55 protein-coding genes and 3 tRNA genes (1 of these 58 cut by a window edge) are annotated in these 55405 nt (G+C 66.9%); 38 read left to right on the forward strand and 20 right to left on the reverse strand.

All coding sequences use genetic code 11. From position 1 onward, the window contains the following. A partial coding sequence (locus tag VAE54_RS13350) for a peptide ABC transporter substrate-binding protein (RefSeq protein ID WP_322802471.1) occupies window positions 1-1091 on the reverse strand: 1091 nt, incomplete at its 3' end. Between the two features lie 406 nt (window positions 1092-1497). Here VAE54_RS13350 and VAE54_RS13355 point away from each other — a divergent pair. The 6 genes from VAE54_RS13355 to VAE54_RS13380 all read left to right on the forward strand — a co-directional run bounded on the left by VAE54_RS13355 (window position 1498) and on the right by VAE54_RS13380 (window position 6195). Then, a complete protein-coding gene (locus VAE54_RS13355; protein ID WP_322802472.1) occupies window positions 1498-1857 on the forward strand; it encodes a metal-sensing transcriptional repressor in 360 nt (119 codons plus the stop codon). Between the two features lie 15 nt (window positions 1858-1872). After that, window positions 1873-3429: a presenilin family intramembrane aspartyl protease gene (locus VAE54_RS13360; RefSeq protein WP_322802473.1), complete on the forward strand. Its 1557-nt coding sequence runs from the start codon at window positions 1873-1875 to the stop codon at window positions 3427-3429. Window positions 3430-3642: 213 nt separating this feature from the next. Then, window positions 3643-3957 carry a 30S ribosomal protein S6 gene (gene rpsF / locus VAE54_RS13365; RefSeq protein WP_322802474.1) on the forward strand — a complete coding sequence of 105 codons (315 nt, stop codon included), beginning with the start codon at window positions 3643-3645 and terminating at the stop codon, window positions 3955-3957. A 1-nt stretch (window position 3958) separates the two neighbouring features. Next, a complete protein-coding gene (locus tag VAE54_RS13370; RefSeq protein WP_322802475.1) occupies window positions 3959-4387 on the forward strand; it encodes a single-stranded DNA-binding protein in 429 nt (142 codons plus the stop codon). Between the two features lie 92 nt (window positions 4388-4479). Further along, window positions 4480-4842: a 30S ribosomal protein S18 gene (gene rpsR, locus VAE54_RS13375; protein ID WP_416223814.1), complete on the forward strand. Its 363-nt coding sequence runs from the start codon at window positions 4480-4482 to the stop codon at window positions 4840-4842. A gap of 159 nt (window positions 4843-5001) precedes the next feature. Further along, on the forward strand, window positions 5002-6195 hold the full coding sequence (locus VAE54_RS13380; protein ID WP_322802476.1) for a peptidylprolyl isomerase: 1194 nt from the start codon (window positions 5002-5004) through the stop codon (window positions 6193-6195). Between the two features lie 70 nt (window positions 6196-6265). On the opposite strand, the gene VAE54_RS13385 is transcribed toward VAE54_RS13380, so the two are convergent. From VAE54_RS13385 to VAE54_RS13410, 6 genes are all read right to left on the reverse strand, one after another. Next, window positions 6266-6337: transfer RNA gene (locus VAE54_RS13385), tRNA-Cys, on the reverse strand. A 4-nt stretch (window positions 6338-6341) separates the two neighbouring features. Beyond that, window positions 6342-6414: transfer RNA gene (locus tag VAE54_RS13390), tRNA-Gly, on the reverse strand. Between the two features lie 8 nt (window positions 6415-6422). Further along, window positions 6423-6495: transfer RNA gene (locus tag VAE54_RS13395), tRNA-Phe, on the reverse strand. A 151-nt stretch (window positions 6496-6646) separates the two neighbouring features. Beyond that, window positions 6647-7978 carry an MFS transporter gene (locus VAE54_RS13400; RefSeq protein ID WP_322802477.1) on the reverse strand — a complete coding sequence of 444 codons (1332 nt, stop codon included), beginning with the start codon at window positions 7976-7978 and terminating at the stop codon, window positions 6647-6649. 160 nt (window positions 7979-8138) lie between these two features. Beyond that, complete coding sequence (locus VAE54_RS13405) at window positions 8139-8681, reverse strand: transcription repressor NadR (RefSeq protein ID WP_322802478.1); 543 nt, start codon at window positions 8679-8681, stop codon at window positions 8139-8141. Between the two features lie 10 nt (window positions 8682-8691). Further along, on the reverse strand, window positions 8692-9297 hold the full coding sequence (locus tag VAE54_RS13410) for a cysteine hydrolase family protein (RefSeq protein WP_416223817.1): 606 nt from the start codon (window positions 9295-9297) through the stop codon (window positions 8692-8694). 396 nt (window positions 9298-9693) lie between these two features. Between VAE54_RS13410 and VAE54_RS13415 the strand changes: the two genes are divergently transcribed. The 13 genes from VAE54_RS13415 (at window position 9694) to ptsP (ending at window position 20457) form a co-directional block, all read left to right on the forward strand. Beyond that, entirely contained in the window at window positions 9694-10401 is a 708-nt protein-coding gene (locus VAE54_RS13415) for an MIP/aquaporin family protein (RefSeq protein WP_322802480.1), read from the forward strand. Window positions 10402-10475: 74 nt separating this feature from the next. Then, window positions 10476-11477: a dihydroxyacetone kinase subunit DhaK gene (gene dhaK, locus VAE54_RS13420; protein ID WP_322802481.1), complete on the forward strand. Its 1002-nt coding sequence runs from the start codon at window positions 10476-10478 to the stop codon at window positions 11475-11477. 78 nt (window positions 11478-11555) lie between these two features. Continuing rightward, entirely contained in the window at window positions 11556-12194 is a 639-nt protein-coding gene (gene dhaL, locus VAE54_RS13425; protein ID WP_322802482.1) for a dihydroxyacetone kinase subunit DhaL, read from the forward strand. A 44-nt stretch (window positions 12195-12238) separates the two neighbouring features. After that, entirely contained in the window at window positions 12239-13753 is a 1515-nt protein-coding gene (gene glpK / locus VAE54_RS13430) for a glycerol kinase GlpK (protein ID WP_322802483.1), read from the forward strand. A gap of 104 nt (window positions 13754-13857) precedes the next feature. Then, the gene (locus VAE54_RS13435; protein WP_322802484.1) at window positions 13858-15018 is read left to right on the forward strand and encodes an FAD-dependent oxidoreductase; all 1161 of its coding nucleotides are present in this window, start codon (window positions 13858-13860) and stop codon (window positions 15016-15018) included. A 117-nt stretch (window positions 15019-15135) separates the two neighbouring features. Further along, window positions 15136-15855, forward strand: a complete 720-nt coding sequence (locus VAE54_RS13440; protein WP_322802485.1) for a succinate dehydrogenase/fumarate reductase iron-sulfur subunit — start codon at window positions 15136-15138, stop codon at window positions 15853-15855. Continuing rightward, a complete protein-coding gene (locus tag VAE54_RS13445) occupies window positions 15852-16241 on the forward strand; it encodes a hypothetical protein (protein WP_322802486.1) in 390 nt (129 codons plus the stop codon). Before VAE54_RS13440 ends, VAE54_RS13445 begins: the two co-directional genes overlap by 4 nt. A gap of 164 nt (window positions 16242-16405) precedes the next feature. Further along, the gene (locus VAE54_RS13450; RefSeq protein ID WP_322802487.1) at window positions 16406-16735 is read left to right on the forward strand and encodes a hypothetical protein; all 330 of its coding nucleotides are present in this window, start codon (window positions 16406-16408) and stop codon (window positions 16733-16735) included. Beyond that, complete coding sequence (locus VAE54_RS13455) at window positions 16708-17376, forward strand: hypothetical protein (protein WP_322802488.1); 669 nt, start codon at window positions 16708-16710, stop codon at window positions 17374-17376. The genes VAE54_RS13450 and VAE54_RS13455 overlap by 28 nt, the downstream gene beginning before the upstream one ends. Before the next feature lie 91 nt (window positions 17377-17467). After that, a complete protein-coding gene (locus VAE54_RS13460; protein WP_322802489.1) occupies window positions 17468-18019 on the forward strand; it encodes a type 1 glutamine amidotransferase domain-containing protein in 552 nt (183 codons plus the stop codon). Window positions 18020-18028: 9 nt separating this feature from the next. Further along, on the forward strand, window positions 18029-18433 hold the full coding sequence (gene dhaM / locus VAE54_RS13465) for a dihydroxyacetone kinase phosphoryl donor subunit DhaM (protein ID WP_322802490.1): 405 nt from the start codon (window positions 18029-18031) through the stop codon (window positions 18431-18433). Window positions 18434-18469: 36 nt separating this feature from the next. Continuing rightward, on the forward strand, window positions 18470-18751 hold the full coding sequence (locus VAE54_RS13470; protein ID WP_322802491.1) for an HPr family phosphocarrier protein: 282 nt from the start codon (window positions 18470-18472) through the stop codon (window positions 18749-18751). After that, window positions 18748-20457 (forward strand): phosphoenolpyruvate--protein phosphotransferase, encoded by a 1710-nt coding sequence (gene ptsP / locus VAE54_RS13475; RefSeq protein WP_322802492.1) that lies wholly within the window; start codon window positions 18748-18750, stop codon window positions 20455-20457. The genes VAE54_RS13470 and ptsP overlap by 4 nt, the downstream gene beginning before the upstream one ends. Before the next feature lie 76 nt (window positions 20458-20533). On the opposite strand, the gene VAE54_RS13480 is transcribed toward ptsP, so the two are convergent. The 3 genes from VAE54_RS13480 to VAE54_RS13490 all read right to left on the reverse strand — a co-directional run bounded on the left by VAE54_RS13480 (window position 20534) and on the right by VAE54_RS13490 (window position 25146). Continuing rightward, window positions 20534-21517 carry a serine/threonine-protein kinase gene (locus VAE54_RS13480; RefSeq protein WP_322802493.1) on the reverse strand — a complete coding sequence of 328 codons (984 nt, stop codon included), beginning with the start codon at window positions 21515-21517 and terminating at the stop codon, window positions 20534-20536. Between the two features lie 186 nt (window positions 21518-21703). After that, window positions 21704-22615 (reverse strand): TIGR01777 family oxidoreductase, encoded by a 912-nt coding sequence (locus VAE54_RS13485; RefSeq protein WP_322802494.1) that lies wholly within the window; start codon window positions 22613-22615, stop codon window positions 21704-21706. Between the two features lie 80 nt (window positions 22616-22695). Beyond that, window positions 22696-25146: a penicillin acylase family protein gene (locus VAE54_RS13490; protein WP_322802495.1), complete on the reverse strand. Its 2451-nt coding sequence runs from the start codon at window positions 25144-25146 to the stop codon at window positions 22696-22698. A 401-nt stretch (window positions 25147-25547) separates the two neighbouring features. Here VAE54_RS13490 and lepA point away from each other — a divergent pair, with 401 nt between their 5' ends. From lepA to VAE54_RS13550, 12 genes are all read left to right on the forward strand, one after another. Beyond that, window positions 25548-27353, forward strand: a complete 1806-nt coding sequence (lepA, locus tag VAE54_RS13495; protein WP_322802496.1) for a translation elongation factor 4 — start codon at window positions 25548-25550, stop codon at window positions 27351-27353. A gap of 211 nt (window positions 27354-27564) precedes the next feature. Further along, window positions 27565-29070, forward strand: coding sequence for a hypothetical protein (locus VAE54_RS13500; protein WP_322802497.1), 1506 nt, complete (start codon window positions 27565-27567; stop codon window positions 29068-29070). 51 nt (window positions 29071-29121) lie between these two features. Continuing rightward, window positions 29122-30984 carry a hypothetical protein gene (locus tag VAE54_RS13505; protein ID WP_322802498.1) on the forward strand — a complete coding sequence of 621 codons (1863 nt, stop codon included), beginning with the start codon at window positions 29122-29124 and terminating at the stop codon, window positions 30982-30984. A 178-nt stretch (window positions 30985-31162) separates the two neighbouring features. Beyond that, window positions 31163-32329: a hypothetical protein gene (locus VAE54_RS13510; RefSeq protein ID WP_322802499.1), complete on the forward strand. Its 1167-nt coding sequence runs from the start codon at window positions 31163-31165 to the stop codon at window positions 32327-32329. A gap of 80 nt (window positions 32330-32409) precedes the next feature. Then, window positions 32410-32679: a hypothetical protein gene (locus tag VAE54_RS13515; protein WP_322802500.1), complete on the forward strand. Its 270-nt coding sequence runs from the start codon at window positions 32410-32412 to the stop codon at window positions 32677-32679. A 12-nt stretch (window positions 32680-32691) separates the two neighbouring features. Beyond that, complete coding sequence (locus tag VAE54_RS13520) at window positions 32692-33288, forward strand: zinc ribbon domain-containing protein (RefSeq protein ID WP_322802501.1); 597 nt, start codon at window positions 32692-32694, stop codon at window positions 33286-33288. Between the two features lie 49 nt (window positions 33289-33337). After that, on the forward strand, window positions 33338-33631 hold the full coding sequence (locus VAE54_RS13525; RefSeq protein WP_322802502.1) for a hypothetical protein: 294 nt from the start codon (window positions 33338-33340) through the stop codon (window positions 33629-33631). A 9-nt stretch (window positions 33632-33640) separates the two neighbouring features. Next, on the forward strand, window positions 33641-34126 hold the full coding sequence (locus VAE54_RS13530; RefSeq protein WP_322802503.1) for a double zinc ribbon domain-containing protein: 486 nt from the start codon (window positions 33641-33643) through the stop codon (window positions 34124-34126). A 43-nt stretch (window positions 34127-34169) separates the two neighbouring features. After that, the gene (locus VAE54_RS13535; RefSeq protein WP_322802504.1) at window positions 34170-35225 is read left to right on the forward strand and encodes a hypothetical protein; all 1056 of its coding nucleotides are present in this window, start codon (window positions 34170-34172) and stop codon (window positions 35223-35225) included. A 41-nt stretch (window positions 35226-35266) separates the two neighbouring features. Next, on the forward strand, window positions 35267-36505 hold the full coding sequence (locus VAE54_RS13540) for a hypothetical protein (protein WP_322802505.1): 1239 nt from the start codon (window positions 35267-35269) through the stop codon (window positions 36503-36505). A gap of 9 nt (window positions 36506-36514) precedes the next feature. Continuing rightward, window positions 36515-38392 (forward strand): hypothetical protein, encoded by a 1878-nt coding sequence (locus tag VAE54_RS13545; RefSeq protein WP_322802506.1) that lies wholly within the window; start codon window positions 36515-36517, stop codon window positions 38390-38392. Window positions 38393-38469: 77 nt separating this feature from the next. After that, the gene (locus tag VAE54_RS13550) at window positions 38470-38673 is read left to right on the forward strand and encodes a hypothetical protein (RefSeq protein ID WP_322802507.1); all 204 of its coding nucleotides are present in this window, start codon (window positions 38470-38472) and stop codon (window positions 38671-38673) included. A gap of 73 nt (window positions 38674-38746) precedes the next feature. On the opposite strand, the gene VAE54_RS13555 is transcribed toward VAE54_RS13550, so the two are convergent. The 10 genes from VAE54_RS13555 to rplI all read right to left on the reverse strand — a co-directional run bounded on the left by VAE54_RS13555 (window position 38747) and on the right by rplI (window position 50092). Beyond that, the gene (locus tag VAE54_RS13555; protein WP_322802508.1) at window positions 38747-39778 is read right to left on the reverse strand and encodes a PrsW family intramembrane metalloprotease; all 1032 of its coding nucleotides are present in this window, start codon (window positions 39776-39778) and stop codon (window positions 38747-38749) included. Between the two features lie 41 nt (window positions 39779-39819). Further along, window positions 39820-40794 carry a PrsW family glutamic-type intramembrane protease gene (locus tag VAE54_RS13560; protein WP_322802509.1) on the reverse strand — a complete coding sequence of 325 codons (975 nt, stop codon included), beginning with the start codon at window positions 40792-40794 and terminating at the stop codon, window positions 39820-39822. A gap of 38 nt (window positions 40795-40832) precedes the next feature. Beyond that, entirely contained in the window at window positions 40833-41657 is an 825-nt protein-coding gene (locus VAE54_RS13565; RefSeq protein WP_322802510.1) for a hypothetical protein, read from the reverse strand. Window positions 41658-41751: 94 nt separating this feature from the next. After that, window positions 41752-44892: a BTAD domain-containing putative transcriptional regulator gene (locus VAE54_RS13570; protein WP_322802511.1), complete on the reverse strand. Its 3141-nt coding sequence runs from the start codon at window positions 44890-44892 to the stop codon at window positions 41752-41754. A 393-nt stretch (window positions 44893-45285) separates the two neighbouring features. Further along, window positions 45286-46296, reverse strand: a complete 1011-nt coding sequence (locus VAE54_RS13575; protein WP_322802512.1) for a C45 family peptidase — start codon at window positions 46294-46296, stop codon at window positions 45286-45288. Then, window positions 46293-47051: a CoA-transferase subunit beta gene (locus VAE54_RS13580; RefSeq protein WP_322802513.1), complete on the reverse strand. Its 759-nt coding sequence runs from the start codon at window positions 47049-47051 to the stop codon at window positions 46293-46295. Before VAE54_RS13580 ends, VAE54_RS13575 begins: the two co-directional genes overlap by 4 nt. A 59-nt stretch (window positions 47052-47110) precedes the next feature. Further along, a complete protein-coding gene (locus VAE54_RS13585; RefSeq protein ID WP_322802514.1) occupies window positions 47111-48046 on the reverse strand; it encodes a S1C family serine protease in 936 nt (311 codons plus the stop codon). Between the two features lie 39 nt (window positions 48047-48085). Further along, a complete protein-coding gene (gene lipB, locus VAE54_RS13590; RefSeq protein ID WP_322802515.1) occupies window positions 48086-48856 on the reverse strand; it encodes a lipoyl(octanoyl) transferase LipB in 771 nt (256 codons plus the stop codon). A 70-nt stretch (window positions 48857-48926) separates the two neighbouring features. Then, on the reverse strand, window positions 48927-49640 hold the full coding sequence (locus VAE54_RS13595; RefSeq protein ID WP_322802516.1) for a helix-turn-helix domain-containing protein: 714 nt from the start codon (window positions 49638-49640) through the stop codon (window positions 48927-48929). A 2-nt stretch (window positions 49641-49642) separates the two neighbouring features. Beyond that, the gene (gene rplI / locus VAE54_RS13600; protein WP_322802517.1) at window positions 49643-50092 is read right to left on the reverse strand and encodes a 50S ribosomal protein L9; all 450 of its coding nucleotides are present in this window, start codon (window positions 50090-50092) and stop codon (window positions 49643-49645) included. 697 nt (window positions 50093-50789) lie between these two features. On the opposite strand from rplI, the gene VAE54_RS13605 reads away from it, so the two are divergent. The 7 genes from VAE54_RS13605 to VAE54_RS13635 form a co-directional block, all read left to right on the forward strand. Continuing rightward, window positions 50790-51635, forward strand: coding sequence for a sulfurtransferase (locus VAE54_RS13605; RefSeq protein ID WP_322802518.1), 846 nt, complete (start codon window positions 50790-50792; stop codon window positions 51633-51635). Between the two features lie 60 nt (window positions 51636-51695). Next, window positions 51696-51956 carry a sulfurtransferase TusA family protein gene (locus VAE54_RS13610; RefSeq protein ID WP_322802519.1) on the forward strand — a complete coding sequence of 87 codons (261 nt, stop codon included), beginning with the start codon at window positions 51696-51698 and terminating at the stop codon, window positions 51954-51956. 24 nt (window positions 51957-51980) lie between these two features. Beyond that, window positions 51981-52550, forward strand: a complete 570-nt coding sequence (locus VAE54_RS13615; RefSeq protein WP_322802520.1) for a DUF4242 domain-containing protein — start codon at window positions 51981-51983, stop codon at window positions 52548-52550. Next, on the forward strand, window positions 52547-53320 hold the full coding sequence (locus VAE54_RS13620; protein ID WP_322802521.1) for an ABC transporter ATP-binding protein: 774 nt from the start codon (window positions 52547-52549) through the stop codon (window positions 53318-53320). Before VAE54_RS13615 ends, VAE54_RS13620 begins: the two co-directional genes overlap by 4 nt. Before the next feature lie 66 nt (window positions 53321-53386). Then, window positions 53387-54556 carry an ABC transporter substrate-binding protein gene (locus tag VAE54_RS13625; RefSeq protein WP_416223818.1) on the forward strand — a complete coding sequence of 390 codons (1170 nt, stop codon included), beginning with the start codon at window positions 53387-53389 and terminating at the stop codon, window positions 54554-54556. A 151-nt stretch (window positions 54557-54707) separates the two neighbouring features. Continuing rightward, on the forward strand, window positions 54708-55337 hold the full coding sequence (locus tag VAE54_RS13630; protein WP_322802523.1) for an ABC transporter permease: 630 nt from the start codon (window positions 54708-54710) through the stop codon (window positions 55335-55337). Then, window positions 55334-55405, forward strand: the start of a protein-coding gene (locus VAE54_RS13635; RefSeq protein WP_322802524.1) for an FAD-binding protein. The gene runs 1653 nt beyond the window's last position; 72 of the gene's 1725 nt are visible here — the first part of the coding sequence; its start codon is at window positions 55334-55336; its stop codon lies off the right edge, out of view. The genes VAE54_RS13630 and VAE54_RS13635 overlap by 4 nt, the downstream gene beginning before the upstream one ends.

A 55405-nucleotide genomic window follows, 5' to 3' on the forward strand; every position in this document is an offset into this window, starting at 1 on the left:
TCCACGATGGCCTTGCGGTCCACAGCCAGGGAGAAGGCCAGCCGCATGCGGGCGTCATCGAAGGGCGGCTTGGTGACGTTGAAGCCGTAGTAGTAGGTGCAGAGGACCGGCGCGATGTACAGCTCCTTGGAGAGCTTGGGATCCGCCTTCACCCGATCGATCTCGGAAAGCGGCACACCGGCCACATCCAGGTTCCCCGCTTCATATTCGGCGAAGGCGGGAGACTCATCCAGCATCCGGAAGACGATCTCCTCGATCTTTGGCTTCGGTACGCTGGGGATGTTATCCGGCCAGAAGGGGTTGGCGACCATCACGATGTGGCTGTCGTGGACCCACTCCTTCATCACATAGGGGCCATAGGAATGGTAAGCGCCGGTCTCCGTCCAGCGGTCGCCTTTCTCCTTGATCAGCCACTGGGGCTCCGCCCGCAGCATCCAAAGGCCGGCGATGTTAGCGAAGAAGCCCACCGGCTCCTTCAGCGTGAACTGGATGGTGTAATCATCCAGCACCTTGATGCCGACCTTGGTCGGGTCGGTGATGGTTCCCTCGTTGAACTCTTTCGCGCCCTCGATGAAGAAGGCCGGCACGTAGGCGTATTCGCCGCCGGTCTTGGGATCCAGGGTGCGGATGGCCCCATAGTAGAAGTCGTGGGCGGTCACGTAACGGACGTTGCCCTTTTCATCCTTGACCTGCTCCACCTCCTGGCCATTCCAGCGCACCCACGGGATGCCCTTGCGCAGGTAGAAGGTCCACACCTTGCCATCCGGCGAGACCTCCCAGCGCTCCGCCATCCCGGGCTCGACCGCGGCGGTCTCCTCATTCTGACGGGTCAGGCCAACAAAGGCCAGTTCGATGATCTGGATTGAGGAAGTATCGGTAGCCAGGGAAGGATCTAACGTCGGAACATCGCCAGGGCCCAGATTGAGGCGGAGGACTTTACGGGGCACGGGAGTTGGGGTCACCACTTTCTCCACCACTCGCTCTTTCTCAATCACCTGGGGGGTTGGCGTGGCCGCGGGGGCGCAGGCGGAGAGCACCAGGCCCACCAGAGCGACCAGCGAAAGCCACCACCATGCCTGTGAGCGGTTCATTGCACCTCCTCCTTTTAGCCTGATTCAGGATCGCGCTTCCCTGTGCAGCGGGGCCAGCGCTAAGACCCACGGCGCTGAGAGGCCAAACCCTCCTCGCGCTCTCTTTGCTATATATAGTTATAGCAACCTTCGGGGGTTTTGGCAAGAGGAACTCTGGCTCCGCAGTGTTCCGGTTGCTCAGGTCCGGAAGTTCTTCCCCCTGTTGTTCTTTCAGGAGTCCCCCTGGCCTTCCCCCACCTCCTTGGGTATGCTGGAAGGTGGATGGGAGATTCGAAATGCTTCCTGGCGTGAAGCGTTCGCGAGATGAGGTCGTTTTTCCCCATCCTTATCAAGCCCGGTTATCGCCGCCCAATGGAGGGGTGACCGGGAATTCTGATCCTGATTCGATTTGTCTCAGGGGGGTTCGATGCCGAAGCGGTCTTCTCCTGCAAGCCGGGAATCGGCCCAAGGCGCGCTGCTTCGATCCACTCGCGCACCACAGGTTCAGGTCTATCTGACGCCGGAGCAGGAGCGCGCCCTGGACGCCCGTCTGGCCCGCATCGAGGGGCACCTGGCCGCCGTTCGACGGATGCTGGCAGAGCACCAGGACTGCAACAGCCTGCTGGTGCAGCTGGCGGCGATCAAGGCCGCGCTCAATCAGGCGATCATCACGCTTCTGGAAAGCCATATGGAGGCATGCATCATCGCCTGCGCCATGGATGAGGACAGCCGCGCGGCCCTTGAGGGCCTGAAAGAGGCGATGGCCATCGTCCTGCGGAAGACGTAAGTCGGGGTGGCCGCGATGGATCTCCTACCGCAACTGTGGGCCTGGCTGGCGGATCCCAATGTGGCCTATCTCCTGCTGGTGGGCGGGATCCTGGCTGCCGTCGCCGCCTGGAGCATCCCGGGGACCGGGCTCGCGGAGGGCCTGGCGGTCCTGATGCTGGGCCTGGCGCTGATCGGCCTTCTGCGCCTGCCGATCAGCGCCGCCGGGCTCCTGCTGATCCTGCTGGGCGCCCTCCTGTTCCTTTCGGAGCTCTATTTCCAGAGCGGGGGATACCTCGGCCTGTCCGGGGCCCTGGCGCTGGGGCTGGGCGGCATGCTCCTGCTTCCCCCCGGCACCGGGAAACGGATCGCCCCCTTGATCCTCGTCGGAACCACCCTGATCGCGGCCGTCGCCTCATTCGGTCTGGCTTTCCTGATGCGGCAGCTCGGACGGCGCCCTCCCCTTCAGTCCCCGGAGCGGCTGATCGGGGCGGAGGGCATCGCCCAGACGGATCTGGATCCGGAGGGGACGGTCTGGGTGCGGGGGGAAACGTGGACGGCGCGATCGGCAGAGGGGCGGATCGCCGCGGGCGAGCGGGTTCGGGTGCTGGCCGTTCATGGATTGCGCCTGCAGGTGGCGCGCATGGAACAGCCCTCCAGGCCTTCCTCTGTGTATGCCGAATCCTCGCATCCCCCATCCGGGCCGGCGGCCGTGGGCGGCGGTATGGCCATCCTCCTGGCCGTCCACTGGCTCGGTTTCCTGGAATTCGATCTGTCTTCCGGGCATCTCCCCGTTCCGGCCGATCCCTCGCTGGCCATAGCCCGTCAGCTCTCCGAGCAGCTCGCGGCCCGTCCAGTGGGTGAGCAGGCGATCTCCACCCTCCCGATGGCCCTGGGGTGGATGGCCCTCGGTTTGCTTCTGGCCCTTCTCCTGCTCCGGCTGCGCGGCTCCTCGGGGGTCCTGGGGGACGTCATGCTGGGCGTGCTCATGCTGGCTCTATTTTTCTCTCTCCGCCTTGTGTGGATCTCCCTGCTTGGGCCGCTCCCCCCATGGGGCCTTCCGATCCTGGTAGGGATTGCTTTCGGTCTGATGCTCGGATGGCGCCGTCGGCCAGGATGGGTGGCGTTAAACGGGATGGGGCTGCTGATCTGCAGCGCGGCAGCGGTTTACCTGGGGTATCTGTGGACCCCTGTGGCGACGGCAGCCCTGCTGTTCGTGATGATGCTGTATGATGCGCTGGCGGTTTACATCTTCGGACACATGCAACGGCTCGCGGAGTGGGCGATCCGGGAGCGCGTGCCCCTCATGTTTTTCATCCCCCTGGACTTCCTCTCCTCTCGCCGGAAGAGCCCGGCCCTGATCCTGGGATTCGGGGACGCGGTTCTGCCCGCCGTTTTAACCCTCTCCGCCCTTCGGACCCATCCCACATCGTGGCCCGCTGTGGGGACGCTCCTCGGGATCCTGATCGGCCATGGGATTCTGGTTCGCGGGTTTCTTACGAGGGGAAAGGGCCACGCCGGGCTCCCTTTCCTCGCCGGGGGAGCGCTGCTGGGCTATGGGCTGGGAAGCGTGCTGGAAATGGCCCTTGGATAGCAGGTAGCGCTTTATTCGCTCGGGGAGGAGAGGCCATGCGGCCTTCCGGACAGAAGCCGAACCGCATCCGTCCTGCTCCATTCGTCGAAAAGCCCCGCAAGGAGGCTCCCCCTCATTGCATAATCCATGAATCCGTGGTAGGATACCCCCTGCTTTGCGCCTTTCCGCTCCCGCCTCGAGCGGGGGCAATCCCATGGAAAGGAGGACGTTCTCGTGCTGGTTTCACCGGCGCCTCGCATTCGACCCTATGAGTTAATGGTGGTTCTGGATCCGGAGCTGTCTCCGGAGCAGCAGGAGCAGGTCATCGAACGCCTCAAAAGCCTCATCACCGCAAATGGCGGGCAGATCCAGGAGGTGATCCCCTGGGGCCGCCGCCGTTTCTGTTATCCGATCCGGAAGAGGATGGAAGGCCACTACGTCCTCATGCGGGCCGAGATGCCGGCCCAGGCGACTGCCCCTCTGGAACGCGCCCTGCGCATCACGGAGGAGGTCCTTCGTCACCTCCTGGTTCGCCTGGATGAGGATTAAGATGGGAGGATGGAGCCCGACGATGCGTGGGTTGAATAAGGTGATGATCATCGGTCAGGTCGGACGGGATCCCGAGATGCGTTTCACTCCGAACGGACGCCCGGTGACGACGTTCCCGGTGGCCACCCCGCGGACCTGGATCGCCAGCAATGGGGAGCGGCGGGAGGAGACGGAGTGGTTCAATGTCGTCGCCTGGGGTGGGCTGGCGGAGATCTGCAAGCAGCGTCTGCGGAAGGGGATGTATGTTTATGTGGAGGGCCGGCTGCAGACCCGCGGCTGGGAAGACGCGGAGGGCCGCCGGCATTACCGGACCGAGCTGGTGGCGAATGAGATGATCCTGCTGGGGGAAGGGCGCGCCGCGCTCCCGGGCTTTGGAGAAGAGGAGGAACCCGAACCCGGAGAGGAGGCGGCTGAGGAGTTCCCCTTTTAGCCACCATCGGATCTCCGCAGTGTGTGTCCTGTCGGATTCGAGTTCAACCCCGTGGATTCTGACGAGATCCTTTGTCTGAGAGGAGGTTGGCCTTGGCGGAAGAACGGAATGCGATCGAAAGCCCGGCGTCGGAGGCCGTGGAAGCCGCTGTGGAGGGCGCGGCTCCGGCTGCGGTGTCTCCGGCGGCCCCTGCGAAGGCCGCTCCGGTGCGCCGTTATGTGCAGCCGCCACGCCTGTGTTATTTCTGTGTCGAGCGTGTGACGATCGACTATAAGAACGTCGACCTGCTGCGCCGTTTTGTGAACGAGCGGGCGCGCATCAAGCCCCGCCGCCAGACGGGCACATGCGCCAAACACCAGCGGCGCCTCTCGGTGGCGATCAAGCGGGCGCGCCACCTGGGGCTTCTCCCGTTCACGGCCGAGCATGTCCGCAAATACGGCTGGGGAGGGGTCTGAGTCCGCCCGGCGGCTCCCGGATCGCCGTGGCTTCGCCCGGCTGGGTTCGGGCGGCATCCGACCCCGGGAGGGATTCAGGGAACGGGGCGCGAGGGGCGCGCCCCGTTCCCCTATCTGCGCTCAACCCGGCCTTCAGAAACCGCAGGGGATAAGTCCGGCATGGCTCGAAAACCGACCAGCATCAACCGCAAAGCGCTCTCCCGGGCGGAACGGGAAGCCCGGATCCAGCGCTGGATCCTGCTGGCCACCGCCGGGGTGGTGGCTCTGGCGATCCTGATCCTCGCCGGCGGTTTTTTTTATGAGAAGATGATCTGGCCGGATCAGCCGGTGGCTTCCGTGGATGGCCGGCCGATCCGAACCCGGGAGTTCCAGAAGCGGTTCCGGTTTGTGGAGGATTCACTGCGACGGCAGGCGGCTCTCCTGGAGCGGGAGAGCGCCTCCCTCAACCCGAACGATCCCGCGCAGGCCACCATCGCAGCCCTTTATCGGCAGCAGATCCGGCAAATCAACCTCCAGCTGGAAGATCCTGTCCTCCTGGGCCGGGCCGTCCTCCAGCAGATGATCGACGAGCGGCTGATCCAAGCGGAGGCCGAACGGCGCGGGATCCGGGTTCCCTCAGAGGCGATCGATCGGGAGATCGAGCGCCGCTTCGGCTTCGTTCGGGAGACGCCGACCCCGGCCGGATCCCCCACGCCGACCATCACCCCGGGCCCCGGAACCCCTGGGCCCACCCCTCTTCCCACACCCACCCCGATGTCGGAAGCCAGCTTCCGGGCCCTGTATGCAGCCCAGCTCAAGCGGTGGGAGGGGGAACTCGGGTTCACGGAGGCGGATTACCGGGCTATGATCGAGGCGGAGTTGCTCGAACAGCAGTTGCGGGAGGCGTTCGCCCGGGAGGTGCCCACCCATGAGGAGCAGGTGGATGTCCGTATGATCACCGCGGAGACGCTGGATCTGGCGAACGAGCTGTATCGCCGGGTTCAGGCAGAGGGCTTTGAGAAGGTCTTCGCGGACGTGGAGGCCGGCCGGGTGGTCAGCGCCACCGCCCAGAACATGGGCTGGACGCCGGTGGGCGGGCTGGGGTCGTTATATGGGACGGAGCTGGAGAAGATCGTTTTCGCCACCCCGGTTCTGTCGACGACGTCCGTGATCACCTCGCCGGTGGGTTATCACATCGTCTTCGTGGCCGGCCGGGAGGATCGGGAGCTCGCCCCTTATTATCTGGAGGCGCGTCAGCGACAGGTCTTCGAGGACTGGCTCCAGAAACAGCGCACCGATCCGAATCGGGTGCGCTATTTCGACTGGCAGAACCGGCTTCCGCGCCCGACCATAGCCCGCTCCGCGCCGCGTTAGAGGAACTCAAAAGATCCAGGAACGAAAAACGCCCCGGGATGCCGAGCACCCCGGGGCGTGAAGTGCAAAGAGGCGGCGGTGGGAATCGAACCCACGTCTGGGGTTTTGCAGACCCCCGCCTGGACCACTCGGCTACGCCGCCGCAGAGCGGGCGACGGGACTCGAACCCGCGACCTCCTCCATGGCAAGGAGGCGCTCCACCAGCTGAGCTACGCCCGCATGCTCCATGCCGAGAGGCGGAATCGAACCGCCGACCCCCCGGTTTTCAGCCGGGTGCTCTACCAACTGAGCTATCTCGGCTTTCCCTCACTTAATATCTAACACGGCCAGGGGGGTTTGTCAAGCCCGCTGGCGCCGTCGGAACCTTGGAGCGCTGGGTCTTCTCGTGAAGGCGCTTTCGGGGCTGCTCCGCTTCCTATCGGACCTCCCCTATGTTCGTTTGAAGGAGCCGCTATATCTCCCCCACGACATCGGCCAAAGGCCGGCCTTTGGTTTCGTAAGGCAGCGACAAAGCGGCCACCCCGGAGATCAGATACGCCGCTGCGAAGGCCGTCAGGGCCAGTGGCATAGAGACCCCCAGCAGGTATCCCCCAAGGGTCGGCGCGAGAGCCCCCGCGATCCGGGTCATCCCGCTGGCCGCGCCCATGCCCGTTGTGCGCAGCTGGGTGGGATAGGCCTCGGGGGTGTAGGCATACAGCGCGCCCCATGCCCCCAGCGCGAAGAACGACATCCAGATCGCCGCCCCTACATAGGCCGGCAGGGAGACGGCCGCAGCAAACAGATAGGTGAAGATCCCGCTGGCGATCAGATACAGCCCCAGGGTCTTCCGCCGCCCGATCTGCTCGACCAGATAGGCCGCTGAGAAATAGCCCGGGAGCTGGGCCACGGTCAGGATGAAGATATATTCATAGGAGCGGAGGAAGGTCAAGCCGCGCTGCACGAACAGAGTGGGCAGCCAGGTGAAGACGCCGTAGTAGCCCAGGGAGATCCCGAACCAGATCAGCCACAGCAGCGCCGTGGTCCGCGTGTAGGGCCGACGCCACAGATCCCCTACGGTGACCGGCGGCGCCGGCGGCGCCACCAGCCGGATCCCATCCGGGAGCGGGGCGCCGTTCTCCCGGGCGACCTGGGCCAGAACGGCACGGGCCTCCTCCTCGCGCCCGTGGATCAGCAGGAAGCGTGGGGATTCGGGGACATACCGGCGGATCCAGAAGACGATGAGGCCGGGCAGAGCGGAGATCGCCAGGAGAGGCCGCCATCCCACCCGCGGCACGATCAGCCAGGCCAGCCCCGCGGCGATCAGGGCCCCCAGCGCCCAGAAGGCCTCCAGATAAACCAGGTAACGCCCTCGCTGCTGGCGGGGCAGATACTCCGCGAAGATGGCATAGTCCACCGGCAATGTGCCCCCTACTCCGAATCCGGTGAGCGCGCGCAGGAGGACCAGGGTGGCGAAATTCGGGGAGAGGGCGGAAAGCAAGCCGAATCCGGAGTCGATCAGCACCGTCAGGATGAACCCCAGTTTGCGCCCGATGCGATCGGAGAGCGTCCCCCAGAACCAGGCACCGGCCAGCATCCCTAAGAAGATCGCTGTGCCCAACAGACCCGCCTGGGCCGTTGTCAGCCCCCACTCCTGACGGATGGCCGGCAGTGCGAAGGAGATCAGCAGCACCTCCATGGCGTCCGCGGCCCATCCCGCGCCGCAGATCGCCATGAGCTTGTATTGAAACCGGCCCAGGCCCACCCGATCGATGGCTTCCTCGACGGTCATCGTCAGAGCGGCCATGGAAAGCGCCTCCATTCGTGGTGAGATGGGGATAGGGCTTATGGGGAGGGCGGAAGGGCCCTTCTCCTCCTTCCCAAAGCGGGGGGCGCCGAAAGCGTTCCCGAACCTCCCCCACAAAAGCGCATGCGATGGGGGGTGAGGCGGACGGCCCCCTCTGACTTCACTCCACCAGATACCCTCGTTGCCGCAGCGCCTCCCGCGCCCGTTCCAGGGTCTCCGGATTCCGCGCCTCCAGGGTGTGCAGATGCAGCCCGCCGGTCAGCTCGCTCAACAACCGGGCCCCGGTCCGCCGCAGCGCTTCCATGAACTGACGGACATCCTCGCGGGAAGCGATGTGCAGGCTTCCCCGCAGTTCTCCGTAGATCGCGTGCTCCACGATCACGTCCACCACCTCCACCCCCAGATCCACCAGGAGCGTCAGCTCGTCCTCGGTCTGATCCGGGGTATGGCGGACCGCCACCAGCATCCGATGGGCCGGCCGGGCGCTGGGGAGACAGTATCCCCGGGGCGTGGCCAGGATCTCCACGCCGGCCGCCCGCAATACCGCGATATCCTGCACGATGATCTGCCGGCTGGTCCCCAGGCGCTGGGCCAGCTCCGAACCGGTGAGCGGCCGGCCGGCCGTTCGCAGCAACTCCAGGATCTGCGCCCGACGGGCCTCCGGGCCCGCGAGGCGTTCCGCGGGCTTCCCCTGAACGGCCATTCTCCCCCCTTCAAGCGGTCACTGGGGAGCGCACCCGGAGGGCATCCACCGTGGTCAGCGTGCCCCGGAACAGGAAGGCGGTCTGGCGGTTGGCCGCTTCCATGTCGAAAGGATGGAGAGCGGAGGTCGCATCGACGGGAAGGATCACGTGGAACCAGCGCAGGGCCGCGCTGGCCGCCGTGTAGTGCACGCAGATGCTGGCCACCGTGCCGCAGATCACCAGATCGCGGATCCCCCGAAGCCGGAGCTCGTGCTCCAGGGGCGTGCCGTAGAAAGCGTCATAGCGCCGCTTGGGAAGGATCAGCTCCCCTTCCCGGGGCTTCAGATCGTCCACGATCTCCCAGCCCCATGTGCCCGCCAGACAGTGCTCTCCCCAGATCGGGAACTCCGGATCTCCCGGATAATGGGTGTCCTGGGTGAAGACCACGAACATCCCGCTGGAGCGGGCCAGGTCCAGGAGCTTGCGGATCTTCGGGACTGTGGCCGGGGCATCCGGGACGAAGAGCTTGCCCTGGGGGTGGACGAAATCGTTCTGCATATCCACGATGATCAGCGCCGATGTCCGGGGATCGATCTCCACGGAGGGAGCCAGGGAATATTCCGGAACCTCCACCATCCGCGCCATGGGAGCCTCCTGCTGTTCCAACATGTGACTTGTCAACTGTCATGTCACATGGTACTCCCGCGATGCGCTCCTGTCAACTCGTCCCATCAGGAGGTGGGAAACGACCCGCCACCTTCTCCCCATATTTGTTTCATTCCGAAACATTCTGCGATCAAAATTGTTTCTTTTTGGAACATCATGGACGAAAGGCTTGCGGAGGAGCGGGCCAGTGATTCAAGATAGAAGGTGGACTTGTTGATCCAGATTTGGGGAAAGGAGGTGTGGGAGACGCGAGGGTGTGGCGGATCGTTGAGCGGCGTGGGATTGCGGACGGATCCACCGTCCTGCGCGGTGGGGTCAGCGCGGAACCATCGATCGAAACCCCTCATTCACGAAAGGAGCGCAGCCATGGCACCCTGGGTGGCGGAGATCATCGGCACGATGATCCTCATCCTCCTGGGCGACGGCGTAGTGGCCAACGTCGTCCTGGGCAAGACCAAGGGCCAGGCCTCGGGGTGGATCGTGATCACCACGGGGTGGGCCATGGCGGTGGCCATGGCCGTGTATGCGGTGGGCCGCATCAGCGGGGCCCACATCAACCCGGCTGTGACCATCGCCCTTGCTGCCGTCGGTAAATTCCCATGGTCCGATGTTCCCCTCTACATCGTGGGCCAGTTCATCGGCGCCTTCATCGGCGCGGTGCTGGTCTGGCTGGCGTATTACCCCCACTGGGCGGAGACGCCGGATCCCGCCCTCAAGCGCGCGGTGTTCTGCACGGCTCCCAACATCCGCAATTACGCGCTGAACCTCCTCACCGAGGTCATCGGGACCTTCACGCTGGTCTTTGGGGTTCTGGCTATCGGAGCGAACAAGCTGGCGGATGGTCTCGCTCCTCTGCTGGTGGCTTTCTTGGTGTGGGCCATCGGCCTCTCCCTGGGCGGACCCACGGGCTATGCCATCAACCCGGCCCGTGACCTCGGGCCGCGCATCGCCCACGCGGTGCTTCCGATCCCGGGCAAAGGCGACTCCGACTGGGGCTACAGCTGGGTGCCGGTGGTCGGCCCCATCGTGGGCGGCCTGATCGGCGCCTTCCTGTTCGTGGCGCTGGGGATGTAAAGGCCATGGGGCCGGTGGGGAAGGCGACCCGCCTCCCCCACCGGTTCCCCCGCGGATCTCCAAGGAGGGCGATCATGAAGAAATTGATTAACGACCCGATGAATGTGGTCCCGGAAGCGCTGGAGGGGATGGCTAAGGCCCATCCGGATCTGATCAAGGTGCACTTCAACCCCAATTTCGTTTACCGCGCCGATGCGCCCCGGCCCGGGAAGGTGGCGGTGATCTCGGGCGGCGGCAGCGGCCATGAGCCGATGCACGTGGGCTTTGTGGGCTACGGGATGCTGGATGCGGCCTGCCCGGGCGCGGTGTTCACCTCTCCCACCCCGGACCAGATGTATGAGGCGGCCAAAGCCGTCCACGGGGGCGCCGGGATCCTGATGATCGTAAAGAACTATGCCGGGGACGTGATGAACTTCGATATGGCGGCGGATCTCCTGCGGGGCGAGGGCTTCCAGGTGGAGAGCGTGCTGATCGCCGACGACGTGGCGGTGGAGAGCAGCCTCTACTCCCAGGGCCGGCGGGGGACGGGCACCACGGTGCTGGCGGAGAAGATCCTGGGAGCGGCCGCCGAGCGCGGCTACGATCTCCAGCGCCTGGCCGCCCTGGGCCGCCGGGTGGCGGAGAACGGTCGCTCCATGGGGATGGCCCTGACCTCGTGCACGGTGCCCCATGTGGGCAAGCCGACCTTTGAGCTGGGCGAGGACGAGATGGAGATCGGCATCGGCATCCACGGGGAGCCCGGCCGCTACCGTGAGCCCCTGAAGAAGGCCGATGAGATCGTCGAGCGGCTGATGGAGCCCATCCTGAAGGACCTCCCCTTCAAAGCTGGCGATCGGGTGATCTGCATGGTGAACTCGATGGGCGGCACCCCCTTGAGCGAGCTCTACATCGTCTACCGCAAGGTCGCGGAGATCTGCGAGAAGTCCGGCATCCAGATCGTCCGCAACCTGGTGGGGGCCTATATCACCTCCCTGGAGATGGCCGGGACTTCTATCACCCTGCTCCGGGCGGATGATGAGATGCTGGAGCTGTGGGATCATCCGGTCAAGACCCCCGCGCTGCGCTGGGGGATGTGAGCGTTCGGGAGGTGGCGGCTGCCTGCCGCCATCTCCCCTTCCCGATGATCCAATCCCTGAAACGGAGGTGCTTGGACGATGCCGGTGACGCGGGATGATGTCGTGGCCTGGCTGGAGCGTTGCGCTGCGGTGCTGGAGGAGCATCGGGATTATCTCACGCAGCTGGACGCGGCGATCGGCGATGCCGATCATGGCGTCAACATGGATCGCGGGTTCAAGGCCTTCATGGCCAAGCTGCCCTCCGTGGCGGATAAGGACATTGGGACCATCCTCAAGACCCTGGGGATGACCCTCGTGGCCACGGTGGGCGGGGCTGGCGGGCCGCTTTACGGCACGTTCTTCCTGCAGTTAGGCGTGAAGACCGCCAATAAGCTTATGCTGACCCCGGAGGATTGGGCCGAGGCCCTGGAGGCGGGCATTCAGGGAGTGATCGCCCGCGGCCAGGCCCGCCCGGGCGACAAGACGATGGTCGACGCCCTGCTGCCGGCCCTGGAGGCCTTCCAGGAGGCCATCCGCAATGGGGATTCGTTCGGAAAGGCGCTCCAACGGATGGCCGAGGCGGCGGAGCAGGGGATGAAGGCCACGATCCCGATGGTGGCCCGCAAGGGGCGCGCCAGCTATCTCGGGGAGCGTTCCGCCGGCCACCAGGATCCGGGGGCTACTTCCTCTTATCTCATCCTGAAAGCGGCCGCCGACACGTGGGCCAATGCGACATGACCGGAGGCGGCTTTCCCCTCAAACGATGATCAGGAGGGATCGCCATGGCGAAGTATGTGATGGCAATTGATCAGGGGACCACCAGCACCCGGGCCATGATCTTTGACCACGAGAGCAACGTGGTCGCGTGGGATCAGAAGGAGCACGAGCAGATCTACCCGCAGCCCGGCTGGGTGGAGCACAACCCGATGGAGATCTGGGAGCGGACGCAGGAGGTGGTGAAGAACGCCCTGGCCAAGGCCGGGATCACCGGGGCGGACATCGCCGCCATCGGGGTGACCAACCAGCGGGAGACCACCATTGTCTGGAATAAGCGCACCGGCAAGCCGTATTACAACGCCATCGTCTGGCAGGATACCCGCACCGCCCCGATCTGCGCCCAGCTCCAGCGCGAGGGCTACGAGGCGATGTATCGGGAGAAGACCGGTCTCCCCATCGCCACCTACTTCTCCGGCCCCAAGCTCCAGTGGATCCTGGATAATGTCCCCGGGGTGCGGGAGGACGCGGAGAAGGGTGAGGCCCTCTTCGGTAACATCGATACCTGGCTGATCTGGTGGCTGACCGGCGGGCCGGAGGGCGGCGCCCATGTCACCGACGTCTCCAACGCCAGCCGCACCATGCTGATGAACCTGCGCACGCTGGACTGGGACGATGACATCCTGAAGATCCATCGCATCCCGCGCCAGATGCTGCCCCAGATCCGCCCCTCCTCGGATCCGGATCTTTACGGCAAGACCCCGAAGGGCGGCCTCCTCGGGGCGGAGGTGCCGGTGTGTGGAGACCTGGGCGATCAGCAGGCCGCTCTGGTGGGCCAGGCCGGGCTGGAGGTGGGGATGGCCAAGAACACCTACGGCACCGGCTGTTTCCTGCTCCTGAACACCGGCACGAACATGGTTCCCTCCAAGAGCGGTTTGCTCACCACGGTGGCCTATCAGTTCGGCAAAGGGCCCTGCATCTACGCCCTGGAGGGCTCGATCGCCATCACCGGCGCTCTGGTTCAGTGGATGCGGGACAATCTGGGCCTGATCTCCCGGTCGGCGGAGATCGAGGATCTGGCGCGGACGGTGGAGGATAACGGCGGGATCTACTTTGTTCCCTTCTTCTCCGGCGCTTTCGCCCCTTACTGGCGGCTGGACGCCCGCGGGGTGATCGTCGGCCTCACCCGATACATCAACAAAGGCCACCTCGCCCGCGCGGTCCTGGAGGCTACGGCCTATCAGACCCGGGATGTGTTCGACGCCATGTATGCGGATTCCGGGATCCGGCTGGCTGAGCTCCGGGTGGACGGCGGGATGGTCTACAATGAACTGCTGATGCAATTCCAGGCCGACATCCTGGGCGTGCCGGTGGTCCGGCCGGTGATCGCGGAGACGACCTCCCTGGGCGCGGCCTACGCCGCCGGGATGGCCGTGGGCTTCTGGAGCGGGCCGGAGCAGATCCGCCAGTACTGGAAAGAGGACAAGCGCTGGCTGCCGAAGATGGATCCCGAGACCCGGGAGAAGCTCTACGCCGGGTGGAAGAAGGCCGTCGAGCGCTCCTTCGGCTGGGTGGAGCTCTGAAGCGGGGGAAGCGCCCGGATCTTTCGAAGTCCAGCCCAGAGTTTCGCGTTCGGGCGGGCCCCGGGCCCGCCCGAACGCGCCTCTGGAGGAGGAAGATCCCCGTGGTGTCCTATCACGTGATGGTGATCGGGGCGGGATCGACCGGAGCGGCCGTCGCGCACGACCTGGCCCTTCGAGGATTCCGGGTGACGGTGGTGGAGCGGGGCGAGGTCGCCTCGGGGACCTCGGGGCGGAACCACTGTTTGCTGCACTCCGGGGGACGGTATGCGATGCGGGATCCCGAGTCGGCCCGGGAGTGCATCGAAGAGAACATGATCCTGCGGCGCATCATGCCGGAGGCCCTGGAGCTCAACGATGGCCTGTTCGTCGCCCTGGACGAGCAGGACCTCTCGTTTAAGGAGCGGTTCCTGGCCGCCTGCGAGGAGTGCGGCATCCCCGCCCGGGAGATCCCCGTGAAGCAGGCCCTGGCCATGGAGCCCTATCTCAACCCGAACATCCTGGCGGCCGTCCAGGTCCCGGATGGGGTCTTTGAGCCGTTCCGGTTCTGTCTCTCCTTCCTGGCGACGGCCAAACGCCACGGCGCCACGGTCCTCACGTATACAGAAGTGGTGGATTTCGTCTTTCATGGTCGGACGGTGGCGGGCGTTCGGGTGCGGGATCGCCGAACGGGAGAGGAGCGGGTGATCGGGGGCGATATCGTGGTGAACGCCGCCGGGCCGTGGTCCGGAAAGATCGCCGCCATGGCCGGGGTGGATGTCCCGGTGGTGCCCACCGCGGGAGTGATGATCTCGGTAGGTCGGCGATGGACTCGCATGGTGATCAACCGTCTGAACATGCCCGGCGATGGGGATATCATCGTCCCCCAGCGTCGCACTGCCATCGTCGGGACCACCTCATGGCGGGTGGAGGATCCGGATTTCATCCCGATCCCGGAGGACCACGTGCGCCTGCTGCTGGATCGGGCGGAGCGCTTCATCCCCGGCTATACCCGGGGAGGGATCCGGGGGATCTTCGCCGTGGCCCGGCCATTGGTGGGACGGCGAGGGGTCGCTGTGGACGGGCGGGAGCTTTCCCGCACCTTTGAGTGCTTCGATCACGCGGCCGACGGGGTGGAGGGCTTTGTGACCATCACCGGTGGGAAGATGACCACGGCGCGGGCGATGGCGGAGAAAGCGGTCGATGTGGTGTGCGCCAAGCTGGGGCTGGAAATCCCGTGCCGGACCCGTGAGGTGCCCCTGCTTTCTTATCGGGCGTTCTTCGAATAGGGGCTGGGCCGGCCCGTCAGGGGGTTTTTCCTTCCCGAAGGCCTGAAGGGCCATCCTGCCTTCTCGATCGAAGCCGGACGGCGCAGGTCCGATTCCATCATGCGGAGGAACCCGCGAATGCCCACATGGCAGCTGCATCTGCTCCGGGGGCGTCCGGGAGGCTCCCCTCGGCTGGAAACCTATTCCGTGGAGCTTCCGGCAGGAAGCTATCTCATTGACGCGGTGGAGAAGATCTGGGCGGAGCAGGATCGCACCCTGCTTTTCCGGCACGCCTGTCATCATGCTTCATGCGGCGCATGTGGGGTGCGGGTGAACGGCCGTGAACGCCTCATGTGCATCACCCCGCTCCATGAGTTCTCCCCAGACCAGCCGATCCGGGTGGAGCCGTTGCGGCATTTCCCCTGGCTGGGCGATCTCCTCGTGGATGTCTCGCCTATGATGCGACGGATGGCGGAGGTGGGGTTCGCCATCATCCGCCAGGATGAGCTCACGGCGGATCGCCCGTTGCCGGAGGGGATCGAGCGGATCACCCGCTTTGAGGACTGCATCGAATGCGGGCTGTGTCTCTCGGCGTGTCCGGTGATGGCAGCCGATGAGGCTTACCTGGGGCCGGCGACCCTGGCCGCTATCGAGCGAATGCTGACGGAGCCCCGCGGCGGGGATGCCGCCCGGCTGCGAACGCTGGCCGATGATCCGCATGGGGCCTGGCGCTGTCACTCCGCGATGGAATGCACGGCGGTTTGCCCATCGAATGTGGATCCCGCCTCCGCGATCGGGCGTTTGCGCCGTCGCCTGATCGTGGAGAAGCTCCGGCGCTGGATAGGAGGTGGGCGATGAAGGAAGCGCCGCGCTGGAAGCGCGCCAGCGGATGGATCGACATGCGGGGCCGCCGGGAGGGCGGGCTGGCCTTCCTGCTCATGCGCCTAACGGGCATTGGCCTGGTGATTTACCTGTTCCTCCATCTGTATGTGTTGCGGTTGCTCGCCCAGGGGCCGGAGGCCTGGGATGCTTTCATCGCCATGGCGAAGTCCCCGCTTTTTCTGGCGCTGGATGGCCTCCTGATCCTGGGGATCCTGTATCACGGGCTGAACGGAGTTCGGGTGACCCTTCTGGGTCTGGGGATCGGCGTGCCCTATCAGGCCTGGCTGTTCTGGGGAGTGGTCGCCCTGACCCTGCTGATGACCACGATCGCCGGGTACGCGATTTTCACGATCGCCGGCTGAAGGGGACCTGCCGCACGTCCGGCGCTTCCCCCGTTCGATGGCGAGCTCGCCTCGGAGGGGGCTTTCCCGGAGCGTCGGGCCTTCTCCCCCGCTTTGGGGGAAAGGAAAGGGGGGCGGAGCCTGCTCTCCGGGAGGTCTGGATCCTCTATTTCGGGGGCCTTACGATGTGGATCTGGCAAGCGTTCACCGGGTTGCTGCTGCTGGTCCTGTTAACGCTTCATATGGTTTTCAACCATTTTGTGGTGGAAGGCGGCCTGCGGACCTATCGGGATGTGGTGGCGTATCTATCCCATCCTGTTGTGTTCGCCTGGGAGATCCTCTTCCTGGTGGTGGTCACCGCCCACGCCCTGATGGGGGTGCGAGCCATCCTCCTGGATCTGGGGATCGGGCCGCGAACGGATCGCTGGTTGAAACGGGGCCTGACCTTGTTCGGCCTTCTGATCATCAGCTATGGGGTGTGGCTCTCGTGGTGGATTCGATCCCGGGGCGCCTGATCCGCGATTGGGAGCTGTTGTGGGCTCCTTATGAGGAGGAAGTTTACGATGGGATCCTGGACCGGCTCAGGCCAGGGGAACGGGTGCTGGACATCGGGGCCGGGGATCTTCGGCTTTCGCTGCGGATGGCCGGGCGAGGGTGCCCGGTGGTGGCGGTGGAACGCCAGTGGGCCCTGCTGGCCCGTGGGATGCGCACCCTGGGGATCCTCCCCGAAGCCCTGCGATGGGAGCAACCCTTTCCGCTCTCGGATCGGTTGATCATCGTCTGGGCGGACGCGCGAACCTGGCCTTTTCCCCCGGTGGAAACGGCGGTCCTCCTGATGCGGCATTGTGCCACCTTCTCTCTCTACATCCGTAAACTTCGCGCTGCGGGTTGCCGCCGCCTCTTCACCAACGCCCGTTGGCGGATGGGGGTGGAGGAGATCGATCTGGGGCCTGCCCTTTCTTTTGAAAAGGTCCCACCGGGCTGGTATGCTTGCCGGTGCGGGGCGGTCGGTTTTCGCGAGGGACTGCCGGAGCAAATCGATGCGATGGTCCTGGAACGGATCTGGGAAGTGGAGGAATGCCCGGCGTGCGGAACGGGCAAAGGGCAGGCGTCCGATGCCGGTGGATCGGGTGAGGGCGCTTCCTTCCATCGCTGACACGTAGAAGAGCGGGGGGACGCCGACGGCGCCTGTTCGCTCCTCAAAGCGCCCAATGGAAACACCATGAATCCAGCGAGGTGGAGTGGCCATGCGGCTGAACGGCCGGAAGGTAGCGATCCTGGTGGAGGAGGGCTTTGAGGACCTGGAGTTCTGGGTCCCGTTGATGCGCCTTCAGGAGGAAGGGGCCTCCGTAACGGTGGTCGGGCTGGAGGCCGGGAAGGTCGTCCGCAGCAAGAGCGGAGGGCTCACGGCGAAAGCGGATGTGGCCGCTGATCAGGTTTCCGCCGCAGATTTCGATGCGGTGGTGATCCCTGGCGGCTGGGCGCCTGACAAGCTGAGGCGCTATGAGGCGGTCCTGCGCCTGGTCCGGGAAGCTTACCAGCAGGGGAAGATCGTGGCGATGATCTGCCACGGCGGTCAGGTGGGGATCTCCGCGGGCATCGTGCGAGGGCATCGGGCGACCGGAAGCCTGGGGATCAAGGATGATCTGATCAACGCGGGGGCCATCTGGGTGGATGAGCCGGCTTTCCGGGAGGGCAACCTGGTCTGGGGCCGTGTGGTTCCAGACATCCCGGCCTTCTGCCGGGAGCTGGTGGCCGCTCTGGTCGGCGAGCCGGCCCCCGCAACCCCTGCCCGGTGAGAGGCCTGCATGGTCGCTCTGGTGATCGTCGCCCATAGCGCCAAACTGGCGGAGGGGGTGAAAGAGCTGGCCGAGCAGATGGTGCAAGGCCGGGTTCCGATCTTTGCGGCCGGGGGCCTGGATGAGCACACGCTGGGCACCAATGTGGAGCGGATCCGGCAGGCGCTGGAGATGGCCCTCGCCCGGGCGGATGAGGTCCTGGTTTTGATGGATCTGGGCAGCGCGGTGATGGGGGCCCAGATGGCGATCGAGATGCTGGCCCCCCAGGTTCGCCCCCGCATCCGATTGAGCCAGGCGCCGCTGGTGGAGGGGGCGATCGTGGCCGCCGTGGAGGCCTCCATCGGCAAAACCGCGGCGGAGATCGAGGCCACAGCGGTCGAGGCCTGCCGGATGCCCAAGGTGCCCCAGGGATGAAGAACCCGCGGGAATCCATGGGACCTGAGGCGAGGGATGCAGCAGGTTACGTTGACGTTAACGAACGCGGTCGGTTTGCACGCGCGCCCGGCGGCCCTCTTTGTGCAGACGGCCGCCCGGTTTCGTTCGAACATCACGGTCCGGAACGTCACCCGCGGGACCCCTCCGGTGAACGCCAAGGCGATCCTGGCGGTGCTCACCCTGGGGGCGGAGCACGGCCATGTCATTGAGATCGCCGCGGAGGGGCCGGATGAGGCGGATGCCATTGCCGCTCTGAAGGCGCTGGTGGAATCTCGATTCGGGGAGGATGGGGGATGAGCCGTCGCCTGCGGGGTCTCCCCGCTTCCCCGGGGATCGCCATCGGACCGATCTGGTGGTTCCGGCGAGCGCTTCCGGCCGCGATGCGGACGCGCGGAGAGGACGCGGCGGCCGAACGGATGCGGCTGCAGGCGGCCCAGGAACGAGCGGCGGCAGAACTCGCCGCGCTCCGGGCGGCCCAGCGGGATCGCCTGTCTCCCGAGGAGCTGGCGATCTTCGAGGCTCAGGAGCTGATGCTCCGCGACCCGGAGTTGATGGCCGCGGTGGAGGCGGAGCTCGCCGCAGGCGCTTCCGCGGAGGCAGCGTGGATGAAGGCCGTGGAGGCTTTCGCGGCCCAGCTGATGGCGCTTCCAGATCCCTACTTCCAGGCTCGTGCGGCGGACGTGCGGGATGTGGGGAACCGGGTGCTGCGTCATCTCGTGGGCGGCCTGGAGGCGCCCGCCATGCCGGACGAGCCCGTGGTGGTGGCAGCCGATGACCTGTTGCCCTCGGAGACCGTCAGCCTGGATCCCCGACGGGTGCTAGCCTTTGTCACAGAAGGGGGCGGGCCGACCGCCCATGCGGCCATCCTGGCCCGTCGCTTAGGAGTCCCGGCAGTGGTCGCGATCGGGCCGGACCTCCGAACGATCCCCGAGGGCGCGCGGGTGCTGGTGGATGGGGAGGCCGGGTGGGTGGAAGTGGAGCCGGGCTCCGAGGCGGTGCGTCAGGCCCAGGCCCGGCGGGCGGTGTGGCTTCAGGAGCGGGCGCATGCCGAGGCCGTCGCCCATGAACCGGCCCGAACCCGGGATGGCGTCCAGATCGAGGTGGCGGCCAATGTGGGAAGCATGGAGGATGCGCGGGAGGCCTTCCAGAAAGGAGCGGACAGCATCGGCCTGTTGCGCACGGAGTTCCTCTACCTGGGCCGGGCAGCCGCCCCGACGGAAGAAGAGGAGAGCGCCATCTACCGGGCCCTGTTGGAGGCGATGGGAGGGAAGCCGGTGGTGGTGCGCACCCTGGATGTGGGCGGCGATAAGCCGTTGCCCTATCTCCCAATGCCCCCCGAGGCGAATCCGTTCCTGGGGGTGCGGGGCGTGCGGCTCGCCCGGCAGCATCCCGACCTGTTGCGCCAGCAGCTTCGCGCGCTGCTCCGCGCCGGGGTGGGGTTCCCCCTGCGCATTATGTTCCCCATGGTGAGCACGGTGGAGGAAATCCGCTGGCTCCGTGCGTTCTTGGAAGAGGTGCGCTCGGCCCTCGCGGCGGAAGGCTTCCCCCTGCCCCCGGATCTGCAGGTGGGGATGATGGTAGAGGTGCCGGCCGCCGCGCTGCTGACGGAGCATTTCCTGCCCTGGGTGGATTTTTTCAGCATCGGGACGAACGATCTGGCCCAATACACGCTGGCGGCGGATCGGACCAACCCGGCGGTGGCCGGGCTGGCCGATGGGTTGCACCCCGCGGTGCTGCGCCTGATCCGCCATGTGACAGCTGCGACCGAAGGAACGGGGAAATGGGTTGGCGTCTGCGGGGAGCTGGCCGGGGATCTCCTGGCGGTGCCGGTGTTAATCGGGCTGGGGGTGCAGGAGCTCAGCGTGAACCCGGTGCGGGTGCCGGAAGTGAAGGCCACAGTCCGCCGCTGGTCGATGGCGGAGGCCCGCGCCCTGGCCGAGGAAGCGCTTCGCCAGGCCGATGCGGCCGCCGTCCGCTCCCTGGTCGCCGAGGCGCGTTCCTGAGATCCCGGCGAACAACCGAGTCCCCTCGTCCGAGCCTGCTGCGCCCGGCTGTCCGGTCTGTCATTCCGTCGTCAGGTTAACCGTTCAACAGCGTAGCGATCAGGGCGATCAGGAAGGTGCCCAGGGCGGCGAGGGCCAGAAGCCGATGCCGGCGCCAGAGGATCTCCCCCGCGCTCTCCGGCGGCGCCCAGACTTCGGTCGAACGGCTGGTCGAACTGATTCCCAGCAGCTCCGCCCGGAAGGTGGCCACGCTGGGCGGGCGGTCATCCGGGTGCATCGCCATCGCGTTCAGGATGGCCCGCTCCACCCGGGGGGAGATCCGCGGGTTGATCGCCCGGGGGGGGACGAGGGAGTCGGGCTTCAGAAAGCGTTGTCGGGCATCGGGAGGGGGGGTGTTGGTCAGCAAGTGGTAAAGGGTCGCCCCCAGGGCGTAGATATCGGAGCGGACATCGGTATGGCCCACATCGCCGCCATACTGCTCCAGGGGCGTATATGCGGCTGTGCCTCGCCCCTGCAGGATCGTAATCGTCCGCTCCTCATCCGGCGCCAGGAGCTTCACCAGCCCGAAGTCCACCAGCTTGATGCGGCCATCCGGCGTCAGTTTGATGTTGGAAGGCTTGATGTCGCGATGCACGATGGGCGGCTCCTGACGGTGCAGATAGTCCAGCGCATCGCAGAGCTGTTCCGTCCAGTTCAACACCGTCCGCTCATCGAGGAACCGCCCGCTCTCCTTGGCCTCCTCAATGATCTCCCGCAGGTCGCGGCCGGGGACGAAATCCATCACCAGGTAATCGCGATCGCCCTCCGAGAAATAGTCGGAAACCTTGGGGAGATTCGGGTGATCCAGTCGGGCCAGGACGCTCGCCTCGCGGTAGAACTGCAGGCGGGCCTGTTCCCGATAAGCGGGGTCGGCCTCGAAGCTGAAGAGGATCTCCTTGATGGCGCAGCGGCGGCCTTCCAGCAGGGTGTCCTCCGCTTCATAGACGGCACCCATTCCTCCCCGCCCGATGGGACGCAGGATCTTATAGCGGCCGTGGAGCATGGTCCCCGGCTTGAGCATGGCGGTCCTCTTCTCCGAAATCCTCGCGTTTGTTTCATTTTAACTTAAGGGAGTCCAGAGGCGGACGCTCCCCAACACGGAGCCGCTCTGCCCTTCGCCGAACGCGGACCTGAACCTCACGCCAGATCGGGAGGCTCTGGCGATCTTCGTGGGAGAATGGGAAGGCTGGACGGTGAAGCCGCTGGCTTAACGTTCCCGGCCGAGGATGGCCCGCAGCGCCGATTCGAGATCCGGGTACCGGAACGGGAAGCCCGCTTCCAGCAGCCGCCGGGGCAGCACGAACTGCCCGGTGAGCAGGAAGTCCGCTCCCTCGCCGAAGACGAGCCGGAGGGCGAGCGCCGGCACCGGAAGCCATGCCGGCCGCCCCAGAACCCGGCCCAGGATGCGGGAGAACTCGGCGTTGCTGACCGGCTGAGGGGCGGTCAGGTTATAAGGCCCACGGGCATCCGGACGCTCCATCAGGAACTTCACGGCCTCCACCCAGTCCGCCCGATGGATCCATGACCAGCCCTGGCGCCCGTTCCCCAGCGGCCCGCCCACGAACAGACGGAACGGGAGCAACAACCGGGCCAGGGCGCCGCCGTCCCGTTCCAGGACCAGGCCGGTGCGCAGGATCACCCGGCGGACTCCCATCGCTTCCACCGGCTGGGTGCTGGCTTCCCAATCCACGGCCAGCCGGGCCAGGAAGTCATTTCCGGGCGGATCCTCCTCGGTCAGCCGCTCATCGCCCCGGGGGCCGTAATATCCGACCGCCGAGGCCTGCAGCAGGACCTGGGGTTTCGTGCGGGCGGCGGCGATCGCCTCCACCACCGCGCGGCCTGCGTTCAGCCGGCTTTCTCGAATGCGCTGTTTGGTGGCTGCCGTCCATCGCTGCCCGATGCTCTCACCGGCCAGGTTGATCACGGCGAAGGCGCCGTCCATGAGGTGCGCCCATCCGGTTGGGGTGCGTCCATCCCATCGTGTGGCCTGCACGCCGGGCGGAAGCCGGGCCAGCTCCGGCCGCCGGGAGAGGACGATCACCTCATAGCCGGCTTCCTGGAGACGTCCCGTGAGCGCCCGGCCCAGAAACCCGGTTCCTCCTAAGATCAGCACGCGCATTCGAGCACCTCCTCCTGTGCGGTTTTCCCTATGGGGCGGTGGAAGGGACTTTCGCCCCGATCCCGCATGCGAGCCATGTTCTACGGCTGGAGCCTCAGGATCCCCTCCGCGTTCTGTTCCACTTCCTCCCGGGACCAGAGCATGGGATGGTATTCCCCGCGTAGCCACATCGGGATCATATCATCGTAATGCGGATGATCGGGGAGCCCGGACTGGCCGGTCGTGTGGATGAAGCGGCTGTCGGACCAGTGGGCCGTTGAGGCGATGAAGCGCAGGGAGGGCAGGCTGCGCACGGCGAATCCTTTCTGGACGTTGAAACCGATGTTGTTCACCGCCGCGCTGGTCCCGGGGGCCGGGTAGGGCCCGCGGTTGAAAATCCCCTCGATCGGTCGGATCCCGGACTGCCCCAGGGTGCCGTGGGTGAAGGTGGCCGTATGGACCCTCCCCCAGGTCCACGCGCGGGGATCGGGGCCCAGGCGCGCGCGCAGCTCGGCCACCGCCTGCTCGAAGGCCCGCCGCACGATATCATCCCGGGTCTCCCGCTGGGGCGTGCGCAGGTCATCCCACCAGGAAAGCTCCGGCTGGGCCAGGGCCCAGCGGGCCCAGTAGCGGTTGTGGCTGCCGCCGGTGAGCAGATCCTGAAGGATCTCCTCGCCCAGCTCATCGACCCATGCTTCGTGGAGCAGATGTTTCAGGAAGGCCTCGAAGATGGTGGGCCCGGCCTGATCCGGCGTGGCCCGGAAATCCCAGGCCCGCAGGATCTCCTGAGCTTGGCGGGCCAGGGGGTCTGTAAAGGATATCTGGAGGACATACGACACGATGTCCCGCGCCGCCAGCGAGAAGGTATCGTTCTGAATCGCGGCCATGTCATCGATGGAGAGGCGATCCTTCATCCGGAGGAGGTCCACGATCCGCTGGGCCCGGTCTCCGTAATCCCAGACGGCGGCCAGGAAGTGGGGATAGGAAGGATCCACCACGGCGTTGTTCGCGGTGACGATGAATCCCTCCGGCGGATCCAGCCGCCGGGGCATTTCCTCATACGGAACATATCCCACCCACTCATACTCTCCGCTCCAGCCCGGGACGGGGAGCAGGCCGTTCCCCTTCGCCCGGATGGGGACACGGCCGGTGGCCTGATAGCCGATGTGGCCATCCACATCCGCATAGACGAAGTTCTGGCCGGGCACATCCCAATCCGCCAGGGCTTCGTGGAACTCCTCCCAGTTCCGCGCGCGGTTCAGCCGCAGGAGCGCCCGCACGATCCGCGAGGGCTCCAGGGCGGTCCAGCGGAAAGCATAGAGGGTCTGGGTGCGGGTGAGGGCTTCCACCACATCGTTGATCACCGGGCCGTGGCGGGTGATCCGCACCGGGAGGAGGAGAGGCTCGGCCTGGCCGGCGATGCGGATCTCCTCGGTGATCACCTGCACAGGCTCCCACTTCCCCCGAAATTCCACCTCCAGCGGGTTTTGCGGATTGACCCGCTCCATGTAGAGGTCCTGCACGTCGGGCCCCAGGTTGGTCACGCCCCAGGCGATGCGGTCGTTGTGGCCGATCACCACGCCCGGGACGCCGGGGAACGAGGCGCCGGCGACCTGAAGGGGGCATTCGGGTGTGACGGGCTCGCAGTGCAGGGCCACCTCATACCAGATGCTGGGCATCTGGATGCGGAGATGGGGATCGTTGGCCAGGATCGGCTTCCCGGTGACCGACCGCGATCCCGCCACCACCCAGTTATTGGATCCCAGGTCCGGGGCGTCGCCCAGGGTGATCCGTCGCAGCTCGTGCCCGAGGTCCAGCCAGGCGCGGGCCGTTTCCTCGGGGATCGGGGTTTCGAGGACAGCGGCCGGCACGATGATCGGCCGGTCGGCGGGATAAGGGAGGACGATCTCCGACAGGCGCTCCGGGCCGATCTTCTGGACGATCCGCGCGTTGAGGAGCTCGTCATCCCAGTTCCCGCCCAGATCCCAGGCCATGACCTTGGCCCAGGCGACGGTGTGGAGCGGCTGCCACGGCTCGATTTCCCATCGTCGTCCGAAGAGGCGGAAGAGGGTGAACTCCAGGGGCAGGCGATCGCGCTGCTGTTCCAGGTAAGCGTTCACCCCGGCCGCATAGGCTTCCAGGATCGCCCGCTCCTCGGGCCCCAGGGCTTCCAGATCCTGCCGCGCGGCCCGATGCCACCCCAGGGTGCGGATGAAGCGATCCTGGTTCACGGTCGTCTTCCCCAGCATTTCGGAGAGGCGACCGGTTCCGATGTGACGCCAGAACTCCATCTGCCAGAAGCGATCCTGAGCGTGAACGAAGCCCTGGGCCATGAAGAGGTCGTGGAGATTCGAGGCGTAAATGTGGGGCACGCCCCAGCGATCCCGGATCACGGTGACGGGGGCCTGGAGGCCGGGGAGGCGGAGGGTTCCGCGGATCTGAGGGAATGCCTGACGGGAAGTCCGGTAGAAGGCGAAAGCGCCTCCGGCGAGAAGGAGCAGGAGCCCGATCCCCAATCCCAGGATGATCCCAAGCAGCAGGCGTCGGCGCATGGCAAGCCTCCTCGGAGAGATGTCCGGCCGGACCTCGGGCATGCGACGGGAGGGCGGAATTCTCCCCGGATGCCGGCAGCACGGCTTCTTTATCCTACCCTGAGACCGGGTCGCATGGGGAATGCATGGGATCGAATGAATTCGACCTCCAGAGGCCTTCGGCCACCGGCCGGCCTGCGCCGGCCGAAAGGATTTCTGCATCGGCGGAGGCCGACGCCCGGCGCGGAGCGCCTCCGAAGGCCGATTTCCATCGGCGCACCCGCCGACGCCTGGCGCGAAGCGCCTCACGGGGCTGATTTCCATCGGCGTGAGAGGCCCGTTTGACACCCTTTTCCCAACCCGGGTATGATGCACATCGATGGGGATCCGGGCGCATGCGCCCGGGATCGCGGGGGAAGAGAATGGGGCAGGAGCACATCCGCAACTTCTGCATCATCGCCCATGTGGACCATGGCAAGACCACGCTGGCCGACCGGCTCCTGGAGCGCACCGGCACCATCCAGCCGCGAAACGGGGTGGAGCTGGTGCTGGACTCCATGGACCTGGAGCGGGAGCGCGGGGTCACCATCAAGGCTTCGGCCGTCCGGATGCGGTATACGGCGCGGGATGGCCGGACCTATGTGCTGAACCTGATCGACACGCCGGGCCACGTGGATTTCTCCTACGAGGTGGGCCGGGCGATGGCCGCCTGCGAGGGGGCCGTTTTGCTGGTCGACGCGACTCAGGGGATCGAGGCCCAGACCCTGGCCAACCTGTATCTGGCCCTGGAGCACGATCTCGTCATCATCCCGGCGGTCAATAAGATCGATCTGCCCGCCGCGCGGCCCGACGAGGTCGCCCGGGAGATCGCCGAGCTCCTGGGCGTCCCCGACTCCGAGGTCCTGCGGATCTCCGCCAAGCTGGGGATCGGGGTGGAGGAAGTGCTGGAGGCGGTGGTGCAGCGCATCCCGCCGCCCCGCGGCGATCCGGAGGCCCCCCTTCAGGCCCTGATCTTCGACAGCCACTACGATCCCTACAAGGGCGTCATCGCCTACGTGCGCGTGGTCAACGGGACCCTCGCCATGGGGCGGAAGATCATGGTGATGTCGACCGGGGTGACCAGCGAGCCGGTGGAGATCGGGGTCTTCACCCCGGACTTTACTCCAACGGGCCGCCTGGAGGCCGGCGAGGTGGGTTACGTGGCCACAGGCCTGAAATCCGTGCGGGAGTGTCGGGTGGGGGATACCCTGACCACGGCCGATCGCCCGGCCCCCGAGCCGCTTCCCGGGTTCCGCCCCCCCAAGCCCATGGTCTTCGCCAGTTTTTACCCTTCGGAAGGTGAGGATTACGAGCTGCTGCGGGAGGCCCTGGAGAAGCTCCAGTTGAACGACGCCGCCCTGGTCTTCCAGCCGGAGACCTCCCAGGCCCTGGGCTTCGGCTTTCGGTGCGGCTTCCTGGGGATGTTCCATATGGAGATCGTCCAGGAGCGCCTGGAGCGGGAGTATGGGCTGGACATCGTGGCCACGGCCCCCAGCGTGGAGTATGAGGTGGTGTTGCGGGATGGGACGGTGAAGACCATCACCCGCCCCTCGGACCTTCCGGATCCCTCGCGGATCGAGGAGATCCGGGAGCCGTGGATGAAGGTCACGATCATCACCCCGGCCGATTACATCGGGCCGGTGATGGATCTCATCACCTCGCGGCGGGGGGTTTACCAGAACATGACCTATCTCGATCCGCGGCGGGTGATGATCGAGGCGGAGGTGCCGCTGGCCGAGCTGATCATCGATTTCTACGACGCCCTCAAGAGCCGCACCCGCGGCTACGCCTCGATGGATTACGCCTTCATCGGCTACCGGGCGGGGGATCTGGTGAAGCTGGACATCCTGGTGCACGGCCAGCCGGTGGACGCCCTGGCGCTGATCGTGCACCGGGAGCAGGCGTATCCCAAAGGTCATGCGCTGGTGGAGAAACTGAAGGAAGTGATCCCCCGCCAGCTCTTCGATGTCGCCATCCAGGCGGCGGTGGGCGGGCGGATCATCGCCCGGGCGACCATCAAAGCCATGCGGAAGGATGTGCTGGCCAAATGCTATGGCGGCGATGTCACCCGCAAGCGGAAGCTGCTGGAGAAGCAGAAGGAAGGGAAGAAGCGCCTCAAGATGATCGGCCGCGTGGAGGTCCCCCAGGAGGCCTTCCTGGCCGTCCTCCGGCTGGGCCGCGAAGCCTGAGCCGCTCCCCCCGGTTCTCCATTTCTTCCTTCCCTCCCGATGTCCTTGCGCCTCCTCCACAAGCCCGGTCTGTTCCCAATTTGTTCCCACGCCTCCCGTAGATTGGGATCCGGGATGGCGAGAGGAGGTCCCTTCGTCGGCGCGCGGGCCCTACGCGGGTATGGTTCCTCCTCGGCGATCCCCGAATCTCCCTGCCGATACGAGGTGAACGGTGTTCCGGCATCGAAAGCGACCGAACCATACGGGGGATGGCGTGCAGGGGAGGCGATCAGGGGCCGTGCGGGCCATGGTGGCCCTGCTCGCGCTGATCGTGGGCGGGTGGTGGAGGCTTCCCCTCACGGGGGCCTCCGGCGGGGCGGCGGCGGTCTGCCGGGCCGCGGCGAGCGCCGCCGCGGCCGGAACCCGCTTCCATCGAAGCTACGGTCTGGCAGGGAGCAATGAGACGATCCGCACAGTGCTGCCCACTTCCGACGGGGGCTTCCTGCTGGTCGGACAAGTTGGGAAAGTTGATCAAACATCCTCTCTTTACCCTTACGTCGTCAAGGTGGACGCTGCGGGGAACGTGCAGTGGAGCCGGACATATGGAGACGGAAACAAATGGACCGGTGGCGCCGTGGCCGCCGCGGATGGGGGGTTCTGGCTAGCCGGCTCTACCGCTCAGGGCGACATCTACCTGGTGAAGATGGACGCAGACGGGAACGTGCAGCGGGCCATCACCTACGATGGGGGCGCCTTTGAGAGAGCAGGAACCATCCTGGCCACCTCCGACGGCGGTTTTCTGCTGGTGGGCAGCACTTCGCCTGGCTACCCCTCTCCTGCACAGCCGCTGGTGGTGAAGCTGGACGGTTCAGGCCGCGTGCAGTGGAGCCGCACCTATACGCTCTCATCTTCCATAGTGCAAACGTTCCTGTTTTCCGTGGTTCAGACCGCGGATGGGGGATTCCTGGTGGGAGGCGACCGATCCATTGACGACTATCGGACCGGCCAGACGACGTATTCTATTGTCCTGTTGAAATTGAATGCGGACGGGACGGTTCAGCAGGGGTGGGAACTCACGAACCCGAGCTCCGGGAGCGTTCTCCCGGGGGATATGGTGACCACGGCCGATGGGGGCGTTCTGCTGGTGGGGACTACGGTGGTTGGGGTGAATTCCCAGAACCTGAAAGACAACGATATCCTGGCGGTGAAACTGGATAGCGCGGGGAACGTGCAGTGGAGCCGGACCTACGGGCGGCCTGGCGTCCTGGATGAGGCAGGCACGGCCGTGGTGCGGACGCCGGATGGAGGCTTTCTGCTGGCCGGAAATACCCACAATTCCAGTTCGGGTTTTGATGCCTATGCGGTGAGGATCGATGGGGCGGGGAGCGTCCAGTGGAGCCGGACCTATGACGGCGGTGGAGGCGAGGGGATCCGCACGGCCGTGATGGCCGCCGATGGGGGCTTTCTCCTGGCGGGCGATACATGGCCGGACCCTACTGCCTATGACGACATGTATGTCGTGCGGACCGATGCGGTGGGCGAAAGCGATTGCAACACGGTCCCTGTGGTTACCGGGACGACAACACCGACGATCGACGTATCGGCGTTTCTGCCGGACAGCAGTCCGGTTCCCCTGACCGCTGGAACGCTGGCGTTCTCGAGCACGGTTCCGGCGACCCAATCGGAGAGCCGCTGCCGGTATCGGCTCTACCTGCCGCTGGTGGTGCGGGGGCCGTGAGGGGCACCCATGGCTCGCCAGAGGCGATCCCATCTCGACGGGAGGTGTTTGATGGTGAAGAGAACCATGCAGGCATGGCGACGGATGATGTGCGGGCTGGTGGCGGGCATCCTAGCGCTCGCGGCGCTGGGCGTTTCCATCCCCTCCGCTCGCGGAGCCGTCGGACAACCGTCGCCCTTTTCCATTCATGCGCTGGATCCGAGCCCTGAGAGCACGGCCGGAGCTCCAAGCCCCTCTAACCCGAGGCAGCCCCAGCCCCTCGCGGCTTCCACCCCGAAAGGGCCGCGGGTCCTCTTCCCGGCTCAGCATGGAGTTTCCCAGCCCGCTGACTGGGTAGCCCAGCACTGGAAGGAGCGCTTCCCTATCGCTGCCCCAGACCCGGCTTTCCAGCGCTGGCGGGAGGAGTGGCTTCCTCTCCCGGTTCCTCCCCGGTCCCAGGGGATCCGCCCCGGCCCGTCCGGGGCTCTGCCCATGGCTCCCTCTCTTGCTGCCCCCGCCCCTGCCTCGCCGGCGCTCCCGCCCCTTTTCTCCTTCGAGGGGCTCAACAATTATGACAACATCATAGGGGGGATCAGCACGCAAGTCTCTCCGCCGGATGTCAACGGGGACGTCGGTCCTTCCCACTACGTCGAGTTTGTGAACGTGGTCCTCCGCGTCTACGATAAGAACGGCAACCCCCTTTCTTCGCCCTTCCCCCTCAGCGCCCTGTTCGCCTCGGCTGGTTTTAGCGGCCCATGCGCTTCCGCCAACGATGGGGACCCCATCGTGCTCTACGATCAGTTCGCCGACCGCTGGTTCCTCTCTCAGTTTTATATCGAAGATGTCTTCGCCAATACCGGTCCCAGCCGGCACTGCGTCGCCGTCTCCCAGACGGGCGATCCCCTCGGCCGCTATTACGTATACGAGTTCGTCTGGCCCGACTTCCCGGCCGGGTCGGGCACGCACATCTTCATGGACTACCCGCACCACGCCATCTCGCCGGAGGCCTACTGGATGACGGCCCACGAGTTCGACCCCAGCTACAGTCCGCCCGCCTATCTGAGCCAGGCCGTCGCCGCCCTGGAGCGCAACAAGATGCTCGTCGGGGATCCCACGGCCCGGATGATCTACTTCGGCTCCATGGCCGCTCCCCCCTCGGGCGTGGACATGGGGTCGATCGGCGGCGTCCTGGCGGCGGACATCGAGGGGCCGTCTCCGCTTCCCCCCATCGGGAGCCGCCCAGCGCCCGGGATCTTCCTGGGGCCTATGCCGAACGAGTGGGGTTTCCCGAGCGATGCCATCGGCGTTTACAAGTTCATTCTCGACTGGTCGAATCCGGCGGCCGCCAATTTTGTGCAGGCTGCGACCCTGCCCGTCGCCCCCTTTGATCCCTCGAACCCCAGCGGGCGGGGCGACATCCCCCAACCCGGTGTCACCACGTCGGCCTTCCTGGATTCCGTTTCAGGCCGCCTGATGCACCGGGTCGTCATCCGCAATATGGGGAGCTATTCCCTCATCGGGGCCAATCACACCGTGTGTGCCCCCGGCCTGACGTCCACGCAGTGTCGGACGGCCGGCCAGTATCAGGCCGCGGTGCGGTGGTATATCCTGAAGTATGACAATGCCACAGGTACTGTCTCCATCCTCGACCAGGGCACCTACACCGGCAACCCACCGGATTCCCACAGCCGGTGGATGGCCAGTGGGACCTTCGACAAGTATGGGGATTTCTGCCTCAGCTACACTGTCTCGAGCGCCAGCGTTTATCCCAGCATCCGGTACGCGTGCCGCACGCCGAGCGATCCGCCGCACGCCGAGCGATCCCCCCGGAACCCTGGGGCCGGAGGCTACGCTGCAGGCGGGCTCGGCCGCCCAAACGTCGACCTCCTCCCGGTGGGGCGATTACAGCATGCTCAGCATCGACCCAGCGGATGATGCCACTTTCTGGGCTGTCCACGAGTATTACACCACCAGCAATCCAAGTGGCTGCTCCTCCGCGGCTTGCTGGCACACGCGCATCGGCTCATTCCGGGTTGGGAGGAATCGGCTCTACCTGCCGCTGGTGGTGCGGGGGCCGTGAGGGGTTTTTCCGCGATCGCCGGGAGGGAGTGCTATGCCCGATGGGTTCTGCGTCGGAGGCGTTTGCGCGCCGGCCTCCGTGTGGGCAGGGGGGATCCTGTGGCTCCTGTATGGGCTGCTCTTCCTCCTCATCCGGGTCTTCCTGGTCGCCGGGATGCTCCGGGAGCTCACCCGGGCCGAGATCGAGGGGACCCGCCGGCGCATCCAGCTGGAACAGAAGGAGCCCGAGGCGGTCACCCCCTCCGAACAGGTCGTGCTGAACCATGTCGAGGCGCTGCTCCAGCAGGCGGAGCGAACGGTTTCCTGGACCTTCGGGGACAAAGTGAAAGCGCTATGCTGGAACGGCGGGGCGGAGCTGGCCGCCTGGCGGTTGATCCACGACGCGGAGCGGCTGGCGGTGAACGCGATGGCCATGCCCCACCTCAAGGCGCGGCTGCAGCGGGCCCTGGGCGACCTCTCGGAGCTTCCCCCGGCGCGCCAGGCGGCATGGAAAGAACCCCTCCGGAAGGCCCTGGACCAGTCAGAGGTGGAGGCCCGGGCGACCCTTTCGGCGTTCCTGGCCGACCTCTACGAGGCGCGGGATGGGCAGTTTATGTTGGTGCTTAAACTGCAGAACATGCTGACCTTTATGGTTCTCGTGGGCTTGCTGATCGGGCTGGCCCTGGCCATCGCAGGCTACGGCCCGATCCTGCTATCGGGGGCGACGGGCGGGTTGCTGAGCCGCATGGCCCGGGTCTATCGGGGCGGGCGGCGGACGCCGGATTACGGGCTCTCGTGGGCGACGGTGTTCCCGGCGCCCCTCTTTGGGGCCCTCAGCGCCTGGGCCGGCCTGCACTTGGTCGCGATCCTGCAAAACCAGCAGATTCTCTCTCTGGAAGCGCTGGGAACGCTTTCCCAGCTTCTCACCCCACCCATCGCGCTGCAGAAAGACACGGTGCCCCTCCTGGCCCTGGGGGCCCTCTTCGGCCTCTCTGAGCGCCTGCTGGACCGTATGGTGGAGAAGACGGAGGAGCTGTGGAAGAAGCAGGTGGAAGAAGAGGAGGGCGATAAGAGGAAGAAAGGAGGGGAGGAATCACAGACCGGGATGGGGCCGGGGGCGATCGCTGCCCGGCGGTTTCAGCTCCAGGTAGAGCTGGAAGAGCGAAAGCTCCCGGAGGAGCTGCCCCGCGCAGCTCCTCCCTCTCCCGGGGGCGAAGGGTGATCCAGAGATCGAGGGCTGTTCCCAGTTTGTTCCCAGGCAAGGGGGAAGCTGGTTCTGTATCTGCGCGCGGGGAGGCGCCTATGGGGCGGATCAGCTGGTTCAGCGAGGAGGGGGATGCCCTCTTCTTCCAGCGGTATGTGGATCGGATGGGGTCCTGGCAGCAGGCCATTGCCGACGGCCGCATCGACCCGGAGGAGGTGCGGGCCCAGGCCGAGCGGGTGGCGGCCCTGTTGCGGGAGATCGAGCCCCAGCTCAGCGATGCCCTCCATGAGCAGGTCACCCAGCTGCTGCTGGAGCTGGCGGTTCTGAACGCGATGCAAACGGCCCTTTTCCTCCAGACCCCGGCCTGAGGAGGTGAAGCCATGCCCGATCAGCGCGTGTTCCATGCCCCGAACCTGGATATGGGCCGGCTGGTGCAGGCCCTGGCGGACTGGTATCGAGCCCAGAAGTTCGATGTGCAGGTGCTGGATCTCCCCCAGGGTGGGGTGGTGATCCAGGCCCGCCAGGACGAAACATGGCGGAACCTGCTGGGGGTCTCCTCGGCCCTCAATGTGGCGCTGCGCCGGCAGGGCGACAGCCTGCAGGTGGAGATCGGGGCCGGCAAGTGGGTGGATAAGGCGGTGGCGGCGGGGGCGGGGCTGTTCCTCCTCTGGCCGTTGTTGTTCACCGCCGCCTATGGGGCCTGGCAGCAAAGCAAGCTCCCCCAGCGAACCTTCGAGTTCATCCAGTATTTCATCGCCACCGGGGCGGCGCTGCCGGCGGATACGGCCGCCTGGGTGGCCGGCCGCTATACGGAGGCCCAGCGCTATGTCAGCGCGGTCCAGTCCACAACGGCCCCGGCTTCATCGGGCGGGGAGGCGGCCCCTGGCGGCGCGTATCGGTTCTGCCCCCAGTGCGGCGCGGAGCTCCCCGCCGGGGCCCGCTTCTGCCCCGCCTGCGGGGCGAAGATCGGTGGATAAGCCAGACCGCGCAGGCCGTTATCGGACAAACTTCTTCAAGGAGGGGCCGATGCTTCACCGGAGGACGCTGCGGGGGGAACTCATCCATTGGCCGGGGCGGATCCTTCTCCTCGATCTCTTCCGGGATGCCCGGGGGTTGCAGACGCTGGAGTGGGTGGCTCTGGCCGTGGTGATCCTGGTCATGCTCGGGGCCATCGCCGCTTATATCCGCAGCCATCCCGACGTCCTGGGCGGGGCGGTCGCCGAGGCCATCCGCTCGTTCTTCGCCCGCCTGACCGAGACCTTCGGGCCGATCCTCTCGCCCTTCTTCCCGTTCCCGTGGCCGGAACCCCCGAGGGCTTGAAGGGGGACTATGCTGCGAGCCATCCGCTGGGGGCTGGTGATCAGCGGGCTGGGGGCCATCGCCCTGTCCGTCGTCCTCGAGGGGCGGGTCGGGGCCCTGGGGCTGCTCGGGCTGCTGGCCCTTTCTCTGGCCCTGAACCTCTGGCTCCTCCCCCGGGCGCTGGGGCGCGCCTTCGGGCGCTGGCGGCCCCGCCTCCCTCGGCCCGCTCCGCCGCCGGGCCTGAGCGCGCGGGTCCAGCAGGAGGCGGAGGCCGCGGCCCGAGCCCTCACCCGGGCGCCGGAGGGGCCTCCCCTTACCCTCCCTTCCGAACCCCCGGCGGCGTTCCGCTGCCCCGGATGCGGCCGGCGGCTGGAGCGGGGGGCGACTCGCTGCGCCGGGTGCGGCCAGCCCGCCCGCTTCCACTGCCCCTATTGCGGCCGGGAAGTGGATCCGGGATGGCCGCGCTGCCCGGCCTGTCGGGCCGCCCTCCCGGCGGCATGGGAAGGGAGCCGGTAAGGACGTCGTCCGACGAAGCTCTCCCACCGTCTTCGATCCGTCCATGCGGCGAGGGGTTCCGGGGATCCTCATCGGCATTGGCGGGGCGCTGATCGCCCTAAGTCTGGGGGCCGTCGGCCTGGGGGGATGGCTCGCCGTTCGCGCCGGGCGGGCAGGGGATCTGGAGATGGCGCTGATCTGGGGGTGTGGAGGAGGACTGGCGGCCCTCTTCCTGCTGTTCCTGGGGGTGGGGTTCGTGTCGGAGGGGCTCACCCGCATGGCCGCCACCGTGCATTTCGAAGTCGAGCCCCGCGCGGCCCGCCTGGGAGAGACCCTCGCGGTTCAGATCGCCGTGGAGGCCCATCGCCCCCTGATCGCCGGCCCCATCCGCCTCCGGCTGATGACGAAGGAATTCATGGCCTTCTGGGTGTGGGACTGGTTCCGTAAAACCCACCGGCGGAAGGAGGAGCGGGAGCAGACGCGGGTGGTCCATGAGATCCAGATCGCCGACCGCGTCGAGCTCCTCCCCGGGCTTCCCCAGCGCTACACGGCCGCCCTCGCCATCCCGATCGATGGGATGGCCTCGTTCCGGCGGGAGGAGCGAGGCCGCCTCGGCACCGACGTCCACGCCTTCGAATGGTGGGTGGAGCTGGAGGTCGGGCTGCAGGGGTGGCCGGACGCGTATGAGAAGATCCCGCTCTCCGTCCGGCCCGTTCGGGTATCGCCGGCTCTGGAGGCCCCGGCGGCGGAGCCTGTTTCGGACCTCCCGTCCTCCGACCCTCTGCGGATCACTCTGGCCGCATGGTCTTTCCCGGTGGGCTCCGCCCTGCAGGGATGGGTCCGCTGGGAGGGCGAGGCGCGGCAGCGGGTGCAAGTGGAGGCCGGCTACCGGATCCTCGCTGAGGGGCGGACCTGGACGACCCTCATCGGCCGCGCGGTTTATGAGCTCGACCCCGGCCAGGAGGAGGGGTTTGCTTTTGAGATCCCTTCCGATGGCCCGATCACGCGCTCCGGCGACCTTTATGACATCCGGTGGTTCGTCCGGGGGATTGCGGACCGTCCCCTTGCCCCGGATCTCTCGGCCGAGGTCGCCGCGCGGGTGGTTCCGGGTTCCATGTAGGGCAACCGCTTGCGGTTGCCTGATCCGATAGGAGGACGTGGATGCGGGGACGCACGGTTCTGATCGGCGGTTTAACGCTGGCCTTCGGCGCCCTGTGCGCCTGCATCGCCCTGGGGGGCGGGTTCCTGGCCTATCGATTCCTTCCGATCCTGCTTCGCCCATCGCCCACCCCTATACTCGTCTGTTGCACACCGCCATCCTCGTCCACGCCCGGCCAGGCGCCGACGGTCGCTCCCACCCGGCCGCCCCAGCCGGCGCCGGCCCCGACGCCCACCCTGGCGCCGGCCCCGCCGGGGGCGCTGACCCTCCGGCATGATCTTCGGGTGGAAGGCGTGACCGCCATCGCCGCGGCCCCCGACGGCCGCCTATCGCTGTTCACGGCGAACGGCCAGACCGGGTTCCTGGATCCCCGGACCGGGGAGATCGCGGAGGGGCCCACCGCTCCGGAAGGCATCGAGGAGCTGGTGTTCGCCCCCGATGGGCGGTTCTTCGCCCTGCGCACGGTCCGCGGGGAAGTGCGGATGTGGGATCTGGAACGCCAGCGAACGGCCTTCGTGCTGACCCTAAAAGAGGCGGTGCGGCGGATCGCGTTCTCCCCTCGAAGCACCCTGCTGCTGGTCGGTGGGGAATCCACCCTGAGCGGCTACTATGTGGAAACCGGGCGAAGGGCCTTCGCCTTCGATCTCCGCGGCCCGGCGGATGCCTTCGCGATGACGCCGGACGAGCGCCTGATCTTCCAGATGAGCGACCGCAGCCCGGATCTGGAGGTATGGGATACCCATACCGGGGAACGGTGGGGATCCCTCTCCTTCGATCCTCTCACGGCCATCGCCCTCGCCCCCGACGGGCGCCTCCTGACGGCGGCGGAGAACGAGATGCGGCCCATCGGGGGCGAGGGCTATGAAGGCCCCTTCCCGACCCGCGTCGCCCTGTGGCGGGTCTCCATCGATCCGGACCGGCGAAATGTGCGTCTGGACCTGCAGGAGGAGCTGGAGCTGCAGCCGGAGATGGAGGGGAAGTTCCCACTGCCCTTGAAGGCGCTGCGGTTCACCCCCGATGGGCGGTGGGTCGTCGGGCTGGCGGACTGGGTGGGGGAGGGCGACATGAACGGGCGGCTCTACATCTGGGAGACAGAAAGCGGGCGGATGCGCGGGCGGGTGGTCCTGCCGCCGCGTCCCTGGCAGATGGTGCTCCTGGAGGAGGGCCATCTGGCCGCGGTGCTCCTCGGATCCGGGCCATCCGGGGATCGTGTTCAACTCTACGAGCTCCCTTCCCGGTGAGGGGAAACCATGTCCGCCTGGCTGATCGAGCTCCGTCAGGCCCTGGTGGACGCGGTCCGGATCTTCGCGCTGGAGCCCCAGCGGAGTGGCGTTGGCCTGCTCGCGGACCTGCGCCGGATGGGGACGCGGGGATGGGCGTGGATCCTGTTGCTGGGGGGAACCATCGGTCTGGCCTTCGCCCTCCCGATTCCCGGAGTGGGAGCCGCCGCCCGCGCGGGTCTGGAACGGCCGGTGGGGACGGGGCTCCTCGCTCTCTGGGTCTCCTTCCTCTGGATATTGCTCATGGTCACCGCGGGGGATCTGCCCGCCGCCTTCCGGTTCCTGACGATGGTATATAGCCTCTATTACTTCGGCTTTCCTCTTCTCACCGGCCCCTCCCTGTGGGAGGTTCTGATCCCTGTCCTCGTCCTTTTCCTTTTCGAACGGACCCATCCCCACTCGGCGATGAAGGGGTGGCCCGGGCGGATCCTGTGGGCGCTGGCCCTAACGCAGTTCCCGCCCCATCCGATCCGCCCCCTTCCGCTCAGCATGGCCCTGAAGTCTCTGATCGGCATCGGGATCGCTACCCTTCCGCTCTGGCAGCGCCTCCGCCTTTCCCGGACCATCCGGGGCCTTCTCCTCGCCCTGGGCCTGGTCGGTCCCTATCTCATCGCGTGGGGGGCCTCGCCCGGGGCGCTGGGGGAGAGCCTCCGGGGGATGCTGCAGGCGGTGTGGGGCCTGAGCGTCCCGATCTGGCTGTGGCTGGGGGCCAACCTGGTGGAGGATGGGGCCCGCCTGGGCCGGTTCTGGAGCCGGCGGATGGGTCTGCTCCAGAACCGCCCGCGCCTCTTCGGTCTCCTTCCCTTCCTGACCCTCGCGGCAGGCCTCCTGGCCCTACCGGCCTTCTGGCCGGAGCTCTGGGCGGGTTTCCTGGTCCGCATCCCGGGGACGATGGCGGTGTTCCCCCTCTATCGGGAGCTCTGGCATCGGATCCGCGCGTGGCCCCCGGATGCCTATCTGGCGGCCCGGACCGCGGTAGGGGTGCTGTTCCTCCTGGGGGCGGCCGGCCTCTGGATGCGGCGGCGGATGGATCCCCTCGCTTTCGGGCAGCGATATGTGGCCCTCGCGGTGGGAGCGGTCGCCTTCCTCTTCGCCTTCTATCAGGCCTTCTTCGGCGCCCTCGATCTGGATCTCCCTCAGCAATGGTGGCCGCTGCTGCTGGTCATCCTGGCGTGGACGTGGGAGCCGTTGAAGGGCCTGCAGGAGATGCGGGAAGACGCCGAGGATCTGCTGGAGTGGATCGTCGCTGTTGCGCTGCTTCTGCTCACCATCGTCATGGTTCAGCAGCTGACGGATCCCGGGGCCCTGATCCGCGTGAGCGCCATCTGGCCGTTGCTGGGGGCCACGGTGTGGGGCTTCCCCTATCTCGTGTTCACGGCCCTCCAGACGGCCCGGGGGCCGGAAGAGGCGGGCGAGATCTCGCCCGTTCGGCCCTTCCTGCTGGGCTACGGGTTGATGGTCCCCCTGACGGCGGTCCTCCCCCTGGAGGATCGCTGGTTGCCCCCTCTGGCCTTCCTGATCGGGAGCATGCTCCTCCCGCCCCCGGAGGGCTCCCGGGTCGCCCGCTGGATCCATGGGGCGTGGATCGGCCTGGGGGCCGTGGGCTTCCGGGTGGCTCCATGGATCCTCCCCCTGCCCGTGCTCCCGCTGGCCGGGGGATGGCTGGAGCGCCTCTACGGTCGGACCCCGGTGGAGTTTCTGAGCGCGGCGTATTTCCTCCAGGCGGTGGGGGCCCTCCTGGCCGCCCTTCCCTTCCTCGGGCTTCACGGCCCCGGATGGCGCGGGCGGATCGGGGGGATCCTCGGCGCGCTCCTGTGGGGGCTGTGGTCCCTCGGGCCGTCCGCATGAGCCAACGGCCCGGCTGTTCCCGTTCTCGGGGGACAATGGAATCCGAAGGGATCCCCTCGCGCTTCCGGGAGGTTCCAATGACCGGGATGGAGCCCGTGCCCCAGCGGCGGATCGTGCGGATCTACGTGGTGCAGCTCTTCCAGGAGCCCGACGGGGCGCTCTACGGCCGCGTGACGGAGCCCGCCACCATGCGCCAGTGGATCTTCCGGGACCTCGGAGATCTGCCCCGCATCCTCCGGCTATGGATGGAGGGTCCCCCGGTAGCGACATCAGAGGATTGAGGGGGGATCTCACACGGAGGCAAGAAGAACACGGGAAAAACCTTTGTGCCCTCAAGTGCCTCCGTGTGAGCCTTCAACGGGCTTCCGCGGCCATCCCGGTTTCCCGGCGCAGGACCTCCCGCAGGCGCTGGATCTCCGGCTCCCAGCGGGCTTCCCCCAGGGCGATCCGCTGGTGCTTGCGGAAGGCCAGCTCCGTCGCCAGCGCATAGATCCGCCCGAGCCGCCAGAAGGTGGCCATGTCTCCCCGCAGCAGCGCTCCCCACTGCGCTCCCATGCGCCCGAAGATCGAGGCGCACTGCCGGTAGAGGGATTCCGGAAGCACCCCAGCGCCTACCTCCTCCCGGAGATACTGCCGGATCCAGCGCTGCTCCCGCGTCAGCCCGTAGAGGGCGATGGCGAAGATCAGCAGCGCCCCCAGCCAGTCGAAGGGGATCCACAGCAGGCAGAACAGCGGGGATCCCGTGGCTTCGGTCAGCGTGGCGGTGGTGTTGTGCAGGGCGTGGAAGGCCATCGCCCCGCCCAGGCCCAGGACAGGGGCGGTCAGGCGGACCATCGGGGAAGGCGAGAGGCGGGCGGCGGCGAACCCCAGGCCGGTGAGGGCTGTGAAGGCCGCGTGGTTGAGACCGAAGACGATGGCCCGGCCGATGAAATTGCCGAACATCCCGGCCAGCCCGCCCTCAGAGGCGGCGCTCAGGAAGTAGAGGACGTTCTCCGTGGCGGCGAAGCCGAAGCCCACCAGGGAGCCGTAGAGGAAGCCGTCGTAGAGGCTGTCGATCTCCCGGCGATACAGGAGGAAAAGCAGGAAGACGAAGAGGCCCTTGAAGAGCTCTTCTGTGAAGGGGGCGACGAAGATGCCGCCCAACGCGCTCCCCGCGCCCTTTCCGAGGACGGCGCCCAGCACGCCGAAGATCGGGATCTGGGCGCACAGGGCGAGCAATACGGTGGGGACGCTGCCCCACAGGAAGGCCGCCCCGATCAGCCAGAGCGGCTCTTTCTCGAAGCGATCGAACCACCATGCGAAGGCGGCATAAAGCGCCATCGGCCCGAAGCCCAGCAGCGGCGCCAGACAGAGGGCGATCAGTGGGAATGTCCCCGCATTCTCCATGGCCGGTCTCCGGATTGAAGAGAGTGTCCCCCCAGGTCCCCTTACGCGCTCAGGTGGCGCAGGGCTTCTCGCAGGCGCTGGATCTCGCTCTCCCAGCGGGCCTCGCCCAGGGTCGCCTGCTGGTGCTTGCGGAAGGCCAGCTCGGCGGCGATCTGGAGCTGCTGCCCACGCCGCCGCCAGGCCGCCGTGTCGCCCCGGAGGAGCGGACCCCACCGATAGGCCAGCCAGCCTGTAGGCGAGCGGAGGGTCTCATACAGGGGCGCCGGGAGAACGCCGGCGGAAACCTCCTCGGCGAGATAACGGGCGATCCAGGCTTGCTCCCGGCCCATCCCGTAAACGACGATGCCGAGCAACACCAACACCCCCAGGGCGTTCACCAGCGTCCGCAGCCCGGCCAGCCCCGGGTTCCAGAGGGTGGGGATGAGGACGAGCTCCCGGAGGCTGTGGAACGCGATGGCGGTTAGAAGGCCCAGGACCGGCCACGCCCACCGGGCGGATCCCCGGCTCAGCCGCGCCGCGGCGAGCCCCAGGCCGATCCACGCGGTGAAAAAGGCCTGGGCCAGGCCCAGGGTCGCCGTCCGCCCGAACGCCTCGCCCAGGCTCCAGCCCCGGGCCGGAGCTCCGAGGATGGTGTCCGCGGCCGCGAAGGCGAAGCCGGTCAGGGCGCCGTACAGGAAGCCGTCGTAGAGGCTGTCGATCTCCCGGGCATACAGCAGGAAGAATCCCAGCAGGAGCAGGCCCTTGACGATCTCCGCCAGCGCCGGCAGCAGGATCGCGTTCCCCCAGGTTCCCATGGTCAGCGGATCGAAGAGCGCAGCGCCCCCGGCGAGGACCAGCGGCCGCAGCAGGACGATGGCCATCGCCGAAAGGCTGCCCCAGAGGGCCGCCACGCCCATGAGGGTCAACGGCTCCTTTTCATAGCGATCGAACCACCACATCACCCCCGCGAAGATGGCGGTGGGGATCAGCGCGCCGACCATCGCGACCCCCAGCGCCGCGATCCCGGACACAGCCATCGGGCACCTCCTTTCCGCGCCGCGAATCGATGTCGCCCTCAGCGGGCGGCATAGGTGAACACATACAGATACGTGTAGTTCCCGGTGTCGACGATGTAGCCGGCGAACTTCAGGGTGCCGTCCTCCCGGTAAGCCTCAAAGGCCATGCTCCCGCTGCTGTGGCTGAAGTAGCCGGGCTCGTTTACCACACCGTCCTGATCGAAATCCGTGTCGATCAGCGCGTATTGAAACGGCGTGTGGATCGGCTGGGCGCCCTGGGCAGTGACCAGAAGCCCCTGGAACCCCTGCACGTTGGGGAAGAAGGGGCATGGGAAAAGGGTGTAGCCCGGCTGGTCCACCAGAGAGCAATCCCGGTTGACCCGCAGGCCGCCGAAGGGGAACTGCACCTGGATGCTCCCATCCCCCAAGGCGCGGACCTGGATGGCGGATCCGGCCCCTGAGGTCAGGGGCTGACATTGATTGGCGTTGACATCACAGGTGTAGCCGCCCGTCTGGACCAGGGTGAACCCTCCAGCGGTTCCCCCGGGGGCAGGGGCCACTGGCCCGCCGGGGCCGCCCTGCGGCCCGCCGCCCATCGGCCCGCCGCCCGCCCCGGGCGAGGGGGCCGGGGCGACCGGCCCGCCCCCCGGACCTCCGCCGCTGGGCCCGCCGCCCGAGACACCGGGCGTGCTAGCCGGTCGGACGGCCGGGGTGGCCGGCCGTACAGGATGCTGGTTCTGGCCCCGGAGGGCCAGAGCACCGACCCCACAGATCACCAGGCCGAGGATCGCCAGCCCGAGGAAGAGCAACCCGGCACATCCGCCCCCCACCAGCAGCGGCAGCCGGCTTCCTCCTGAAGATCCGGATGACTCCATGCTCGACATCGCTCCCTCCCGGAAGGTTCTGGGGATGTTCCCCGGATGCGGAACATAGCATAGGCGGGGGCTGGGAACATGTTGTGAACAACGGAGGCTGTTTTCAGATCGGCTCCCCGCGATGGAGGCGCTCGGCGAGCCAGCGGGTGAGCGGGGAGGGAGCGGCCTGAAGCTCCCGGCGAAGGGCCTCCACAGCCTGCTCGTAAATCCACAGGGCGCGGGATCGATGCCCCTGGCGGGCCCACGCCCGCATCAGAACCTGATAGCCTTCCTCCAGCCAAGGCGCGTCCTCGACGGCGCGCTCCGCCCAGCGGATGGCGGCATCCAGCTCCTGGAGGATCAGGGCGTCTTCCGCCAGCGCCTGGGCGGCTTCTGTCCGCAGGGCCCGCCAGCGTTCCTGATAGGGAATCAGCCAGGCTTCGTAGGGCCGATCGGGCAGCAGCAGCGGCCACTCCTCCAGGCGCTTCGCCAGGGCCGCCCACGTCTCCCGGGGCATGGGGCGGGTGGCCAACGCCCGCCGGATCTCCGCCTCGATTCGCTCCACATCCACTTCCACCACGTCGTGGGGATCAAAACGCAGGGCATCGCCCTTGACGTCGAAATAGCGGAAGGGACCTTTGGGGCGCATGGCGGGCTCCAGAACGTGATGCAGCCAGGAGAAGAGCCGCCGCAAAATCTCCTTCGCGGCTTCCAGATCATGCTCTGGCCATAGATCCTCCAGGATCCGTTCCCGGGTCAGCCACTGGCGGCGGTGGAGGGCGAAGTATTGCAGAAGCCGGGCGACGGCCGGCCGGGGCCAGACGGACTCCGTTAGGAGCTCTCCTTTCCGCCGGACCTCGAAGCGGCCGAGCAGCTGGATCTCGAGGGGAGGCGGCGGCAGGGATTCGAGGAACTGGAGGGCACCTTCCAGGGCTTTGCGGATCGCCGGGTGGCGCTCCCGGCGCAAAGCGTCCTGCAGGAGCGGCATCGCCGCCTCCTCCCGGGTGGCCGCCAGGGCCCGCGCCGCCGCGCGGCGGATGCGCTCCCGGGGGTCCCGCAACAGCTCCTGGAGGATCGGGAGGGGCCGCAGGCGGCCCAGCGCGTGGATGGCCTCGTCCTCGTCGATTCCTTCTTTCAGACAGAGGAGCCAGAAAGCCGTTCCCAGCTCCGGATCGCGGGCGGACAGTCGATCCTCCCGGCCGAGCCGGCGGAGGGCGGCTTGGAGGTGGCGGCGCCAGCGGGGATCCCCGACCGCGTGGGCCTGGAGGGCCCGCAGCGCCCGGAGCCGGAGGTAAGAAGCTCCCGCTCGTGCGGCAATGAGGGTCTCCACGGCGGGGTGGTTCTCGATGCGCCCCAGAGCCTGAGCCGCCAGGTCGCATTCCAGGGCGACCAGGGCCCGGGCCAGGGGAGCGCCATCGAGCCGCGGGAGCGCCTGCTCCGCGATCCGGAGGGCCTCCTCCGGCTGCCCCTGCCGGCGGGCGTGCCAGGCCTCTGCCTGGGCCAGAAAGCCTGCCCGCTCCGGATGCCCGTGGACCAGATCCCCGGCCCGCGCGAGGGCGGAGGCGGCCTCCTCCCCATGTCCCTGGCCGATGGCGCCCATCGCCCGGCACCACCAGAACCAGAAGTCGTTGCTGGCCTGGCCCTCTTCCACTTCCCGCGTTAGGGCCTCGATCTCCCTGAGGATCCGTTCCAGCTCCCCCCAGGCTCCCCTTTCGATCGCCAGGATGGCCCAGCCGATCAGGTGGGTGATCCGCTGCGCGGGCCGCCCGGCGTAGTAAGGGGCGTTGGCAGCGAGCAGCGCCCGCGCCTCCTCGAAGCGCCCGGCGGGGATCTCCACGCCCACCGCCCGGTTGTGGCGGAGGAAGACCGGATAGTGCGGATCCCCCAGCTCCTCCGCCAGGGTCATCGCCTCCCGATAGAGGCGGCGGGCCTCGCTCAGACGTCCCAGGCCAGCGCAGGCGTCGGCGGCCGTCTTCAAGAACCGCATGCGGAGCGTGAGGGAGCGGACCTCCCGGAGCCCCTGGGTGCTCCAGGCCAGGCTTTCCCCGAAGCGCCCTTCAACGTAGAGCACCGAGGCCAGCATCAGGGTAGCCTGATCCCGCAGCGCGGCATTCTCCCGCTGCTCCGCCCATGTCAGCACCTCCCGGAGGACGGCCCGGCCCTCCTCCCAGTGGCCGGCCCGATGCAGCTCCTTGCCCAGGCGGAGCATCAGGTCTGGCGCCTCCCGGCGCGCAGGCTCGGGGAGGCCCATCACCCAGCGCTGGAACGTCCGCCGCCGCCCCCGGTCCCAGATGAAGGCGTCCGGCAAGGTCCGCAGCAGCCGGATCGCCTCCGCTTCCAGCCCTCCCGCCAGCGCGTGTTCGATGGCCATCTCGAGATCCCCTCGCCCTTCAAACCAGGCCATCGCCCGGGCGAACAACGGGGGAAGCGGCTCCGGCGCGTGGCGCAGCAGGAACTCGCGAAACAGCTCGTGGTAACGCCAGCGGTTCGGAGGGCCGGCGGGCTCCAGGAACAGCCGGCGCCGCTGGGCCTCAGCGAGCAACGCCGGCAGCTGGCTTGAGAGCGGAGGACGATCTTCGAGGAGAGCGGCTGCCAGTTCGAGGTCGAACATCAGAGGGACAGCAGTGCGGAAAAGAAACGCCTGCAGCGTTTCGGGGAGCGTTCGAAGCAAGGAGCGGGCCAGCTCCTCGAACAGCCGGTCCTGGGCTTCCGGCCAGCGTTCCGGGAGCGGGCGGTCCGCGTCGGGTTGGGCGAGGAGCGCGATGGCGATGGGCCAGCCCCGAGTGCGGGCATGGATCTGGGCGGCCGTCCCATTATCCACCCCAAGGACCATGGAGATCTCGCCGATTGAGAAGGCCAGCTCCACTTCGGTCAACCAGGTTTGCGGGAAAGGGCCCTCGCACAGAAGCTCCGGGATCCAGCGTCCGGCGATCACCCAGCGATCCGGGGCATGGGCGATGGCCTCCCGGAGATCGCGCAGGGCCTCCGGCCCATCGGCGAGAAGATGGACATCGTCGAGGAGACGAAAGCGCGCTTGCTCCAGCGGCGCCAGCGCCTCCTGCAGGTTCCCGGGGTCAATCGCCGAGGGGGTCAGCGGGAGATACCGGCTGCCGGGGAGGTGGAGCTCCAGGGACCGCAGGAGTGCACTCTTGCCGTAGCCGGGCGGGGCGGCGATCCACACCGTTCCATGCCGCAGGCCTTCCTGCACCCGCTGGATCAGATGCGGGCGGATCTGAACGGCCGCAAGGGCTCTGTTCGCGCCCATCCCTGGGCCCCTCCAGGGTCAGGATCGGTTCGTTCCTTCGCTCTTCTGGTTCTCAACCTGCTGAGAGCCATCGTGGGGGGTGCGGTGCCCTCTCCAGTCGATCGCATCGAGCAGGTTGTTTTAATTATAACCGACGCTCGTATCGGTGTGGGTCACGCGGGTGTCGAAGGAATTCGACCGGGGAGGGCCTTCGGCGCGATGGCCGGGATGGCGTCGAATGAATTCGACCTCGAGTGGCCTTCGGCCGATGGCCGGCCAGAAAGCATCTTCGCGTCGGCGCAGGCCGACGCCTGGCGCGGAGCGCCTTACGAGGCCGATTTCCATCGGCGTGAGAGGCCATCCCGGGGGGCAAAGCACCGTGTCTGGGGTCTGCCGGGAACGGGGGTCTGGACTTCACCCCTGGTCTTTCAGAAGGGAAGCGGGCCAGGGGAAGCGATGGAATGGAGTTTGACATGGCGGCCCGAAGGCGTATTCGACGGTCCGTTGGTGGAGACCTGCGATCACGGACCACAGGGTGGCGAACCCGGGGCGGTGACCGCAGACGGGGGCCTCATGATCGCTCAGCGCCTGGCGCAGGCGTTCCCAGGGCGGCGCGCCCGCGCTGGCGATCCGCTTCACCAGTTGTTCCTTCCGTCGAATGGAAAATCGCAGATCCCGGGGGCCGTGATACGCCCGCAACGCCGGATGGTCATAGTGGTTCGTCACCGTCAGGATCCCGTTCTCCGGGGCGCGCACGGCCACGCCGAGCGGATGGACCTCTACCGCGAACCCCTCGCGGGGATCGGCGATCAGGAAATTCATGGGAAGCATATGGGGCATCCGCAGCAGCAGCTCGACCGCCTCCCCGGCCGATCGGCAGCGCTCGAGCAGAATGCGAGGAACCAGATGGAAGGGGATCCCGGGCCGAGGCGGGGGCTCATCGGCCATCACGGCGTGCAGGGAGACGAAGAGACCCGCCTCATTGACCCCATCGTAGCGGCCGCCGGGGACGCTGCCCATCATCCCCAGGGAGGCCATGCCTCCCTCCGGTCGCAACCCGATCAGATCCCGTCGACGTTGAATGGGTTGGAAATCGTAGTTCCGCCCCACCCACACCCCCTCTGGACTCCACCATGCCACAGCGGAACAGGCGAACAGGCGGGCGCGCATGGAGGTCCGGCAGACCTGCTGCCAGAGGAATCGGGAATCCAACCCCTGGGCCGCGGCGTAGCCCTCGTATTCCTCAATCAGGGGAGGATGCCAGCGGGCCACCAGCCGGCGGCAGGCTTCCGCCAGCTCCGGATCCGGGGGCGAAGGCCACCAGGGCGGACGGCGGAACGGCGGGTCGAGATGGCCCATCGCTTCCCCGATGGCCCGATGCGTGCCCGTAAGCTCCAGAAAGCGATAAGGAGCAGGCAGGTTCATCCATCCCCCTTTCGTGGCTGGGCCCGTAGCGCGCGTAATACGGCCAGCTCCTCCGGGGCGGGCGGCGGCGTGACCGCCAGATCCGGGGCGATTCGGAGAGGCCATCCCGTTCGCTCCTGCACCGTTTCCACGGGGATTCCCGGATGGATCGCGCTCAGCACCAGTTCCCCGGAGGCATCTGGAGTGAGGATGCCCAGATCCGTGATGACCGCTGCCGGCCCGCCCCCGGAGAGCCCGGCCCGCTGTCGGCTTCCCCATCCTTCCAGGAAACCGGGCGCGGTGCGGAAATCGCAACGTTCAGGGAAGCGACGCCGCTCATGAGGGGTGATCACATAGAAACGGCCCGCCCACGCGGCGATCTCTGCGGCACCCCCCGATCCGGGCAGCCGGACCTGGGGCCGGTGATACGCTCCGATCACCGTGGCGTTCAGGTTCCCGAAGCGATCCACCTGGGCCCCGCTCAGGAAGCCCACGTCGATCCGCCCTCGTTGCAGGTAGAAGGCGAACAGATCGAACATCGGGAGGACAGCCAGCGCCCCGCTCACCAGCGCGGGATCGCCGATCGAAAGGGGGAGGCGGCGGGGACGGGCGCCGATGACGCCGGCCTCGTAGATCAGAACGAGGTTCGGGGCGTGGAGGCGCCGGGCCAGATTGCAAGCTAGGTTTGGCCATCCGATCCCCACGAACACCACCTCGCCGTCCCGAAGCATCCGGGCGGCGGCGATGATCATCATCTCCTCCGGCGTGTAGTCCATCGCCTTCCCTCGATGTCATAGGCAGGAAGCCCCTTCGGGGGCGTCCCGCTCGCAACTCCTCATCGTCGGGATCCGGGCGCCTCCCGCGGGATCACCGTGAACGTCCGGAGCTGATGCTGTCGCATCACCTGGAGCTCCACGGGGCGTCCCGGAGGCCAGTGGGCCAGGAATCGGTGCAGCTCCCCCAGGCTCTTCACAGGTTGCTCCCCAATCCGGATCAGGACATCCCCTTCTTGAAGCCCGGCCTGAGCCGCCGGCCCCCGGGGATCCACTTCCAGGATCTCCAGGCCGGTGGCGGAAGCCGGCCATGCGATGGGGCGGATCTGGACCACGATCCCCAGGTAAGCCCGGCGGATGCGGCCTTCTTTGATCAGCAACGCTGCGACCCACTCCGCTGTATAGCTGGGGATGGCGAAGGCGATGTTTTCCGCCCCCAGGATCGTGGCCACGCACACGCCGATCACCTCGCCCCGGCTATCGACCAGAGGGCCGCCGGAGTTCCCCGGGTTGAGGGCTGCGTCGGTCTGGATGATATCCTCGATCACCTGCCCCCCCGGGCCCTGGAGCGCTCGCCCCAGGCCGCTGATGATCCCGGCCGACACGGTGAAGTGGAAGCCCAGGGGATTGCCAATGGCCACGACCAGCTGTCCCAGGCGCAGACGGGAGGAGTCGCCCAGCCGCGCGGCCGGGAAGGTTTCCCCGCGCTCCACCCGCAGGACGGCCAGATCGGTGTAAGGATCCTCGCCGATGAGGCGGGCGGGGAAGGTGCGGCCATCGATCAATGTCACCTCGGGATCCCGGATGTGGCGGATCACATGGCTGTTGGTCAGGAGATAGCCATCCGGGGTGATGAAGAAACCGGAGCCCATCGGCTCGATCGCCCGGTGCCTTCGAGGGGCACCGGCCGGCCGGATGCTGACCACCGCCGGGCCGACCTGCTCCACCACACGGATCACTGTCTGGGAATACGCATCCAGCGGTTCCTCTTCGCGCATTTCCATTCCTGCAGGACTTCGGGAGTCCCTCCGGTCGAATCAACGGCGCAGCTCATGAACTTCCATCAGCGCCCAGAGGCGAGCGGGGTCCACGGGCTCCACCTCCAGCCCGAACACCTCCCCGAAGGAACGGGCGAGGGCTTCCTGGACCGTGGCCAATTGCCGGGCCCGCTCGGCCTCATCCTCGGGTTCCCCCCAGAACATCGCCATCGAGACCACGCCCTTATCCGTGATGCCGCAAGGGACAATGCCGGTGAAGTAGGTGAGATCCGGACACACGTTGAGGGCGAACCCATGCGTGGTGATCCCCCGCGCATCGACGCGCGCGCCGATCGCCGCGATCTTCGCGGGGGCCTGCCGCAGATGGGGCGGGCACCAGGCGCATCGGCTCAGCGCATCCGGCTGCACCCACACCCCGGGGGCTCCGGGGATCGTCCCTGCGGCGATGCCGAAGCGGGCCAGGGTCTCCACCAGCATCTGCTCGATCCGGCGGACGAAGGCCACTTTGTCCAGACCCAGAGCCGGGAGATCCAGGATGAAATAGCCGACGACCTGGCCCGGGCCGTGATACGTGACGTCGCCGCCGCGATCGGTGACCACCACGGCGACCCCCCGACGGGCGCGTTCCCCCTCATCCCACAGGATATGCTCGGGGCGGGCCGAACGCCCCAGGGTGAACACGTGGGGATGCTCCAGCAGGAGCAGCGTATCCGGGATCTGCCGGGCTGCGCGCGCCTCCGCCAGCGCTCGCTGCAGCGCCCACGCGGCCGTGTATTCCACGGTGCCCAGTTTGGACCACCAGCCTTTCATCGGTTCCCTTCCTCGGGCCTCCGCCGCCCAGGATCGCCCTTTCCCGGAGTATCTTCATCCGCTCCTCTCATCACCTGGACCATGTTCGGCGCACGATCTCCCCCCGCCCGCCCAGGGGGCTCTCCGGGCGCCCATTGATGCGCACCTGGAGGGCCGCAGCGTTCCCGGTCTCCAGTTGCAGAGACGAGCGGGCCTCCCAGGTTCGGGTTTCCCCCGGTCGCAGCAAGCCTTGATAGACCACCTGATCATCGGCCCGGATCCGTATCCACACGTGCTCGCTGGCCTCCACTTCAAGGCGGAGCGCTGGCGCGGGGGCTGCGGATACGGGGGTAGAAGTAGCGAGCGGAAGGGATGCCGCTCCGGGCACAGTGGGTGCTGGAGGAAGCCCCAGCGATCGAACCCGCCATGGCCCACGGGCCAGCCCGAGGACGCCGGCCAGCAACAGGATCGCCAGGCCGATGGAGGCAAGGGGTCGCCATGGAAGAGCAGGGCGGGCCGGGATGCGGGTGAGTTCGAACATGGAGGGCATGCGGGAAGGTTGGGCTGGGGGGACGGCCGTCGGCATCCCATCCCATTCGGCCAGGAGCGCGGTCTCATCCAGCCCCAGCCACCGGGCGTAGCGGCGCAGGAATCCCCGCGCATGGGCGGGGCTGGGGAGAAGCGAGAAGGCCTCGTTCTCCAGCGCCTCCAGATAGATGCGTTTGATCCGGGTTCCTGCCGCCGCTTCCTCCAGGGAGATCCCCCGGGCTTCCCGGGCTGCCCGCAACTGCTCCCCGATCCCCACGCTTATGCCTCCCGTTCCACCACCACCTGGACCTGGGCGGAGATCTCCGGCCCCAACCGCACCTTTACCGGGTGGGTGCCCAGAGTGCGGATGGGGGCCTCCAGCTCGATCCGCCGTCGATCCACCTCCACCCCGAGCTGTTGAGCGATGGCCTCGGCGATCTGCTGGCTCGTGATCGCGCCGTAGAGCCGATCGCCCTGCCCGGCCCGAGCCCGGATCGTCACCGCGGCTCCCTGGAGCCGGGCGGCCTTTTCCTGAGCCGTGCTCAGCTGGCGGATCCGGCGTTGCTCGGCAGCCTGGCGGGTTTCCACCGCGTGGCGGATGAGGCCTTCGGTAGCTGGCGTGGCCAGGCCTTTGGGGATCAGGAAATTGCGCGCGTAGCCGTCGGCGACCTCTTTCACCTCGCCGGCCCGCCCGAGGTTCGGCACATCCCGCAACAGCACCACCTTCATCGCGCTGATCCTCCACGCCGGGATCACTCGATCAGGACGGAACTCCTGGGGTATCTTATCAGGAATCCGATGACGGGACAATCGCGATCCGGGCAACCGGCGAGCGCCCGGCCGGCTCGTTTCCGGGAGAACGCTGACCGCGCTCCCTCTTCCCGTGGCCCGGAGCATCCGTTCGTTGGGCTCCCGGCCAGGGAGGCGGGAAGGCTCCTCCCTGCTTTATCTCCCCCGCCCATGGCCTTTTCGCTGATCCTCTTGACAAAAAATCGGGCGCGTGCTATATATAGCGACAAACTTCCGGAGCGACCGAAGGCGATGGTTGTGATGCGCTCTACCCCACCAGCTCGCGCGAGGGGCGCTCCGCCACGGCGGATCGCGCAGCGGGTGGATTTCATCTCCTCGATGAACACCTGTATCTGTCCTGAGCGGGGGCAGAAGGTGGCCGCCCGCTTGGGACGCGCGCCCCGCTGAGTGGAACCGACCCCCTTCTGCCTCCGCCTTCTCTCATCTCCTGACGGAATCACCCTGACTCAGATCTGCTCGGCGTCCTCTCCGGCTATCCCTGCTGCTTCGCCCGGATGGCGTTTGCTGTAAACGTCCCTGTATATCCCATTCGGGGGGATGGGGATAGGCCGGGCACAGAGCGATGGCAGCCGTTCTCTGTCTCTTTCCCCATAAACCCTGATCCGGGAGGTTGGTCATGGCGACGTATGCGGATCCGTTGGCCCTGGTGGACACCGAGTGGGTGGCGCAGCACCTGCAGGACCCGAAGGTGCGGATCGTGGAGGTGGATTATGACCCGGCCAGCGCCTATCATCTGGGTCACATCCCGGGCGCTGTGCTCTTCGACTGGCGGAAGGATCTGAACGACCCGGTGCGGCGGGACATCCTGAGCAAGGAGGCCTTCGAGGCCCTCAACAGCCGTGCGGGGATCTCCAACGACACCACTGTGGTGCTTTACGGGGATTTCCGGAACTGGTTCGCGGCCTTCGCCTTCTGGATCTACAAGTATTACGGCCATGCGGATGTGCGGTTGCTGAACGGCGGCCGCAAGAAGTGGATCGAGGAGAAGCGCCCGCTCACTGAGGAAGTCCCTTCGTATCCTCCAACCACCTATCGGGCTCAGGATCCGGACGCCCGGCTGCGGGCGCATCTGCCCTACGTCCTGAACGTACTGGGCAAGCGCGGGGTGGCCCTGGTGGATGTGCGTTCCCCGGCGGAGTTCACCGGGGAGATCACCGCTCCGCCGGAGTATCCCAACGAGGCGGCCCAGCGGGGCGGCCACATCCCTGGGGCGGTGAACATCCCATGGTCGAAGGCCCTGAACGACGATGACACCTTCAAGGATGCCGAGTCCCTGCGCCGGATCTATGAGGAGGCAGGGGTCACCCCGGACGAGGAGGTGATCACCTATTGTCGCATCGGGGAGCGTTCTTCGGTGACCTGGTTTGTGTTGCGCCATCTGCTGGGCTACCCCAATGTCCGCAACTATGACGGTTCCTGGTCGGAGTGGGGCAACACCATCGGCGTTCCGATCGAGCGCTGAGGCGAGGCGAGGGCGGGCCTCCGGCCGGAGGCCCGCCCTTCGGAAGACCGGAGGGAAGCCATGGCACGGATCGTGCGGACCGTGGATCTGCGGGCGGGGATCGAGCTGTGCACGGATTCCCCGATCGGACGGGTTCAGCAAGCCCTGGCCGGCCTAGGGCCGGAGGAGGCGGTGGCGGTGTGGGTGAAAGGCTACGCCGACGAGTTCACCGTCACCGCATGGGCGAGGCGGAATGGATATGCGGTCCTGGAGGTGCAGCGGGAGGGTGAGGAAGCCCGCATCCTGCTTGGGGTTTCCCCCGAGCTGGAAAAGGAGATGTGAGTCTTGTGTTCAGGAGGGCAAACGATGCTGGTTTTGATCGAGGCAGCGCCGACGGTTCCCAGCGGTCCAGAGACGGCGGCTCGAACTCTGGGATCTCTTGCTCAGGCCTTGCGGGCCCGAGGAGAGCGCCTGGTGGAGGCCCAGGTCGCAGCGGATCGCTCCCGTTTCTTTCTGATCATCGAGGCCTCCGAGGTGGGGGCCGCCGAGCAGGCCGTGCGGGAGGTGGGGCTGGAGGTTCGGCTGGCTAAGCCGGTGCGTCTGGTCGGTCAGGAGGTTGAAGAGATCTCCCGAAGCCCCTCGGCTGTGGACTTTATCGTGGAATGGAATTTCCCTCCCGGGCTGACGATGGAAGCCTATCTGGCTCGCAAGCGCGCCAATTCCCCGCGCTACGCGCTGGTCCCGGAGGTGCGGTTCCTGCGCACCTATGTTTGCGAGGATATGAGCAAATGCATTTGTTTCTATGAGGCCGAGCGGGAGGAGGATGTCCGGCGAGCCCGGGAGGTGGTGGAAGCCCCCGTGGATGCGATCATCCGTGTGGATCGGGAGTTCGACCCGGGGCTTTCCGATCGAAGCGTTGCGGGAGGGGCAGGATGAGCTTGCTGAGCGCGGAAGGGTTGTCGAAAAGCTATTCCGTCCGAGGGCGCCGGGTGCCGGTGCTCCTGCGGGTTTCCCTGGAAGTTCCGGCAGGTCAGGTGCTGGCGGTGTTGGGGCCCAGCGGGGCAGGGAAATCCACCCTCTTGCGTCTGCTGGCTGGGCTGGAGACCCCCGACGAGGGGGAGGTCCGACTTCGGGGAGAGCCGATCCGGGCAGGTCACCCGGAGCTGGCGCTGATGTTCCAGGACCCCTGTTTGCTGCCCTGGCTTTCGGTGCAGGAGAACGTCCATTTCGGGGTTCGATTCATGGGGCTGTCGGGAGCGGAGTCCCGGCGGCGAGTTGAGGAAGCGCTGGCGTGGGTGGGGCTCCAGGAGTTCGCGGATTGGTATCCCCATCAGCTTTCGGGGGGAATGGCGCAGCGGGTGGCGCTGGCCCGGGCGTTGGCCCGTCACCCCCGGGTGCTTCTGCTCGATGAGCCCTTCAGTGCCCTGGATCCGCCCGCTCGTCACGCCTTGGGGGAGTTGATCCGGCGAGCCGCCGGAGAGGGGATCGGGGTGGTCCTGGTCACCCACGACGTGGAGGAGGCGATCCGGCTGGCGGATGAGGTGATCGTTCTCACGGCAGGCCCCGGTCGGGTGTTCATGTATCAGCCTCTGCATGGATGGGAAGCGCCCCATCGGATCCTGCGCCGCGCTCTGGAGCTCGCAACGGCCGATGGTTGGGCTTCTCATCGTGCGCTCGCCTTCCCGTTCACCACAGGTTTCCGTTAATCGGAGGTGAAGAACATGGGGCGTCCTCCAGGCCGTCTCTGGCGGCGTCGGGAGTTGCTGACGACGATGGGAGGGATGCTTCTGGGTTGGGGGATCGGGGGGCTCTCCGGCTGTTTGCCTCGGGCGATTTCGCCCTCGCCCCTCGAATCCCCGGCTTCCGCGCCCGGCCTGCAACCCGGTCGTCCGTTGCGGATCGGTTACCTTCCGATCACCGATGCATCGCCGCTGCTGGCAGCGGAGGCTCTGGGTTTCTACCGAGAGGAAGGATTAGGCAGCGCCGAGCTCCGGCTGTTCCGCTCATGGGCTCAGCTGATGGAAGCTTTCCAGGCCCGACAGGTCGATGTGATCCATCTTTTGATGCCCGCGGCGATCTGGCTGCGCTACAGTCGCCGTTTCCCCGCACGGGTTGTGGCCTGGAACCACGTAAACGGCTCTGCGTTGACGGTCCGTCCGGAGATTCAGCAGTTGAAGGATCTGGGCGGACAGACCGTAGCGGTGCCCTTCTGGTATTCCATTCATAACGTGATTCTGCAAATGCTTTTACGAAAGGCGGGCCTGAGGCCTGTGCTCGGCGGAGAGGGGAAGGTGGGTGCGGAGGAAGTGCGTTTGATTGTGTTGCCGCCTCCGGAGATGCCCCCAGCCCTGGCCTCCGGACGGATCGCCGGGTTCATTGTGGCCGAACCCTTCAACGCGCTGGCTGAGGTCCAGCAGGTGGGGCGCGTCCTTCGTTTCACGGGCGATGTGTGGAAAGAGCATGCCTGCTGTGTGGTGGTGATGCACGAGGCCGATCTGGAAGGAGCTCCCGTATGGGCGCGAGGCGTGGTTCGGGCCGTCGTTCGTGCTCAGGTGTGGTTGCGTCAAAATCGGCGGGAGGCTGCTCGCCTGCTCTCCCGAGCAGGCCGGGCTTACCTGCCCCATCCCCCCGAGGTTCTGGAGCGGGTGTTCGCCGCCCATCTCTCCGGGTATGAAGGCGTCCTTCAGCATCCCGAGTGGTCGCCCATGCGAATCGATTTCCAGCCCTTTCCTTATCCCTCCTTCACGGAGGCGCTCGTCTCCGCCTTAAGGGAGACGGAAGTGGAAGGCGAGACGGGGTTCCTGGGGGCTCTCGACGCTGCCGATGTGGCGCGGGATCTGGTGCTGGAGGAGTTGGCCCGGCGGGCGGTCGAGGAGCTGGGAGGGCCTGGGATCTTCGGCCAGCCGGCGACATGGCGCCGGCAAGAGCGCATCGAGCCATGAGGCGGTGGCTATGAAGCAGAGGGGGATGGCAATTCTACTATCCTGCCTTGGGTTGGGGATTGGATGGGGACTCTGGGAAGGGCTCATTCGCATCGCGGTGCCCCGATCCTCCATGGCTGCCGCGTTCGCTCCGGGGCCTTCCCTGGAGGCCATGTATCATCTGATCCGGGAGGGGGTGCTGCTCTATCACGCGGGGGTGAGTCTCCGACGGGTTCTGATCGGGCTGGGGCTGGCGGTGGGGGTGGGAGTGCCCTTTGGACTGGCCCTCGGGTATTTTCCCAACTTGGAGCGGGTTGCTGCCCCGATTCTTCAGTTCGTGCGCACGGTCTCCCCGCTCTCCTGGATGCCCATCGCGGTGATCGCCCTGGGGATCGGGGATCGTGCGGTGATCTTCCTGATCGCCATCGCTTCTGTGTGGCCGATCCTGCTGAGCACGGCCTCTGGGGTGCGCCACCTGAATCGGAGCTGGCTGTGGCTGGCCCGCAGCGTAGGAGCTTCAACAATGCATATCCTGATCCACGTCGCCCTCCCGGCCGTGGGGGCTCAGCTCTTCAACGGGCTTCGGATGGCCGTGGGCATCGCCTGGGTGGTTCTGGTCCCTGCAGAGATGCTGGGGGTAAGCAGCGGGCTGGGTTATTTTCTCCTGGATGCGCGCGACCGTCTGAGCTACTCGGAGCTGATGGCGGCGATCCTGGGGATCGGGGGGGTGGGCCTGCTGCTGGACACCGGGATCCGCACGCTGGAGGTTCGCTGGCGGAAGTCGGGGGAGGGGCGCGCGTGATCTGGCGTGGATATCGAGTGGTCGAGCGGACGTGCGACGTGCTGGTGATCGGAGCCGGCATGGCCGGG

The organism is Thermoflexus sp. (assembly GCF_034432235.1).
GTDB lineage: Bacteria > Chloroflexota > Anaerolineae > Thermoflexales > Thermoflexaceae > Thermoflexus.

What these genes read in the sequence shown, in the direction of transcription:
- VAE54_RS13355 (WP_322802472.1), top strand. Translation starts at nt 1,498, where the DNA reads ATGCCGAAGCGGTCTTCTCCTGCAAGCCGGGAATCGGCCCAAGGCGCG.
- VAE54_RS13360 (WP_322802473.1), top strand. Translation starts at nt 1,873, where the DNA reads ATGGATCTCCTACCGCAACTGTGGGCCTGGCTGGCGGATCCCAATGTG.
- VAE54_RS13370 (WP_322802475.1), top strand. Translation starts at nt 3,959, where the DNA reads ATGGGAGGATGGAGCCCGACGATGCGTGGGTTGAATAAGGTGATGATC.
- VAE54_RS13380 (WP_322802476.1), top strand. Translation starts at nt 5,002, where the DNA reads ATGGCTCGAAAACCGACCAGCATCAACCGCAAAGCGCTCTCCCGGGCG.
- VAE54_RS13400 (WP_322802477.1), bottom strand. Translation starts at nt 7,978, where the DNA reads ATGGCCGCTCTGACGATGACCGTCGAGGAAGCCATCGATCGGGTGGGC.
- VAE54_RS13405 (WP_322802478.1), bottom strand. Translation starts at nt 8,681, where the DNA reads ATGGCCGTTCAGGGGAAGCCCGCGGAACGCCTCGCGGGCCCGGAGGCC.
- VAE54_RS13410 (WP_416223817.1), bottom strand. Translation starts at nt 9,297, where the DNA reads ATGGTGGAGGTTCCGGAATATTCCCTGGCTCCCTCCGTGGAGATCGAT.
- VAE54_RS13415 (WP_322802480.1), top strand. Translation starts at nt 9,694, where the DNA reads ATGGCACCCTGGGTGGCGGAGATCATCGGCACGATGATCCTCATCCTC.
- dhaK (WP_322802481.1), top strand. Translation starts at nt 10,476, where the DNA reads ATGAAGAAATTGATTAACGACCCGATGAATGTGGTCCCGGAAGCGCTG.
- dhaL (WP_322802482.1), top strand. Translation starts at nt 11,556, where the DNA reads ATGCCGGTGACGCGGGATGATGTCGTGGCCTGGCTGGAGCGTTGCGCT.
- glpK (WP_322802483.1), top strand. Translation starts at nt 12,239, where the DNA reads ATGGCGAAGTATGTGATGGCAATTGATCAGGGGACCACCAGCACCCGG.
- VAE54_RS13440 (WP_322802485.1), top strand. Translation starts at nt 15,136, where the DNA reads ATGCCCACATGGCAGCTGCATCTGCTCCGGGGGCGTCCGGGAGGCTCC.
- VAE54_RS13445 (WP_322802486.1), top strand. Translation starts at nt 15,852, where the DNA reads ATGAAGGAAGCGCCGCGCTGGAAGCGCGCCAGCGGATGGATCGACATG.
- VAE54_RS13450 (WP_322802487.1), top strand. Translation starts at nt 16,406, where the DNA reads ATGTGGATCTGGCAAGCGTTCACCGGGTTGCTGCTGCTGGTCCTGTTA.
- VAE54_RS13460 (WP_322802489.1), top strand. Translation starts at nt 17,468, where the DNA reads ATGCGGCTGAACGGCCGGAAGGTAGCGATCCTGGTGGAGGAGGGCTTT.
- dhaM (WP_322802490.1), top strand. Translation starts at nt 18,029, where the DNA reads ATGGTCGCTCTGGTGATCGTCGCCCATAGCGCCAAACTGGCGGAGGGG.
- VAE54_RS13470 (WP_322802491.1), top strand. Translation starts at nt 18,470, where the DNA reads ATGCAGCAGGTTACGTTGACGTTAACGAACGCGGTCGGTTTGCACGCG.
- ptsP (WP_322802492.1), top strand. Translation starts at nt 18,748, where the DNA reads ATGAGCCGTCGCCTGCGGGGTCTCCCCGCTTCCCCGGGGATCGCCATC.
- VAE54_RS13480 (WP_322802493.1), bottom strand. Translation starts at nt 21,517, where the DNA reads ATGCTCAAGCCGGGGACCATGCTCCACGGCCGCTATAAGATCCTGCGT.
- VAE54_RS13485 (WP_322802494.1), bottom strand. Translation starts at nt 22,615, where the DNA reads ATGCGCGTGCTGATCTTAGGAGGAACCGGGTTTCTGGGCCGGGCGCTC.
- VAE54_RS13490 (WP_322802495.1), bottom strand. Translation starts at nt 25,146, where the DNA reads ATGCGCCGACGCCTGCTGCTTGGGATCATCCTGGGATTGGGGATCGGG.
- lepA (WP_322802496.1), top strand. Translation starts at nt 25,548, where the DNA reads ATGGGGCAGGAGCACATCCGCAACTTCTGCATCATCGCCCATGTGGAC.
- VAE54_RS13505 (WP_322802498.1), top strand. Translation starts at nt 29,122, where the DNA reads ATGGTGAAGAGAACCATGCAGGCATGGCGACGGATGATGTGCGGGCTG.
- VAE54_RS13510 (WP_322802499.1), top strand. Translation starts at nt 31,163, where the DNA reads ATGCCCGATGGGTTCTGCGTCGGAGGCGTTTGCGCGCCGGCCTCCGTG.
- VAE54_RS13515 (WP_322802500.1), top strand. Translation starts at nt 32,410, where the DNA reads ATGGGGCGGATCAGCTGGTTCAGCGAGGAGGGGGATGCCCTCTTCTTC.
- VAE54_RS13520 (WP_322802501.1), top strand. Translation starts at nt 32,692, where the DNA reads ATGCCCGATCAGCGCGTGTTCCATGCCCCGAACCTGGATATGGGCCGG.
- VAE54_RS13525 (WP_322802502.1), top strand. Translation starts at nt 33,338, where the DNA reads ATGCTTCACCGGAGGACGCTGCGGGGGGAACTCATCCATTGGCCGGGG.
- VAE54_RS13530 (WP_322802503.1), top strand. Translation starts at nt 33,641, where the DNA reads ATGCTGCGAGCCATCCGCTGGGGGCTGGTGATCAGCGGGCTGGGGGCC.
- VAE54_RS13535 (WP_322802504.1), top strand. Translation starts at nt 34,170, where the DNA reads ATGCGGCGAGGGGTTCCGGGGATCCTCATCGGCATTGGCGGGGCGCTG.
- VAE54_RS13540 (WP_322802505.1), top strand. Translation starts at nt 35,267, where the DNA reads ATGCGGGGACGCACGGTTCTGATCGGCGGTTTAACGCTGGCCTTCGGC.
- VAE54_RS13545 (WP_322802506.1), top strand. Translation starts at nt 36,515, where the DNA reads ATGTCCGCCTGGCTGATCGAGCTCCGTCAGGCCCTGGTGGACGCGGTC.
- VAE54_RS13550 (WP_322802507.1), top strand. Translation starts at nt 38,470, where the DNA reads ATGACCGGGATGGAGCCCGTGCCCCAGCGGCGGATCGTGCGGATCTAC.
- VAE54_RS13555 (WP_322802508.1), bottom strand. Translation starts at nt 39,778, where the DNA reads ATGGAGAATGCGGGGACATTCCCACTGATCGCCCTCTGTCTGGCGCCG.
- VAE54_RS13560 (WP_322802509.1), bottom strand. Translation starts at nt 40,794, where the DNA reads ATGGCTGTGTCCGGGATCGCGGCGCTGGGGGTCGCGATGGTCGGCGCG.
- VAE54_RS13565 (WP_322802510.1), bottom strand. Translation starts at nt 41,657, where the DNA reads ATGTCGAGCATGGAGTCATCCGGATCTTCAGGAGGAAGCCGGCTGCCG.
- VAE54_RS13570 (WP_322802511.1), bottom strand. Translation starts at nt 44,892, where the DNA reads ATGGGCGCGAACAGAGCCCTTGCGGCCGTTCAGATCCGCCCGCATCTG.
- VAE54_RS13575 (WP_322802512.1), bottom strand. Translation starts at nt 46,296, where the DNA reads ATGAACCTGCCTGCTCCTTATCGCTTTCTGGAGCTTACGGGCACGCAT.
- VAE54_RS13580 (WP_322802513.1), bottom strand. Translation starts at nt 47,051, where the DNA reads ATGGACTACACGCCGGAGGAGATGATGATCATCGCCGCCGCCCGGATG.
- VAE54_RS13585 (WP_322802514.1), bottom strand. Translation starts at nt 48,046, where the DNA reads ATGCGCGAAGAGGAACCGCTGGATGCGTATTCCCAGACAGTGATCCGT.
- lipB (WP_322802515.1), bottom strand. Translation starts at nt 48,856, where the DNA reads ATGAAAGGCTGGTGGTCCAAACTGGGCACCGTGGAATACACGGCCGCG.
- rplI (WP_322802517.1), bottom strand. Translation starts at nt 50,092, where the DNA reads ATGAAGGTGGTGCTGTTGCGGGATGTGCCGAACCTCGGGCGGGCCGGC.
- VAE54_RS13605 (WP_322802518.1), top strand. Translation starts at nt 50,790, where the DNA reads ATGGCGACGTATGCGGATCCGTTGGCCCTGGTGGACACCGAGTGGGTG.
- VAE54_RS13610 (WP_322802519.1), top strand. Translation starts at nt 51,696, where the DNA reads ATGGCACGGATCGTGCGGACCGTGGATCTGCGGGCGGGGATCGAGCTG.
- VAE54_RS13615 (WP_322802520.1), top strand. Translation starts at nt 51,981, where the DNA reads ATGCTGGTTTTGATCGAGGCAGCGCCGACGGTTCCCAGCGGTCCAGAG.
- VAE54_RS13620 (WP_322802521.1), top strand. Translation starts at nt 52,547, where the DNA reads ATGAGCTTGCTGAGCGCGGAAGGGTTGTCGAAAAGCTATTCCGTCCGA.
- VAE54_RS13625 (WP_416223818.1), top strand. Translation starts at nt 53,387, where the DNA reads ATGGGAGGGATGCTTCTGGGTTGGGGGATCGGGGGGCTCTCCGGCTGT.
- VAE54_RS13630 (WP_322802523.1), top strand. Translation starts at nt 54,708, where the DNA reads ATGTATCATCTGATCCGGGAGGGGGTGCTGCTCTATCACGCGGGGGTG.